Origin of the sequence: Gemmatimonas groenlandica, assembly GCF_013004105.1 — a bacterium.
Lineage (GTDB): Bacteria > Gemmatimonadota > Gemmatimonadetes > Gemmatimonadales > Gemmatimonadaceae > Gemmatimonas > Gemmatimonas groenlandica.
This window is the reverse complement of record NZ_CP053085.1, coordinates 1,903,158-1,960,479: the sequence shown is the minus strand read 5'-3', so window position 1 is coordinate 1,960,479 and position 57,322 is coordinate 1,903,158. Positions and strand designations below refer to the sequence as shown.

At 66.0% G+C, this 57,322-nt stretch carries 50 protein-coding genes and 2 tRNA genes (2 of these 52 only partly in view); 24 read left to right on the top strand and 28 right to left on the bottom strand.

Features of this window, described 5'->3' with window-relative positions; translation table 11 throughout:
- Window positions 1–185, top strand: the final stretch of a protein-coding gene (locus HKW67_RS08285; RefSeq protein ID WP_171224934.1) for a hybrid sensor histidine kinase/response regulator. The gene continues 2,269 nt to the left of window position 1, outside the view; 185 of the gene's 2,454 nt are visible here — the last part of the coding sequence; its start codon lies off the left edge, out of view; it ends in the stop codon at window positions 183–185.
- A 48-nt stretch (window positions 186–233) separates the two neighbouring features.
- On the opposite strand, the gene HKW67_RS08280 is transcribed toward HKW67_RS08285, so the two are convergent.
- Window positions 234–1,568, bottom strand: a complete 1,335-nt coding sequence (locus tag HKW67_RS08280; protein WP_171224933.1) for a serine hydrolase domain-containing protein — start codon at window positions 1,566–1,568, stop codon at window positions 234–236.
- A gap of 83 nt (window positions 1,569–1,651) precedes the next feature.
- Here HKW67_RS08280 and HKW67_RS08275 point away from each other — a divergent pair, with 83 nt between their 5' ends.
- The gene (locus HKW67_RS08275; RefSeq protein ID WP_171224932.1) at window positions 1,652–3,196 is read left to right on the top strand and encodes a glycoside hydrolase family 10-like protein; all 1,545 of its coding nucleotides are present in this window, start codon (window positions 1,652–1,654) and stop codon (window positions 3,194–3,196) included.
- A gap of 33 nt (window positions 3,197–3,229) precedes the next feature.
- Here HKW67_RS08275 and HKW67_RS08270 read toward each other — a convergent pair whose 3' ends face one another.
- Together HKW67_RS08270 and HKW67_RS08265 are read right to left on the bottom strand one after the other, a co-directional pair.
- Window positions 3,230–4,543, bottom strand: coding sequence for an MFS transporter (locus tag HKW67_RS08270; RefSeq protein ID WP_171224931.1), 1,314 nt, complete (start codon window positions 4,541–4,543; stop codon window positions 3,230–3,232).
- Window positions 4,540–5,409, bottom strand: a complete 870-nt coding sequence (locus HKW67_RS08265) for an ATPase (protein ID WP_171224930.1) — start codon at window positions 5,407–5,409, stop codon at window positions 4,540–4,542. Before HKW67_RS08265 ends, HKW67_RS08270 begins: the two co-directional genes overlap by 4 nt.
- Before the next feature lie 48 nt (window positions 5,410–5,457).
- Here HKW67_RS08265 and HKW67_RS08260 point away from each other — a divergent pair, with 48 nt between their 5' ends.
- Window positions 5,458–5,886, top strand: coding sequence for an acyl-CoA thioesterase (locus HKW67_RS08260; RefSeq protein ID WP_171224929.1), 429 nt, complete (start codon window positions 5,458–5,460; stop codon window positions 5,884–5,886).
- Window positions 5,887–5,909: 23 nt separating this feature from the next.
- Here HKW67_RS08260 and HKW67_RS08255 read toward each other — a convergent pair whose 3' ends face one another.
- Entirely contained in the window at window positions 5,910–7,319 is a 1,410-nt protein-coding gene (locus HKW67_RS08255; RefSeq protein ID WP_171224928.1) for a serine hydrolase domain-containing protein, read from the bottom strand.
- Between the two features lie 117 nt (window positions 7,320–7,436).
- Between HKW67_RS08255 and HKW67_RS08250 the strand changes: the two genes are divergently transcribed.
- Entirely contained in the window at window positions 7,437–7,826 is a 390-nt protein-coding gene (locus HKW67_RS08250) for a hypothetical protein (protein WP_171224927.1), read from the top strand.
- Window positions 7,827–7,836: 10 nt separating this feature from the next.
- On the opposite strand, the gene HKW67_RS08245 is transcribed toward HKW67_RS08250, so the two are convergent.
- The 3 genes from HKW67_RS08245 to HKW67_RS08235 are packed head-to-tail and all read right to left on the bottom strand — an operon-like array spanning window position 7,837 to window position 13,094.
- Window positions 7,837–9,858 (bottom strand): TonB-dependent receptor, encoded by a 2,022-nt coding sequence (locus HKW67_RS08245; protein ID WP_171224926.1) that lies wholly within the window; start codon window positions 9,856–9,858, stop codon window positions 7,837–7,839.
- Window positions 9,859–9,917: 59 nt separating this feature from the next.
- Window positions 9,918–10,499 carry a YdeI/OmpD-associated family protein gene (locus tag HKW67_RS08240; protein ID WP_171224925.1) on the bottom strand — a complete coding sequence of 194 codons (582 nt, stop codon included), beginning with the start codon at window positions 10,497–10,499 and terminating at the stop codon, window positions 9,918–9,920.
- 9 nt (window positions 10,500–10,508) lie between these two features.
- The gene (locus HKW67_RS08235; RefSeq protein WP_171224924.1) at window positions 10,509–13,094 is read right to left on the bottom strand and encodes a S9 family peptidase; all 2,586 of its coding nucleotides are present in this window, start codon (window positions 13,092–13,094) and stop codon (window positions 10,509–10,511) included.
- A 99-nt stretch (window positions 13,095–13,193) separates the two neighbouring features.
- On the opposite strand from HKW67_RS08235, the gene HKW67_RS08230 reads away from it, so the two are divergent.
- Entirely contained in the window at window positions 13,194–14,042 is an 849-nt protein-coding gene (locus tag HKW67_RS08230) for a sugar phosphate isomerase/epimerase family protein (RefSeq protein ID WP_171224923.1), read from the top strand.
- A gap of 142 nt (window positions 14,043–14,184) precedes the next feature.
- Here HKW67_RS08230 and HKW67_RS08225 read toward each other — a convergent pair whose 3' ends face one another.
- Genes HKW67_RS08225 through HKW67_RS08210 form a run of 4 tightly spaced genes read right to left on the bottom strand, consistent with a single transcriptional unit; the run spans window position 14,185 to window position 17,944 of the window.
- A complete protein-coding gene (locus HKW67_RS08225) occupies window positions 14,185–15,477 on the bottom strand; it encodes a pyridoxal phosphate-dependent aminotransferase (protein WP_171224922.1) in 1,293 nt (430 codons plus the stop codon).
- A 47-nt stretch (window positions 15,478–15,524) separates the two neighbouring features.
- The gene (locus tag HKW67_RS08220) at window positions 15,525–17,114 is read right to left on the bottom strand and encodes an SDR family NAD(P)-dependent oxidoreductase (protein WP_171224921.1); all 1,590 of its coding nucleotides are present in this window, start codon (window positions 17,112–17,114) and stop codon (window positions 15,525–15,527) included.
- Window positions 17,115–17,133: 19 nt separating this feature from the next.
- Window positions 17,134–17,445: a hypothetical protein gene (locus HKW67_RS08215; RefSeq protein ID WP_171224920.1), complete on the bottom strand. Its 312-nt coding sequence runs from the start codon at window positions 17,443–17,445 to the stop codon at window positions 17,134–17,136.
- Window positions 17,446–17,464: 19 nt separating this feature from the next.
- Window positions 17,465–17,944 carry a hypothetical protein gene (locus HKW67_RS08210; protein WP_171224919.1) on the bottom strand — a complete coding sequence of 160 codons (480 nt, stop codon included), beginning with the start codon at window positions 17,942–17,944 and terminating at the stop codon, window positions 17,465–17,467.
- A 56-nt stretch (window positions 17,945–18,000) separates the two neighbouring features.
- Between HKW67_RS08210 and HKW67_RS08205 the strand changes: the two genes are divergently transcribed.
- Window positions 18,001–18,861, top strand: coding sequence for an acyl-CoA thioesterase (locus HKW67_RS08205; RefSeq protein WP_171224918.1), 861 nt, complete (start codon window positions 18,001–18,003; stop codon window positions 18,859–18,861).
- A 9-nt stretch (window positions 18,862–18,870) separates the two neighbouring features.
- Complete coding sequence (locus HKW67_RS08200; RefSeq protein WP_171224917.1) at window positions 18,871–19,473, top strand: YdeI/OmpD-associated family protein; 603 nt, start codon at window positions 18,871–18,873, stop codon at window positions 19,471–19,473.
- A gap of 14 nt (window positions 19,474–19,487) precedes the next feature.
- Here the strand turns inward: HKW67_RS08200 and HKW67_RS08195 are convergent, their stop codons facing one another.
- From HKW67_RS08195 to HKW67_RS08160, 7 genes are all read right to left on the bottom strand, one after another.
- Window positions 19,488–20,519, bottom strand: a complete 1,032-nt coding sequence (locus HKW67_RS08195) for an alpha/beta hydrolase (protein ID WP_171224916.1) — start codon at window positions 20,517–20,519, stop codon at window positions 19,488–19,490.
- Window positions 20,516–21,916 carry a TldD/PmbA family protein gene (locus HKW67_RS08190; RefSeq protein ID WP_171224915.1) on the bottom strand — a complete coding sequence of 467 codons (1,401 nt, stop codon included), beginning with the start codon at window positions 21,914–21,916 and terminating at the stop codon, window positions 20,516–20,518. The genes HKW67_RS08195 and HKW67_RS08190 overlap by 4 nt, the downstream gene beginning before the upstream one ends.
- On the bottom strand, window positions 21,913–23,529 hold the full coding sequence (locus HKW67_RS08185) for a TldD/PmbA family protein (RefSeq protein WP_171224914.1): 1,617 nt from the start codon (window positions 23,527–23,529) through the stop codon (window positions 21,913–21,915). Before HKW67_RS08185 ends, HKW67_RS08190 begins: the two co-directional genes overlap by 4 nt.
- A gap of 51 nt (window positions 23,530–23,580) precedes the next feature.
- The gene (locus HKW67_RS08180) at window positions 23,581–24,438 is read right to left on the bottom strand and encodes a dienelactone hydrolase family protein (RefSeq protein WP_171224913.1); all 858 of its coding nucleotides are present in this window, start codon (window positions 24,436–24,438) and stop codon (window positions 23,581–23,583) included.
- A 290-nt stretch (window positions 24,439–24,728) separates the two neighbouring features.
- Complete coding sequence (locus HKW67_RS22280) at window positions 24,729–25,820, bottom strand: GNAT family N-acetyltransferase (protein WP_206044648.1); 1,092 nt, start codon at window positions 25,818–25,820, stop codon at window positions 24,729–24,731.
- Complete coding sequence (locus HKW67_RS08165) at window positions 25,810–26,802, bottom strand: threonine ammonia-lyase (protein ID WP_171224912.1); 993 nt, start codon at window positions 26,800–26,802, stop codon at window positions 25,810–25,812. Before HKW67_RS08165 ends, HKW67_RS22280 begins: the two co-directional genes overlap by 11 nt.
- A gap of 59 nt (window positions 26,803–26,861) precedes the next feature.
- Entirely contained in the window at window positions 26,862–27,203 is a 342-nt protein-coding gene (locus tag HKW67_RS08160; protein WP_171224911.1) for a hypothetical protein, read from the bottom strand.
- 59 nt (window positions 27,204–27,262) lie between these two features.
- On the opposite strand from HKW67_RS08160, the gene ppk1 reads away from it, so the two are divergent.
- From ppk1 to HKW67_RS08140, 4 genes are all read left to right on the top strand, one after another.
- Window positions 27,263–29,287 carry a polyphosphate kinase 1 gene (gene ppk1 / locus HKW67_RS08155; RefSeq protein WP_171224910.1) on the top strand — a complete coding sequence of 675 codons (2,025 nt, stop codon included), beginning with the start codon at window positions 27,263–27,265 and terminating at the stop codon, window positions 29,285–29,287.
- A gap of 93 nt (window positions 29,288–29,380) precedes the next feature.
- Window positions 29,381–30,895 carry a sensor histidine kinase gene (locus HKW67_RS08150; RefSeq protein WP_171224909.1) on the top strand — a complete coding sequence of 505 codons (1,515 nt, stop codon included), beginning with the start codon at window positions 29,381–29,383 and terminating at the stop codon, window positions 30,893–30,895.
- A gap of 52 nt (window positions 30,896–30,947) precedes the next feature.
- Entirely contained in the window at window positions 30,948–31,499 is a 552-nt protein-coding gene (locus HKW67_RS08145) for a hypothetical protein (protein ID WP_171224908.1), read from the top strand.
- 60 nt (window positions 31,500–31,559) lie between these two features.
- A complete protein-coding gene (locus tag HKW67_RS08140; RefSeq protein ID WP_171224907.1) occupies window positions 31,560–32,102 on the top strand; it encodes a hypothetical protein in 543 nt (180 codons plus the stop codon).
- On the opposite strand, the gene ispE is transcribed toward HKW67_RS08140, so the two are convergent.
- Genes ispE through HKW67_RS08120 form a run of 4 tightly spaced genes read right to left on the bottom strand, consistent with a single transcriptional unit; the run spans window position 32,103 to window position 35,853 of the window.
- Complete coding sequence (ispE, locus tag HKW67_RS08135; protein ID WP_171224906.1) at window positions 32,103–32,987, bottom strand: 4-(cytidine 5'-diphospho)-2-C-methyl-D-erythritol kinase; 885 nt, start codon at window positions 32,985–32,987, stop codon at window positions 32,103–32,105.
- Window positions 32,988–33,007: 20 nt separating this feature from the next.
- Complete coding sequence (locus HKW67_RS08130) at window positions 33,008–34,012, bottom strand: lysylphosphatidylglycerol synthase transmembrane domain-containing protein (RefSeq protein WP_171224905.1); 1,005 nt, start codon at window positions 34,010–34,012, stop codon at window positions 33,008–33,010.
- Window positions 34,013–34,034: 22 nt separating this feature from the next.
- Entirely contained in the window at window positions 34,035–35,060 is a 1,026-nt protein-coding gene (locus HKW67_RS08125; RefSeq protein ID WP_171224904.1) for a hypothetical protein, read from the bottom strand.
- A gap of 49 nt (window positions 35,061–35,109) precedes the next feature.
- Window positions 35,110–35,853 carry a pyridoxine 5'-phosphate synthase gene (locus HKW67_RS08120; protein WP_171224903.1) on the bottom strand — a complete coding sequence of 248 codons (744 nt, stop codon included), beginning with the start codon at window positions 35,851–35,853 and terminating at the stop codon, window positions 35,110–35,112.
- Window positions 35,854–35,990: 137 nt separating this feature from the next.
- On the opposite strand from HKW67_RS08120, the gene HKW67_RS08115 reads away from it, so the two are divergent.
- On the top strand, window positions 35,991–36,503 hold the full coding sequence (locus HKW67_RS08115) for a hypothetical protein (RefSeq protein WP_171224902.1): 513 nt from the start codon (window positions 35,991–35,993) through the stop codon (window positions 36,501–36,503).
- 38 nt (window positions 36,504–36,541) lie between these two features.
- Here HKW67_RS08115 and mce read toward each other — a convergent pair whose 3' ends face one another.
- The gene (mce, locus tag HKW67_RS08110) at window positions 36,542–36,952 is read right to left on the bottom strand and encodes a methylmalonyl-CoA epimerase (RefSeq protein WP_171224901.1); all 411 of its coding nucleotides are present in this window, start codon (window positions 36,950–36,952) and stop codon (window positions 36,542–36,544) included.
- Window positions 36,953–37,057: 105 nt separating this feature from the next.
- Here mce and trxA point away from each other — a divergent pair, with 105 nt between their 5' ends.
- From trxA to HKW67_RS08065, 9 genes are all read left to right on the top strand, one after another.
- A complete protein-coding gene (gene trxA / locus HKW67_RS08105) occupies window positions 37,058–37,381 on the top strand; it encodes a thioredoxin (RefSeq protein WP_171227594.1) in 324 nt (107 codons plus the stop codon).
- 5 nt (window positions 37,382–37,386) lie between these two features.
- Window positions 37,387–38,295 (top strand): 16S rRNA (cytidine(1402)-2'-O)-methyltransferase, encoded by a 909-nt coding sequence (rsmI, locus tag HKW67_RS08100; protein ID WP_171224900.1) that lies wholly within the window; start codon window positions 37,387–37,389, stop codon window positions 38,293–38,295.
- A complete protein-coding gene (locus HKW67_RS08095) occupies window positions 38,295–38,999 on the top strand; it encodes a DUF4159 domain-containing protein (RefSeq protein WP_171224899.1) in 705 nt (234 codons plus the stop codon). The genes rsmI and HKW67_RS08095 overlap by 1 nt, the downstream gene beginning before the upstream one ends.
- Window positions 38,996–42,721 carry a hypothetical protein gene (locus HKW67_RS08090; protein ID WP_171224898.1) on the top strand — a complete coding sequence of 1,242 codons (3,726 nt, stop codon included), beginning with the start codon at window positions 38,996–38,998 and terminating at the stop codon, window positions 42,719–42,721. The genes HKW67_RS08095 and HKW67_RS08090 overlap by 4 nt, the downstream gene beginning before the upstream one ends.
- Complete coding sequence (locus HKW67_RS08085) at window positions 42,702–44,483, top strand: tetratricopeptide repeat protein (protein WP_171224897.1); 1,782 nt, start codon at window positions 42,702–42,704, stop codon at window positions 44,481–44,483. Before HKW67_RS08090 ends, HKW67_RS08085 begins: the two co-directional genes overlap by 20 nt.
- A 23-nt stretch (window positions 44,484–44,506) precedes the next feature.
- On the top strand, window positions 44,507–45,802 hold the full coding sequence (locus HKW67_RS08080; RefSeq protein WP_206044647.1) for a hypothetical protein: 1,296 nt from the start codon (window positions 44,507–44,509) through the stop codon (window positions 45,800–45,802).
- Window positions 45,799–48,381, top strand: coding sequence for a helicase C-terminal domain-containing protein (locus tag HKW67_RS08075; RefSeq protein WP_171224896.1), 2,583 nt, complete (start codon window positions 45,799–45,801; stop codon window positions 48,379–48,381). The genes HKW67_RS08080 and HKW67_RS08075 overlap by 4 nt, the downstream gene beginning before the upstream one ends.
- 173 nt (window positions 48,382–48,554) lie before the next feature.
- Window positions 48,555–49,169: a fumarylacetoacetate hydrolase family protein gene (locus HKW67_RS08070; RefSeq protein WP_171224895.1), complete on the top strand. Its 615-nt coding sequence runs from the start codon at window positions 48,555–48,557 to the stop codon at window positions 49,167–49,169.
- Between the two features lie 27 nt (window positions 49,170–49,196).
- Window positions 49,197–50,237 carry a hypothetical protein gene (locus HKW67_RS08065; RefSeq protein WP_171224894.1) on the top strand — a complete coding sequence of 347 codons (1,041 nt, stop codon included), beginning with the start codon at window positions 49,197–49,199 and terminating at the stop codon, window positions 50,235–50,237.
- Window positions 50,238–50,265: 28 nt separating this feature from the next.
- Here the strand turns inward: HKW67_RS08065 and gltX are convergent, their stop codons facing one another.
- Window positions 50,266–51,711 (bottom strand): glutamate--tRNA ligase, encoded by a 1,446-nt coding sequence (gene gltX, locus HKW67_RS08060; protein ID WP_171224893.1) that lies wholly within the window; start codon window positions 51,709–51,711, stop codon window positions 50,266–50,268.
- A 109-nt stretch (window positions 51,712–51,820) separates the two neighbouring features.
- Window positions 51,821–51,910: transfer RNA gene (locus tag HKW67_RS08055), tRNA-Ser, on the bottom strand.
- Between the two features lie 216 nt (window positions 51,911–52,126).
- Between HKW67_RS08055 and dps the strand changes: the two genes are divergently transcribed.
- Entirely contained in the window at window positions 52,127–52,639 is a 513-nt protein-coding gene (dps, locus tag HKW67_RS08050; RefSeq protein ID WP_171224892.1) for a DNA starvation/stationary phase protection protein Dps, read from the top strand.
- 6 nt (window positions 52,640–52,645) lie between these two features.
- Here the strand turns inward: dps and HKW67_RS08045 are convergent, their stop codons facing one another.
- Together HKW67_RS08045 and HKW67_RS08040 are read right to left on the bottom strand one after the other, a co-directional pair.
- Window positions 52,646–54,376 carry a M28 family metallopeptidase gene (locus HKW67_RS08045; RefSeq protein WP_171224891.1) on the bottom strand — a complete coding sequence of 577 codons (1,731 nt, stop codon included), beginning with the start codon at window positions 54,374–54,376 and terminating at the stop codon, window positions 52,646–52,648.
- 57 nt (window positions 54,377–54,433) lie between these two features.
- Window positions 54,434–55,492: a WD40/YVTN/BNR-like repeat-containing protein gene (locus HKW67_RS08040; RefSeq protein ID WP_171224890.1), complete on the bottom strand. Its 1,059-nt coding sequence runs from the start codon at window positions 55,490–55,492 to the stop codon at window positions 54,434–54,436.
- Between the two features lie 188 nt (window positions 55,493–55,680).
- Here HKW67_RS08040 and HKW67_RS08035 point away from each other — a divergent pair, with 188 nt between their 5' ends.
- The gene (locus HKW67_RS08035) at window positions 55,681–56,862 is read left to right on the top strand and encodes an Ig-like domain-containing protein (protein WP_171224889.1); all 1,182 of its coding nucleotides are present in this window, start codon (window positions 55,681–55,683) and stop codon (window positions 56,860–56,862) included.
- A 66-nt stretch (window positions 56,863–56,928) separates the two neighbouring features.
- Here the strand turns inward: HKW67_RS08035 and HKW67_RS08030 are convergent.
- Window positions 56,929–57,015 (bottom strand) — tRNA-Ser (locus HKW67_RS08030).
- Between the two features lie 139 nt (window positions 57,016–57,154).
- On the opposite strand from HKW67_RS08030, the gene HKW67_RS08025 reads away from it, so the two are divergent.
- Window positions 57,155–57,322, top strand: partial view of a class I SAM-dependent methyltransferase gene (locus HKW67_RS08025; protein WP_171224888.1) — the 5' end (the start) only. Its footprint extends 453 nt past the window's final position; the window shows 168 of its 621 coding nt (coding positions 1–168); it begins with the start codon at window positions 57,155–57,157; its stop codon lies beyond the right edge, outside the window.

The window sequence follows — 57,322 nt, the reverse complement described above, 5'->3', positions numbered from 1 at the left end:
TGGCGCGCGAGTATCTGGCCGAAGCCCTGACGACGCGCGTGCTCTATCTGTCGGGCTATCCCGAGGGCACCGTCACGCAGCATGGCATCGTACCCGACGGCGTCGAACTCCTGACCAAACCGTTCGACATTCAGGAGCTGTCACGTCGGGTTCGCACGTTGCTCGATCAACCGGTTGGTGACTGAGTCGATCACCTGCCGCGGCGCACGAACGCGGCGCACGAACGCGGCGCGTTACCGCATCGCCCGCGCATCGACGAGCGCGCTGTACAGCATGGTCTGGAATCGGCCGACCACGTCGGTGCCGCTGGGGAGCTGGTTGATCATGAACACGATGACGAGTCCTTCAGCAGGATCGACTTTGTAGTTCGATCCGTAGGCCCCACCCCAGCCGTAGGTGCCGACCGACGACGAGCCGGTCGCGCCGTAGCGTTCGGTGGTCTCGAAGCCGAGACCAAATCCGGTGGTCGTGCCGTGCAGCGTCCCCACCTGATTAGTCGTCATCAGCGCCACGGTATGCGGCGCCAAATACTGCTGGCCGTTCCATCGGCCACCGTGTGCGATCATCTGCAAAAAGCGCGCATAGTCGCGGGCGGTGGAGACGAGCCCGGCTCCGCCGGCAAAGCTCACGCGTGGCCCGTCGACGTAGTGGCCCTGACCGCGGGCACCATCCGGCGCACGGCGTACGCGACCTGAGTCGTTGGCGTAGACCGTGACGAGGCGATCTCGCTGGGCGACCGGCAGGAAGAAGTAGGTGTCGCGCATGCCGAGCGGCTGCGTGATGCGCGTGCGCAGAAAGGCGTCGAGTGACATACCCGAGGCGCGCTCCACGACGCATCCGAGAATGTCGGTGTTGTATCCGTACACCCACGCCTCGCCGGGCTGGGCCACGAAGGGCAACGTGCCGAGCTTGTCCATGGTGGCGCACACCGGCTCTGTCTTGTCGGCGGTGTACCAGCCGAAGCCGGCGGCGGGTCCGAGTCCCATCGGTTCGTAGCGCGCGCGTACCGACGCGTCCGTGCCGTAGGAAATGCCGGCGGTGTGTGTGAGGAGATCGCGGATGGTGATGGCGCGTCGGGCCGCTACGGTCGACACCCCGGTGTCGGTGCGCGTGGCGACGGTGGTCCGGGCAAATGACGGCAGAAAACGGCTCACCGGCGTCGCGAGCGTGAGCCGACCTTCCTCGAGCAGCATGAGGATGGCGGTGCTCGTGAGCGCCTTGCTCTGCGAGGCGATGCGGAACACGGCGTCTGGTGTCATGCGTCGCTGCGCCTCGCGATCGCTCCAGCCGACGGCACGTTCGTACACCACGTGATCGTCGCGCAACACGAGGGCCACCGCACCGGCGATCTCGTCTTGCGCGACGGCGGCGTCGAGCATCGAGTCGATACGCGCCAGCCGATCCACGGCGAATCCAAAGCGCACGGCTTGCGCGGCGCCAGGCGCGGTCTTCGGCGCCGGCTTGGGTGCGGCCTGCGCTCCGAGGAACGTCGTCGGCGGGACGCTGGCGAGGGCCATCGTCGCGAGCGCGATCGCGCATCGCTGCAAAGAACTCGAGGCACGAGACATGGCGAGGCGTGTCGGGGACAGTCGGAAAGGGAAAACGATCCGCCACTGCTTCCGCACTGGTGACGATGGCGCGAAGCTACGCTATGCAATGGACCAAGGCTACTCCACGTGTGCTGACGGCGGTCATGGCCGCCGCGATGCTCGGTGCGTGCGCCTCCGGCGAGTCCCCGACCGAGCCGGTGGCTCCGCCACCACCGCCGCCGCCGGTTGCCTTCACGGTGCCAGCCGTGACCCGCGAATTTCGCGGGATGTGGATCGCGACCGTCGCCAACATCGACTGGCCGTCGCGCAGCGGCCTGTCGGTCGCGCAGCAGCAGACCGAGTTCTCGCTGATCCTGGACGCGGCAGAGCAAGCCGGGTTGAATGCCGTCGTCCTGCAGGTGCGGGCGGCCGGCGACGCCCTGTTTCCGTCGACGCTCGAGCCGTGGTCGCGCTCGCTGACCGGTACGCAGGGCGTCGACCCCGGCTATGATCCACTGGCGTACGCAATCACGCAGGCGCGACTGCGCGGCCTCGAAGTCCACGCGTGGTTCAATCCGTTCCGCGCCGCGAATCTGAGTGACACGCTGCGCCTGGCGAGTTCGCACCTTGCCGTGCGTCGTCCTGATCTCACGCGAAAGTACTGCACGCAACTGTGGTTCGATCCCGGTGAAGCGGCCGTGCAGGATCAGGCGATCGCCGTGATCACCGACGTGTTGCGTCGCTACGACGTGGACGCGGTGCATCTCGACGACTTCTTCTATCCGTATCCCGACTCGAAGTGCGCGGGGCTCGACTTCCCTGACAGTGCCACATACGCCGCGTATCAACGGGGCGGGGGACTGATGGTTCGCGCCGATTGGCGCCGCGACAATGTGAACCGGTTCGTGGAGCGGCTGTATCGGGAGGCGCACATCGCGTCACCGACAGCGCGCGTCGGCATCAGCCCGTTCGGCATCTGGCGTCCGGGCAGCCCGGCGGGCATCGTGGGGCTCGATTCGTACGCCTCGATCTACGCTGATTCGCGCACGTGGTTGCAGCGCGGCTGGGTGGACTACTTCGCGCCGCAGCTCTACTGGTCGATCGCGTCCACTGGTCAGAACTTCGGTGCCCTGCTGACGTGGTGGGGGCAGCAGAACACGATGCGCCGTCACCTGTGGCCCGGCCTCGCAGCCTATCGCGTGAGTGACGGCAGCACGACTCCGTACACGGCGGCCGAGATTCCGGCGCAGGTGCAACTCACGCGCGGGCAGAACGCCGCAGCGGGTGGTTCGACCGGATCATTGCTCTACAACACGACGGTGGTGCTGAACGACCGCGGTGGACTGCGATCGTTGCTCACGAGCGGCGTGTTTGCTGCGCGCGCGTTGCCGCCCGCTACGGACTGGCTCGACGCCGTGTCACCCCCGGCGCCGACCATCGGCGTGACGTCGCTCGGTGCCGTGCTCCGCGTGTCGATCACGCCGGTCACGAGTGAACCGCTGTCATGGTACCTGATCCGCTGGCGTACGAACGGCACATGGTCGCAGCGTGTTCAGCGAGTCACGGCGCTCATTGTCGACGTACCATCGGCCGGAACGGACGGCGTCGTGGTCAACGCGATCGACAAGGTCGGTAATGCGAGTAGCGATGTGGTGTGGCGCCCCTAGTCGCCGCGCCCATAGTCGCGGCGCTGGCCGGCATTACTCGTCCATGTGGGTGTTGTCGCGCGTTTCGGGCATGGTCGCATACACGACCAGTGACGCGAGAATGCAGCCGGTGACGTACCAGTAGAACCACCGTTCGTGGCCCATGTTCTTGAACCACAGCGCGAAGTACTCCGCGGTGCCGCCGAACACGGAGACGGCAACGGCATACGGGAAGCCGACGCCGAGGGCGCGAATGCTGGTTGGGAAGAGCTCGGCCTTCACGACGGCGTTGATGGCGGTGTAGCCGCTGACGGCGACGAGGGCGAGGATGAGCAGCGACAGCGCCTGCGGAATCGTACGGGCCCCTTCGAGCGCGGTGAGCAAGGGCACCGTGCCGAGGGTGCCGAGCACGCCGAAGGCGGTGAGCACCGGCCGGCGACCGATGCGGTCGGAGAGGGCGCCGACCGCGGGCTGCAGCATCATGTAGATCAGCAGGGAGATCGCGTTGATGTACGTCGCGTCGCTCTTGCTGAAGCCGGCGGTGTTCACGAGAAACTTCTGCGCGTACGTCGTGAAGGTGTAGAACGCGACGGTGCCACCGGCGGTGAGCCCGACCACGGTGAGGACGGCGCGCGGATGAGCCATGAGGCCGCGCACCGTGGCGGCTGCGCTCTGCGGTGGCCGCGACGCGCGATCCTTCTCGAAGGCCGACGTCTCTTCGAGGCCACGCCGCATGGCCACGGCCACGACCGCGCAGGCCGCGCCGACGATGAACGGAATACGCCAGCCCCACGACTCGAGCTCGGCCGGTGTGAGCGTGCGCTGCAGCAGCAGCAGCACCGCCAGCGCCAGCAGTTGACCCATGATGAGCGTGACGTACTGGAAGCTCGACCAGAAGCCGCGATGCGTCTTGCCGGCCATCTCGCTGAGATACGTGGCACTGGCTCCGTACTCGCCGCCCACGCTCAACCCCTGCAGCAGACGCGCCAGGACCAGCATAGCCGGCGCGATCACGCCGATCTTGGCGTAGCTGGGCGTGATCGCAATCAACAGCGAGCCACCGCACATCAGCAGTACCGACATCGTGAGGGCGGCGCGCCGTCCGTGCTTGTCGGCATAGCGCCCCATCAGCCAGCCGCCGGCGGGACGCATGAGGAAGCCCACGGCGAACACCGCCGCCGCATTCAGCAGCTGAACCGTTTGATTGGCGGGCGGGAAGAAACTCTTCGCGAAGTAGAGCGAGAACGCGGAGTACACGTACCAGTCGTACCACTCCACCAGATTACCCACGGACCCGCCCACGATAGAGCGCAGGCGACTGCTGGCCGACTTGGGCGCGCCGACCGCGGCCGCGACCGGCGCGCTCACGCGGTCACCTGCGCGTCGATGGTGCGGGCCACCAGGTCGAGCAGGTCGGACTCGGTGTAGACCCCGGGGACATCGTTCATGTCGATCACGTAGCCATAGCGTGACGCGATCGCCTCGTAGAGCGGAATGCGGTGCGCGAGCAATTGCTCGAATCCCCACACCGCGAAGTCGTCGGGATCGACCTGCTCATCGTGCACGATGCCGCGCAGCGATTTGTACTCGGTCCACTTCGCATCGAGGAAGGCCGGGTTGTAGTACATGGGTTTCGGATGTGCGCGGAAGCGATCCACCAACATGCGCGTATGCGCCGGCGTGCCGCGGATGTACACGAGCGCCGTGTGATCCGCGAGACATCGCAACACAGGATCGTGCTCGTCGTACGGGTCGACGACTTCGCAGAGACTTCCGCCCGAGTCGCAGACGAAATGCGAGTACCCGTAGATGTCCTTAGCGCGCTCGATGAATTCGGGCACATCGAGCAGTGCGCGGATTTCGGCCACCCGGTGCTGCGCCTGTCGACGACGGTATTCGTCGAACGACAGACCGCCCCGCTCGGGATCGCCCGGTTTGCCCAGATACGTGGACAGCGGGCTCAGATTCTCGAACGAGATATTGGAGCGGATGTAAATCGAGTCGGAGCGCAGCAACTGGCGCAGAAAGGGATTGCGCATCGCCTCCCGCTTGAAGTTGTCGACGATGTGCTCGTCCATGTATCGCGTGCCGATGCGATAGTCGACGGAATACTGGAACCAGTCGTGCTTCTGCAGCAACCCGGCGAGGGACGTCTTGCCGACGCCGGACATGCCGAAAAAGGTCACGGCATGGGCGCGCTGGTCGCGGAGGGCTCGTCCCGATGAGAATCGCATCGTGCTAACTTCCGCTCCGGCTTCAAGGACCTCAACCCCTCCCCCCGAATGTCGTTCGCCAAGCACGGCCTGCAGGTCTTCGATATCCCGATCACGGTGCTGCCGTCGGACATCGACGACAATGACCACGTGAACAACGTGGTCTACCTCCGCTGGATCTTCGACGTGGCGCTGGCCCACTGGAACGCCAGCGCTTCGGACGCGATGAAACAGGTGTATGGCTGGGTCGCCACGCGCCACGAAATCGACTATCGCCGGGAGGCGGTGTTCGGCGACGCCATCGTGGCGCGCACCTGGATCGGCGCCGTGGACTCACGGCGATTCGAGCGCCACACGGAAATCGTGCGGACCGCCGATGATCACGTGCTGGCCCGCGGACGGTCGCTGTGGACGCTGATTGCGCGCGATACGGGGCGAATTACACGCATCCCGCCTGACATGGTCACGCTCTTCTCGGCGTACATGCATCCAGCGTGAGCCGCCGCGGGCGGCATGGAGCGCTACTGCCTGGCGAAGGCCCGCGATCCGGCGTAGAGATACGCGGCCTTTCCGTTCTCGGAGCGGACATAGAGGTGGAGCGCCGCGCCCTGGGGTGGCGTGACCAGTAGCTCGTTCGCGCCGACCAGTTTGGCGCTCATCACCGAGAGGCCCTGCTTGACCTTGAGTGCGCCGTCCTGCTCGAGGACCTCGAGCACGTTGCGCCCCTGCGCATAGCGCCCCACCAACGCGGCGCGCTCGGCGGCGTTGGCGTCTCGCGCCACCGGTGCTGCGACTTTCGGCTGGGAGTAGCCCACCGCCAGCTGCAACGCGGCCGATTCGATCGCATCGATCCCCGAGCCGGGGCCGTTGACGAGCACGATCACCGCAGCCTTGCGGTCGGGGAGCATGGTGAGGCTCGCGTTGTAACCGTTGATCGCCCCTCCGTGCGTCCAGACGCGATCCTTGCCCGAGCGCCCGACCACGAGGCCGTAGCCGTACATCGCCGAATCGAGTCCGGAGCCGCCCGGGTGTGCCACGTAGCCGGTGGTGACCCGACGGACGGCGCCGGCCGAGAAGGCCTCCGCGCCGTCGATTGTGCCGCCGTTCATCAACGCGATGGTGTATCGCGCCAGCTCAGGCGCCGTGGCGAACAGGAATCCCGCCGCCCACTGCGCGGTGTTCTCCGTCATCGGTCGCACGATCTGCATGCCGCCGGTCCCGGCCTGATGTCCCATCGCGATCGGGTAGGTCAGCGCTTCGAGCGGCTTGAACGTGCTGAGTTTCATCCCGGCCGGTCGAAGCACGAGCGATTCCACCAGCGCGGCGAAGCGCTGCTTGCCCGCCACTTCGCCTACGTAGCCCGCCATCGAGATGCTGGGATTGGAATACGAGAAAGTGTGTCCGGGCTCGGTGTAGAACAGCGTGTCGCCGACCTCGCGCATCACTTCGCCGAGCGCGCCTTCACCCATACGGCCATACGCCACGGCGTTGTCGAGCCAGCCGGCGCTGTGCGTCATGAGTTGCTGCGTCGTGACGGCGCCGACCTTCTTTCCCTTGAGCGACGGCACGATGTCGCCGATCGGCACCGACATGTCGATACGCTGCTGCTCGGCGAGTGTCGCGAGCATGGTGCCGGTGAACATCTTGGTCACCGAGCCGACGCGCAGCAGCATGTCCGCTGTCATCCGTTGCTGTGTCTCCACGTTCGCGAGACCGTACCCTTGTGCATACGCGAGCTTGCCATCGACGACCACGGCCACGGTTGCTCCGGGCGCTTTTGAGGTCGCGAGGGCGGCACGGGCCACGCTGTCGAGGCGCGCGGCCCAGGAGGGCGGTGTGCTCGGCGTCGATTGCGCGTGGCCGAGGCGAACAGTGGTCGCCAGCAGGGCGGTGGCGACGAGGACGCGGGAGCGGGAGCGGGAAGTCAGCATCCCTAGAAGCTGCCGGGCGGACGGCCGCTGGCAAGTAGCCGCTGGCAAGTAGCCGCTGGCAAGTAGCCTCGGCGCGCCGGCGGAACCGAATAGCGGTTCGCGCGATATGATTGAGCCATGACGAGACCCATTTCGATGTTGTCGGGGCTGCTGTTCCTCACGGCACTGTGCACCCTCGGCGCCTGCTCGAGCTCGCCGTCGGATCCCATCGTGTGTGATGCGTCGGCGCGCGCCGGCATCACGGTCACGATCAAGGATGCCGAAACGATGGCGCCGTTGGCCGCGACGGCGCGTGGTGTGGTGCGCGACGGCGCGTACGTCGACTCGCTTATCCTCGTCGCCTCCGACACGCGTGCGGCGGCGTTCGAGCGTCCGGGAACGTACAGCGTCGAGGTGCGCCTGACGGGCTACCAGAACTTCAACACGTCCAACGTTCGCGTCACGGCCGGTACCTGCCATGTGAACGCGGTGGTTGTTCCCGCGCTGTTGTTGAAAGCGCGCAGTTGACGGCGCGCGTTTACAAGTCAGCCGATACGCGGAGCACGAAGGCACGTCCTGCCGCATCGGCGAATTCCTTGAAGCGTGACATGAAGTCGCGGTAGCGTGTGTCGAACAGGTTGCGTACGCTCACATCGAGGTGCACGAGTCCGCGCGGCGTGAGACGACTCAACCCCGCCGACGCGGACACCACGTTCCACGCCTGCGGTGCAAAGTCGCTGCGGAAGGTGCGCGTCTGTTTGGCGTTCCACTCGCTCGAGAGCGACGCATGACGGCCGGGTGCGCGCTCGTCCCAACGCATCGTGAGCACGGCGCGCGGGGGCGGCACGAAGGGCAGGGCGGTGCGGTCGCTCGTGTTGGTCGCGTGCACGACATCGGCGGTGGTCTGCAGCGACAGCGTTCGTGTGAGTGCGATGGTTGCGCCGAGTTCAGCGCCAACGAGTCGCGCATTGCCCTGCTCGATCTGTAGCGAGTCGAGCGCGCGCCCCGGCATGCCGACCGGTGTCAAGTAGATGTAATCGCGAATGCGATTCACGTAGCCGGTGAGTTCACCCGTCACGCGAGACGTGCGCAGGCGTAGGGCGGCGTCGACATTCACGCTCGACTCCACCCGCAAATCGGCGCGACCGATTTCAAACGCTCGGGTGCCTTCGTGAAAGCCGTTGGCGAACAGGTCCGACGCGCTGGGCGAGCGGAATCCGCGCGCCACGTTGACGGCAACGGAGAGCGGCGAGGTGGGGCGATACACCGCGCCAAGCGTACCCGTGCTCGCGGTGAAGGCGCGTTCCGTTGGCGGCAGGCCGAGCACGCGATTGCCCGGCGTGGACAACGTGCGCCAGTCGTGGCGCGCGCCGGCGGAGAGCGCAAAGTCGCCCACGTTGCGCTGCTCGAGTACATAGACACCCAACGAGCGGGCGGTGTTGTCGGGAATCAGCGTCTGCGAGCCGAAGGTGCTGAAGCGTGTGTGTTGCACGGCGACGCCGACCACGCCGGTGGCACCGGCGATCGGCGTATGGTGCCAATGGGCGAAGCCTGACGCGGTGCGTGACAGCAAGCCGAGCGCCACGGTCCGCGTGCGGTCGTCGCCGAATTCGGCGCGTCGATTCTGTTCGACGCCGGCCTGCAGTTGTAAGCGCTGTCCGCCGCTTCGGAGGTTGGCGTCGACGGTGCCGCGCAGCGTGCGGATCTGCTGGCGCCCGGTGTAGTTCGGGGCCGTGATCGGGTCATCGGCTACTTGAATGCGTTCGTCGCGCAGCGAGCCGGTGCCGGTCACGTCAGCGCGTGCCCCCTGCCAACCCAACGCCCCTTCGGTGTAGCCGGTCATGTTGCCGGTGTTGGGGACGATGCCGCCGGGTGTGCGCAGATCAACGGCGCGGCGTCCGGTGCCGCTGAGGCGCCACCCGAGCGACCCCGCGCCCAGCGGGCTCGCGCCTTCGCCCACGAGGGTGAGCGATGGCGAATGCGCAGCGCTGTTCCATGCCGTGGCGATGCGGCCGCGCGTCACGCGTTCGGCGTTCTCCGCGATCGGGAGCGGGCGCCGCACCACGTTCACCACGCCGCCCAGGGCGTCGGAGCCGTAGAGTACACTGGCCGGTCCCTTTACGACCTCGAGCCGCTCGGCGTCGGCGGATTCCACGTTGGGAGAGTGGTCGTGCCCCCATTGCTGGGTCTCCGTGCGCTGGCCGTTAGCCAGCGTGACGACGCGATTATTGGTGAGCCCGCGGATCACGGGTTTCCCGATGCCCGTGGTCATGGAGAGCGAGCGGATGCCGGGGATCTGCTGCAGCGTTTCACCGAGCGAGGCGGAGTTGGCGCGACGGAGTTCGGCGCCGCTGAGCACGGCCGTGGGTTGGGCGATGCGACGCGCTTCGGTGGCCACCGCGGTGGCGGTGACCTGCAGCGTGGGGAGGGCGCGGGCGGTGGTATCGCGCTTCGTGCTGTCGGCCGGCGGGCGCTGGGCCGAGAGGTTCGTCGCCGATAGGGCAAGCGCCGGCACGGCGCAGATCGAGAGTAAGCGAATAATCCGGTATCGCATTGGCATAACAAATAATTAGGTAAGACTAAACTTCTGCGCAAGCAGCGATCGTAGCGAACCCGTCCTTAACGGCGGTATTGCGGCAACCGCTCTCGATTGCCTGAGCAGGCGATCAGCTGGGCCAGACGTCTGGCCCTCGTGGCGGGTTGCTTCGCGTTGATTACCCACCACGTCGCCTGCTTCCGATAGCCGGCGGGCTGTTCCTGGAAGAACGCACGCGCGTGCGGCGTGGCGGCGAACTGGGCGAGATCGGCGTCCGCGAACGCGACCTCGGATTGTTCGAACGCGTACACCTTCGATTTTGCATCGGTGCGCGCTTGATAGGCCGCCAATCCGGCGGCATGCATGCGGTCCTCGGCGATCAGCGAGTCGACGTGCCGCAGGTTGACGGCGCTCCAGATGCTGCCGGTTTTGCGTGGCGTGAAACGGATGGAATAGCGCGCGTCATCGACGCGCCGTCGCACCCCGTCGATCCAGCCGAAGCACAGGGCCTCGCGCACCGATTCCGTCCATGTCATCGACGGCGTAGCGGTGCCTACCTTGTGAAAACCCACCACAAGCTCGCGGTGCGAGTCGTGGTGGGTTTCGAGCCAGCGCCGAAAGTCGGCGGCGCTGGCGAAGTAGTGCGGAGTCGGTGGCGTGGTCACCACCGAAACTTACGGAACGAGCGCCGCCTTGGCTTGCGCCGGCTTCGGGTTCTTCACGTACGTGTCCATCCACGCCACCCAACGCGCCCACAGATCGAGGTCGCTGGCATAGGTAGCCACGCTGTGATCTTCGTACGGATACATGTACAGCGCGGCCTGCTTGCCGAGTCCTTGGAGGGCGAGGAACATGCGACGCGAGCTGATCGGATCGGTGCCCTGATTCTGATCTTCGATCGCGTGGTACATGAGCAGCGCGCCCGAGATCTTGTCGGCCCGCAGGAACGGCGACATGTCGAGGTACGTGTCCTGCGCCTGATAGAAATTGCGACGCTCGCTCTGGAAGCCGAACGGCGTGAGCGTGCGGTTGTACATGCCGTCGCCGGCAATGCCCGCCTTGAAGTTCGGCATGAGCGTGAGCGCATTGACTGTGCTGAAGGCGCCGTAGCTGTGTCCGCCGATGCCCATCTTGTCGCGATCGACGAAGCCGGCGTCGACCACCGCATCGAGCACGGCGTCGAGGTTTTCCTTGAGGTCGCGCGTGTAGTTGTCGTTCATCTTGCCGGCGTCGCCGAAGATCGGGATATCGGGTTCGATGAACGCGTAGCCCTGACTCACCCACAGCTTGGTGGCGGTGGCGGGACGCGCCGAGGGCACTTCGGGGAACTTGTTGATGTTCGTGACGTAGCGCGAGCGCTCGTAGTCCTGCGCGCTGCTGAACTCGCGCGGATAGAACCAGATCACGCCGGGGAGCTTCGTGCCCGGCTTCCAGTCGCGCGGCACCGTCACTTCCACCCAGAACTTGGTGCCGTCGCGCGGACGCGTGACTTCGAGGCGCTTGAACTGCGCACCGGTCACTTCGGGAGCCACGTCGAGATTGGTCGTGAGCTTCTTGGCGTCGGTGCTGCCGGCCGCACGCAGCCAGGCGTCGGTAATCGTGGTGTTCGACTCGCGCGTCACGATGAACTGCGAGACGTCATCATCGAGCGGCGCAACGAACTCTTCGTACATGTTCGCCGGGCTGTCCATGACGCGCGTACGGGTCTTCGACTCGATATCGAGCTTGTCCACCCACGGACGCGGCGCCTGCGTGGCCCACTTGGCGCCATACGCCCGGGTGCCGGAAAGTGCGATCGACTTGCCGTCCTTCGACATGATCACGTAGCGACGTCCACCGGCGGAGGTGCGCAGCAGCACGGCGCCCTGCGTGGAGTCGGCGGCGCCGCGCGCGGCACCACCGCCGCCACCGAAGCCAGCAATCGCGGCGGGCAGCGTGACGGTGCGACCGAGGTTGTAGCGCTTGGAGGTGTCCTTCACGCGCACGGCGATCGTCGCTCCGCTGTCGGTGACGAACATCGTGCTGCTGTCACTGCTGTACATCACCGTGCCCAACTGCGCGCTGCCCCGATAGAGCACCGTGGTGTCGTTGGCGCCGAACGGCGCGCGCCACTGCACGATCTTGCCGGTCTGCACGTACAGCAGGCCGGTGCCGATCGGATTCCACTGGATGTGTCGCTTGGCGCTGTCGGCGCCGAGTCCGCGGCGGGCGGCACCGGGCGCACCGGGAGCGGCCGTGGGGTCGCCGTTGTCGGCCGGTGCCCCTTCCCGCAGCGCCGTCGTGGCGAGCGTCGTGATCACTTTTCCGCTGGCGTCCCACAGCTCTTCCACTGAGCCGAAGGCCGAGACCGGCACCAGATACGAGTACGGCTCCGTCATGCGCGTCACGCGCACGAAGGCTCCATCAGAGGACGCGTCGATATCGCGAATCGTGGCCGGCGCACCAATCGCGCGCACCGACTTGCTGTTCACGTCGATGAGGGCGAGCTGCCCTTTGGTGTAATAGGTGAGCTGGGCCTTGTCATGCGGATCCTGCAGCAAGCTGAAATGCACGGGCTGCGGCACGGCGCGGGCGTCGGTGAGCCGCACCTGCGGGCCGTCTTCGATGCCGCCGTCGCCATGCTCCGGGGCCGCGCCACGATTCTCGGGCACCAGCACCGCCGCGATGTAGCGACCGTCGGCGGTGAACTCGATGGTGGTGACGAGTGTGGCCAGCAGCGCACGACGCGACAGCTGCGCCGACTTGCCGCTCGCCACATCGGCCACGTACACGTACGAGCCGGTCGGGAAGTTCGCGATGTACGCCACCTGCGTACCGCGTGGTGACCACACCGGTGACGAGATCGATGCACCGGCGGGCACGCTGATGGCGCGCGTGATGCCCGTTTTCGGATCGACGAGGGTGAGGCCGTTGCGATTGCTGGTGGTCAGCGACCGCGCGCGATTGGCGCGCGTATCGACCTGCACGCCACCAAGCCAGATGTGCGGTGCGCCGTATGCCTTGATGTCGCCGCGGTCGCTGCCCGTCGCGCGCAGGAACCAGCGACGATCGGGACTCGCATTCGTGAAGGAGATATCGACGCGCGGCGTCGTGATCATCCGCACGAGATTCTCGGGCGGCTTCACGAACGATTCGGTGCGCAGGATCTGCTGCGCATCCCAACCGGCGTTGGAATTCTGCGCGTTCAGGATCGCGGGTGCCGCGAAAATAGCGGCGGTGGCCAGACGGGACGCGACCCGTCGGGGGGACATCACAAACATGCTCGACTCCGGAGGTGGGAGAGACTCTCGCAAAGTTTACGCGCCCGCACGGTCGCGCGTTCAGCTTTTCGCCGGTAACCTCAAGGCATGACGAATCCGATGCCCCGTCGATCCTTCCTCGCCGCCCTTGGGGCGGGTGCCCTCGGCACTGGTGCTCTCCTCGCCCGTAACGCCTCCGCGGCTCCCGCCGCTCGGTTGGACCGCATTGGCCTCGAGCTGTACGCGGTACGGAAGGCGATGAAGGAGAACCCGGAGAAGACGCTCGCCGCGATTCGCGCCATCGGCTACACCGACGTCGAGCTGCTCTGGAGCTTCAAGAACTTCGATCGCTCGACGGCCCAGGTGAAGGCGGCGCTCAAAGCCGAAGGCCTCACTGCCACCTCGGCCCACATGGCCCCGGAAACGCTCCTCAGCGAGTGGTCCGAGAGTCTGCGCACGGCGAAGACGCTCGGGCATCAGTACTTGGTGGTGCCGAGCCTGCCCAGTGAAACGAAGCGGTCGATCAACGCCTGGAAGATTTGGGCCGACCGTTTCAACGCGGCAGGAGAAGAGGCCCGCCGCGCCGGCATCTGGCTGGCGTTCCACAACGAGCCGGATCACCTGCGAAAGGTCGAGGGAGAGATTCCGCTCGACGTGTTCTTGGCGCGCACGGAGCTCAAGTTCGTGCGCTTCCAACTCGACGTCGGCAACATGCTGATGGGCGGCGGCGATCCGATGGACTACTTGAACCGCTACAAGGACCGCATCGGGTCGTTCCACCTGAAGAACGTGGTGGCGGACCGCTCCAAAGACACGGAGCTCGGCGCGGGCACGTTTGATCTGCGCGCGTTCCTGGCCGCCGTGCCGGAGCTGGCCAAGAAGCCGTGTTTCGTCGAGCAGGAAGGGGCGGCCGATGAATTGGCGAGTGCGAAGACGAACTTCGAGTATCTGCGCGGGTTGAGCTTTTAACAGCATTCGCAACAACTGGTTCACGCGAAGGGCGCGAAGGGCCGCGAAGGCACGCGAAGAAAAACAAAAATGCTGTTCTTCGCGTCTCTTCGCGGCCCTTCGCGTGCTTCGCGTGAACCTTTTGCTGTTTGTTCGTTGCCGCCTACGCGTCGCCGGCGCGCGCGACCATCGACTTGATCCGCTCCACGGCGGTCGTGACGCTCGCTTCGTCGGGACCGAAGGAGAAGCGCAGATACTGACGGAACCGTGACGTGTGGTCGGCGCGACGCTTACCGGGGTTGATGTCGAAGAAGCTGCCCGGCACGGTGATCACGTGCTCGTTCAACGCGGCCTCGAAGAACGCGTCACCCTCGTTCAGCGGCGCCGGCAGTGCGGCGACGCTGGCCCACACGTAGAAGCCGCCTTCGGGCTCGTGCTCCACCGTGAGGCCGGCGGAGCGCAGGCCGTCCACCAGCAAGCGACGCTTCTTCGCGAATGCTTCGTGAATGGCGATCACTTCCAGACGCGCGCGCGCCGGCTCCAGGAGTTCGCAGGCGGCATCCTGCAGCGGACGATTGCCGCCGCCGTCGAGGAAGCTGCCGGCGCTGGTGGCCGCGTCGATCACACTGGCGGGACCGACGATCCAGCTCAGACGCCAGCCGGGGCAACGCCAGCCCTTCGTAAGCCCGTCGAGGATCACGACGGGATCCACATTCACATCGTCCACATACTCGGCCGCGCTCACCGTTGTGCCTGAGACGAGCGCTTCATCCCACAGGTAGTGCGAGTAGAACTCGTCGAGAATCAGCGTGCACTTGAGGTCACGCGCCTCGTGCACGGCCGACGCCAACGCACTGCCGCGCAACACACGGCCGGTGGGGTTACTCGGATTCGACATGAGCAGCGCGCCGAGTCCGCGGCCCGTGATCTCGCGGCGCAGATCGCGCGTGGAGAGCGAGTAGCCGGTCTCTGGCTCAAGCAGCAGCGGAATGGCGCTGAACGAGCCGAAGATCTCGAGCAGCTCTTCATAGGCCGTGTAGTCGGGCAGCACGTGGCCCAGATTCACGTTGCCGAGTGACGCCACCACACGCGTGAGCGACGAGCGGCCACCACCGCAGATGCACACGTTCTCGGGGCCGTACTGCGAGGCTTTCCCTACGCGATAGCGCGCGTTGTACAGGTTCGCGACCGCGCGTCGCAACGCTTCCATGCCCCCCACGGGCGCGTATTCGTAATCGTCCGATGAGATGTGCACGTCGGCCGGACGCGGCGGTGAATGCGGTAGCGGGCCCGTTTCCGGTTGGCCCTGACCCAGATTGCACCAATCCGTGCTGCCGGGGCGAAAGCCCAGTTGGCGCGCACGATCCATCACGTAAATGACGCCCGTGTGCGGCACGGGGCGGAATCCCGGAATGGCGGGACGATCGATCGGAAACGACTGGGTGGGTTCGGCCATTCGGGAAATCTAGCCGAATGGCCGATGGCGTTGGATGCTCCCGAGGCCTACCAGTCCGTGGGCGTGTAGTCTTTGAGGAACTTGCCCCACACATGCTCGCCGGTGTTGATGCCGTCGATGATCGGATCGACGATGCGGGCAGCGCCGTCCACGATGTCGAGCGGCGGATGGAAGCGATGTTCGGCCACCTTCTTTTCCGCAATGTGGACGGGATCTTCGTCGGTCACCCAACCGGTGTCCACAGCGTTCATGTGGATGCCGTCGGACTCGTAGTCCGCCGCCGAGGTGCGCGTCATCATGTTGAGCGCGGCCTTGGCCATGTTCGTGTGTGGGTGACGTGTCGTTTTGAACTTCCGATAGAACTGGCCTTCTACCGCCGACACGTTCACGATGTGCTTGTCCCGATCCGGCGTGCGCAGCATGAGCGGCTTGAGCCGCGCGTTGAGCAGGAACGGCGCGATCGCGTTCACCAGCTGCACCTCGAGCAACTCCACGCTCGGGACTTCATGCATCAGCAACCGCCACGAATTGCGGTCGCGCAGGTCGACCTGCTGCATGTCCTGATCGAGCTTGCCCTCGGGGAAGAGGTGGCCACGATCGGTATGCTCCTCCGGCAACAGCGCCACCTGCGACAGCTCGGCGGCGTGCGTAATGCCCGCCACCTCGGCCAACGCGCGCGGCAGATTCTTCGGCGTCAGCATCTCGCCGTCTTCGGCGTCGGTGGAGCCCGGCAGCATGTGATACCCACGCACGCCTTCGTAGGCGCCGAGCAGCTTGCGCACCTGATCGGGCATGCTGCTGAGGGCGGCCGTCTCGCCCTCCATCATGTGCTTGTAGAAGTCGGGCGGACGACGCACCGTCTGACAGGCATTATTCACGATGAAGTCGAGACGATCGTGCGTTTCCATAAGGTGATGACAGAACGCTTCGACGCTGGGCGTGTGGCGCAAGTCGAGCCCGAAGATCTCGAGCCGATGCGACCACTGCTCGAAATCGGGCTCGGCGGCGTATCGTGCGGCGGAGTCACGCGGGAAGCGCGTGGTCACGATGAGATGCGCGCCCGACCGGAGCAGCTTGATGCCGGCCTGATAGCCGATCTTCACGCGGCCACCCGTGAGCAGGGCGGTACGCCCCGAGAGGTCGGCCAACTCACCGCGCTTACGGTAGTTGAACTCGGCGCACGTGGGGCAGAGCTGATCGTAAAAGTGGTGCAGCACGGTGAAGTCGCGCTTGCACACGTAGCAATGCTGCTCTTCGAGCGCTTCGCGGAAGTCGGGATCGGACTCGACCGTGGTTTGCTCGTCGGAGGCCGGCAGCAGATAGTTCGGCGTGGTGAACACCGTCTGACGGCGCAGGCGGCGGATGCCGGTTTCCTGTAGCTGCGACTCCGCCTCTTGCGTCCGGATCGTCCTCTCGACGCGCTTCTTCCGCTTGGTGGCCTTGACCATCTGGCGACGCAGGATGGCATCAGGGCGCGACACTTCGCCGGCGGCCTTGAGCAGGCGATTGCGATCGTCGTCGGAGATATGGAGCAGATCGGCCCGGTTCACGGCGAACTGTTCGAGCAGCTCGGTCGCGGCACGAACACGCTCGGACAGGCTGAGACTGGCTTCCACGGAGTCAGGACTTTGGGACATAGCCCTGAAAGCTAATCGGTCATTCGTCGTGAAAGGCGGGTCCGGGGTGAGTTGGCAGCCGCCAGTAGTACCAATGAGCGATCCGGTCCCACCCTTCCGCCTCCTCGTTTTCCACCCCCCAGACGCACTCTCCAGAGGGGAACGTGACCTCCTGGAAGCGGGCGTCGAGGGCCGCCAAGCGTTCCCGGGCGTCGTAGGGCAGAGGGGCGTCGTCGAGGGCCCGCCGGACGTCCAGGTCGTTGAGGTAGTCCTCGTACGTGAGCGCGTAGCCGTGCTCCACGTCATCCACCGTACGGGCCCACTGCTCCAGCAGCTGCTCGGCGCTGATCATGATGTCGTCTGAACCGGGTTCACGAGCGGGGGGAGCGCCGGGCCTGCCGACGGAAGTAGGCCTCCCCGTCGTTGGGCTTGAAGAAGGTGCGGATGGTGCCGTCCGGGTCGGCGGCCAGAAACGCACCGCTGCCTTTGTCAAAGCGGGAGACTACCCCGTCGGACTGCCGCACGACCTCGAGGATGTCGCCGCCCACGGGCGCGTCGCGCAACTGCTGCGCCAGCTGCAGGTACTGGGCCTGCGAGACGCTTCCGAACTCTCGCCCGTGCTTTTCGTAGTGCTCCACCAGGCGCGCCGACGAGCGGAAGCCGATCGGGCGGAAGCCGACGGGGTTGGTCTCGGACGATTGCTGGTTGATCGGTGCCGTTGCGGGAACGGACGCCGGCGCCGAAGCCGGCGTAGGCAGGGTCGGCGGCGATGCCCCCTTGGTGCGGGCCAGCGACCAGGCAGCGACGGCACAGACCAATGCCAACAGGAATGAGCGGAGCGCGCGATTCATGCGCCCATGCTACCGCCGCGTCGCGTCGGCCACAACTCGCGCCCATATTCCACCGCATGAGCGTCGTCAAAGAACTGCTGTCGTTACTCGAGCTCGAGAAACTCGAGGTCAACATCTATCGCGGCCAGAACCGCGATCTCGGCACTGGCCGTGTGTTTGGCGGACAGGTCTTCGCGCAGGCGCTGGTGGCCGCACGACGCACCGTGGATGAGCCGCGCGAGGCGCACTCGGTGCATGGCTACTTTCTGCGCGCCGGCGATCTCAAGGCCCCCATCGTGTTCTTTGTAGATCGCCCTCGGGACGGTGGCAGCTTTACCAGCCGTCGGGTCACGGCGATTCAGCATGGCGAGGCCATCTTTCATTTGTCGGCCTCGTTCCACGTGCACATCGACGGGCTCGAGCATCAGAGCGAAATGCCCGAGGTACCGCCGCCCGAAGATCTGATGCCGGAACTCGACCAGATTCGCGAGCGCGCCGAGGTGCTGCCGCCAGAGCTGCGCACGGTGCTCACGCAGGATCGTCCGATCGACTTCCGCTCGTTCACGTCACATGTACCGGGCACCGACGAATCGCGCGGAGCGAAGCGCTTCGTGTGGTTCCGAGTGATCGATACGCTCCCCGACGACGCGATCACGCATCAGGCGATTCTCGCGTACGCGTCGGACTACGGCTTTCTGCCAACGGCGCTGTTGCCGCATCAGGTGTCGTATCGCGACCCGCGGCTCCAGCTCGCCTCGCTGGACCATACGATCTGGATGCACCGCCCGTTCCGGGCCGACGAGTGGTTGCTGTACAGCATGGACAGCACAGCGGCCGCTGGCGCGCGCGGCTTCGTGCGCGGCGAGATTTTCACGCAGGATGGTACGCTGGTGGCGTCGGTGGCACAGGAAGGGCTGATCAGGCTCCGCGATCACTGAGGATTCCCCATGAGTTCACGCGATCCCCGCATCGATGCATACATCGCGAAGTCGGCGCCTTTTGCCCAGCCGATTCTCGAACACATTCGCGAGATCGTACACGAGGCGTGTCCCGAGGTGGAGGAAACGATGAAGTGGAGTTTCCCGCACTTCGATTACCATGGCATGATGTGCAGCACGGCGTCGTTCAAGGCGCACTGTGCACTCAACTTCTGGCTCGGTCGTCAGGTGCTGGGCGAGGAGATGACCGACGAGGCGATGGGGCAGTTCGGGCGAATCACGAGCATCAAGGATCTGCCGAACAAGACGACGCTCAAGAAGTACATCAAAAAGGCGATGGCGCTCAATGACGCCGGCGTGAAGCTCGCGCGACCCGCCGCGAAGAAGGGCGCTGCGCCCAAGCCGGTGGTCGTGCCGCCAGAGCTGGCGAAGGCACTGGCTCGTGATAAAGCGGCCAAGGCGGCTTTCGACGCGTTCAGCCCCTCGCACCGCCGCGAGTACTGCGAGTGGATCGCCGAAGCGAAACGCGACGAAACGAAAGCCAAGCGCGTGGAGCAGGCGATCGAGATGCTGGCCGAGGGCAAAGCGCGGAACTGGAAATACGGCGCGTAGTCCCGCGGCGGCAACTACGGGCGCACGAACGCCACGATGCGATCGCGGAACGTGGCCGTCTGGCTGGGCGACACGATGCGGCCGGCGATCACGTGCCCATCTTCGCCAGTGGTCGGAATGACCACCACACGCTGCGCTTTCACCGTCCCTTCGGCGTCGAGGGCATCGAGCCATGTCGTGGTGCGCTTCGCGTCGACGACGTTGTCGCCTTCGTTGTAGAACGCGAGCGTGGGCACGTCATAGCCGCTCAGTGCCGCGTCGCGCACATGCTCGACGAGCGCCTGCATCGGGAAGAGCGCCGCCGACGGATAGCGCATCGTCCAGAAGCGCTTCTGTTCGTCATTCTTCGCGGTCCATTCGCGCTGCGGAATGAAACGCGGCAGCACGACCTCGGCCCAGGGCAGCGTGAGCAAGCCGGCGTCGGGATCTTTCGGACCGAAGTTTGGTGAGATGAGCACGAGCGCGTGCAGTCCCTCACGCACGGGCTTGGGCAGCGTGGCCAGCCACACGCCGAGCGTGCCGCCGGTGCTGGTGCCGATCACGAGTACCGAGTCGCCAAGCCGACGCGCCACGTCGAGCGAGAAGGCGGCATCGCCCATCCAGTCGCGTGCCTGGACGTGACCCAAGGAATCGCCAGGCAGCCCGTGGCCGCGGAGTCGCGTTTCGTACAGGTTGGCTCCGAGCGCGCGCGCCACTTCTTCGCTGAGCGGAGACGTTTCCTGTCGTGTGGCGGAGAAGCCGTGAAGATAGACCACACTCCACGCGGTCTTCGACGGGTGCACGCTGTCGGCGAACATCACGCGCTTCGCGACGTCGGGATCGGTGACGCCCGCCGCGCGCTCCTGCGTTGCAAACCACTGCGGGAACTCAGCGATGCTGTCGGGAAGCGCTGACGCGACCACGTGCATCGTGGCCGCGTACGGACTCGTGTCCGTCCATTCCACGCTGGGGCGCGGACCCGAAAGGAAGATCGTGCCCAGCAAGAACAGCCCCACGGCGAAGCGCACCGCCCGTTTTGTGCGGCGCGCCGCGCGCGGGTCGATCATACCGCGTCCGACGAGCTGGAAAAGTTGAAATCGCGCACCTTGATGGGCGGCATCGCGACGCCCGGCCCACCTTCACCGCCGGCCGTACGCACCGCGGCTCCCACGCCTTCGAGGTTATTCAGCATAAACAGCGGGGAGTCGTTGAAGCGGAAGTTCTTGATCGAACGCGCGATCTTGCCGTTCTCGATCAGGAAGGTGCCATCGCGCGTGAGTCCCGTGTACATGAGCGTGCGCGCGTCGAGCGGACGCAGATACCACAGCCGCGTGACCAGTACACCGCGCGTGGTGCTGGCAATCATCGACTCGATGGAGTCCTTGCCACTGGCCATGCGCAGCGACTGCGCACCGCCGGTGGCCGTCTTGCCCTGCTTGTTGGCCCAGAACCGATTGTACGCCAGCTGATTGAGCACGCCGTTCTGCACCCACGTCTGCTTGCCCGTGGGCATGCCTTCGCCATCGAACGGCGAGCCAAGAATGAGTGCGTCGCCCGGGTCGCTGATGAGCGTGACGCGTTCATCCACGATCTTTTCACCGAGGCGCGTGCCGCCACCGGCCTTCGAGAATGCCGAGCGTCCTTCGTCGGCGGAACGGGCCTGAAAGGCGCCGCCCATCAGACTGACGAGATTGGCCGTGGCCTCGGGCTCGAAGATCACGGTATAGCGACCGGGCTCGATGCCCACTGGATTGCGCGAGCGACGCGCCTTGTCGATGGCACGGTCGGCCACCGACTGGAAGTCGATGGCGCTCCAGTCGGTGCTCTCACTGCCCACCCAGCCCGAGCCCGTACCGTCCGTGGTGCGCGCGGTGAGCGTGTAGTTGGCACTCGTGCCGCGATGATACGCAAACAGACCGGCGCTGTTGCCGATCGCGCTCGCGCTGGCGTTGCAGATGATGAAGCCCGCCACAGTGAGATCTTTCGCCGCGCGCGCCGGTGCGAGGGCTGTCATCGCGGCCTTGGCCCGGTCTTCCGCCGACAGATCGGCGGTGCGATCGAACCACGCGTTCACGGGTGCGTACGTTTGCGGCGGCAGCTCACCGAGATACTCGGGGTCTTCCGGGGCTAATCGGGCCAATGCTTCCGACTGTTCGACCGCACGACGGAGTCCTTCGTCGCTGCGATCGTTGGTGACCACACTCGCCTTGCGCTTGCCGAACACGCTCTGAATCCGGATCGTGCTGTTGGTCGTCACGCCCGACGTCGACATCTGATTGTCGGCGAAGCGTAGATTCGTTTCGCGCGAGCTGTTCACCGAGACGCGCACGGCGTCCGCCTTGGACAACTTCACGGCGCGCTCGACGATCGCCTGCGCCTGTTCGCGCGAAAGCACGCCGATCGCAGCCATGGCTTTCGTGTCGCTTATGCTATCGCGCATGGTGTCGCTCGAGGACTCGCTCATACCGTGCGTCCCGTGTTGATGATGTTCGCGTTCTTGAAGCGCGTCGGCGGGCAGCCGTGGCTCACGGCATTCGCCTGTCCGGGCTGGCCCTTGCCGTCGTTGAAGGTGCCGCCGAACTCGTAGCTGCTCTTGCCGCCGAGCATGTCGAGCGTGTTCCAGAAGTCGGGCGTGCGCATCTGGTATGCGGCGTCCTTCACCTGGCCCACGATCTTGCCCTTGCGCACTTCGTAGCAGAGCTGCGCGCCGAACTGCGCGTTGTAACGCTGCTGATCGATCGAGTACGACGCACGCCCGATCATGGCGATGCCCTTGTCGGTGGCGGCGATGAGATCATCCCAGCTGAGGTCCTTGGCCCCAGGCTGCAGCGACACATTCGGCATGCGCTGGAACTGCACGTCGGCCCAGCTCTGCGCGTACGAGCAGCCGTGCGAGCGCACCGGCTTGCCGTTCTTGGCGTACCACGACGACAGCCACGGCGCCTGTTCGCGCGTGGTCTGGTAGTCGTTGAGAATACCGTCTTTCACGATGTGGAAGGTGTCGGGTTGCACGCCGTCATCGTCGTAGCCGATCGTGGCGAGCGCGCCGACTTCGTTGCGATTGCCCACGAGGTTCATCATGGGCGGTCCGAGCTTGAGCGAGCCGAGCACTTTCTCCGGCGGTGCCATGAAGCTGGTGCCGGCGTAGTTGGCTTCGTAGCCCATGGCGCGATCGAGTTCGGTGGGGTGCGCGAGCGATTCGTGAATCGTGAGGAACAGCTGCGACGGATGCAGAATGAGATCGTAGCGGCCCGGTTCCACCGGCTTGGCCGTGAGCTTCTCGGCGGCTTCCTCACCCCACTTGGTGGCGTTCTTCACGATGTCGGCTTCGAGCACGTATTCCCAGCCGCGACCGGCCGGCTGCACCACTTCGGGGCCCCGCACGGCCGTGCCGGAGCGATCAGGCGCGACGGCGGTGCAGCTCATGGTGACCCAGCTGCGCACGTAGTCCTGCGTGATCACCGAGCCGTCGGTGTTCGCGTAGTTGCGCTCTTCCTTCACGAACGAGAGACCGGAGTTCACGAAGCGCACGTTGGGCACTTTCAGTGCCTCGGCGTTGGCGCGCAGAAGCAGATCAGCCTTGGTTTCCACCGGCACGGTGAAGGGGTCGATCTGATAGGCGCTGCGCCACGTGGCGTTCGGATGCGCCGGCGAGGGTGCGAGTTCGACGCGACGGTCGCGCGCAATGCGATTGGCCTTGGCAATGGCCACCGCTTCCTGCGCGGCCGTACCGACGCCTTCCTTGGTGAGCTCCTGCGTCGCGCAGAATCCCCAGCAGCCATCAACCAGCACGCGCACACCACAACCCATCGTGTCGGTGTCGACGACGTCGGTGACTTGGCGTTCGCGCGTTTGGATGCTGTTGTTGCGATTGCGCGAGATGCGCACGTCGGCCCATGAGGCGCCGTAGCGTTTGGCGGCGTCGAGCGCCTCCATCATGAGTTCGCGTGTGGCCGCGTCGGTGTAGAGCGCGGGGAGCGGCTTGAATCCGGGCAGTGCCCGCAGAGCGCTGGGACCGATCGCCAGCGCGCCGAGTGCGGCGCCGCCGGTGACGAGAAAATCGCGACGAGTAGTCATGTCACGAATGTATCGCCACCGACGGATCAGGTCACGCGTGGGCCGTGCGAGCTACTTCAGGTTGGCCTTGAAGAAGCCCACGGTCTTGGCGAACGCATCTTCGGCCGCCGCCTTGTCGTACGCTTGGCCGGTCGGGTTGGCGAACGCGTGATTGGCGTTCTCGTACACGTTGATGGTGACCTTGCGGCCGCCCCTCTTCATGGCTGCTTCCATCGCGCGCACGCTATCGAGCGGGATGCCGGTGTCCTTGCCACCGAACAGGCCCAGCACCGGCGCCTTGAGACGCGCGAGCTGCGCCGGATCGGTGATCGGTGCACCGTAGTACATCACGACCGCGTCGAGGTTGGCGCCGCCCACGAGGCCGGTGCGGAGCGACCAGTGACCGCCGTAGCAGTAGCCCACCGAGCCGACCGACGTCGCGCCGGCCTTCTTGAGGTACGTGATGGCCTCACCGAGGTTCTTCTCACCACCAGCAATATCCGCCATACCCGCCTGGTACAGCTTCATTGCGGCATCGGGCGTGGTGGCAACCGATCCGAACAGATCGACGGCGAGCACGGTGTAGCCTTCACCGGCGTAACGCTTGGCCATGGCTTGGATGCCTTCGTTCAGGCCCCACCACTCGTGCACCATGATGATCGCCTTGCCCGTCTTGGCGCCGGCGGCCGGCTTGGCGAGGAAGCCCTTGATGGCCTTCCCGTTGATGGTGGCGTAGGTCACCGTCTCGCCCACGACATCGAGGCGCGGCGCGATGCGGGCGCCGGCGGATGCGGTCGGGGTCTCGTTCATGTGCTCGCGGTGCATGGCCGCGGCGTAGTCGGGCTGCGTGGTCTGCGCGCCGGCGGCGGTGACAGAGAAGAGCAGGGCAACGCCGGCGGCGAGGCGGGCGGTGTGTGCGGAAGCGTTCATGGATTGGGTTTGGTGTCGGAAAGGAACGGATTGCTTGGGCAGAACATGCCTCAGTAATGAAACACTGCTTTGAGCTCTCCGGTTTCCGGCTGGGCCGATTGTAATTCGAACGGTTCGCGGTGCCTTCGAAAGCTCCGTAACAACCGGAACACGGAGGCCACCGATCGCACCGAACGATCACAGATAAACAAAAGGCGCTGTTTGCTTATCTGTGGCAGCTTCGGTGCGATCGGTGGCCTCCGTGTTCTGGCTGTTGCCGTTGCCATTGCCGTTGCCGTTGCTGTCGAGCCCTACGCGATCCCTTTCGTCATCGGAATCAGCGGCAGTGTCGTCCCGTCGGGCATGGGATAGTCCACTCCCACGTCAGGCACGAACCCCAGCGCCCGATAGAGTGGCTCACCTGGCAGCGTCGACATCAGCGACAGCGAGGTAAATCCCGCGCGTCGCGCGGCGGCACTGCAGACGCGCAAGAGGCGCTTGGCGTAGCCGCGCCGGGCGTGGTCGGGGTGTACGTAGAACGCACGGATCCGCGCCGGTGACGTGGTGGGGTTCAGGCGTCCCTCGCCGCGGTTATGGAACTGGTCGCCGCCGAACAGGGTCTGGTGATCGCTCCAGCCACCGCCGGCCACGATCTCGCCGTGCTGCTCGAGTACGAAGTAGCTGCGATCGTGAATGAGACTCGAGTCGACGCCGAACACGTACGCCAGCGACGACGCGATCTGCGCGTCGGTGTAGTACCCCGCCGCCAACCGGCGTACCGACGCGTCGATCAACGCGGTCAGTGCCGCGACGTCGCTGTAGCGGGCGACCCGACACTGCGGCGCCGCGGCCATCTCCTCTACGGCGCGCCAGCCCTCGGGCCACGGGCCGAAGCCGGCGTCGGCGTTGATGTGCCCGGCCTCGCCGAGATCCCACAGCTTGCTGCCCCACGCCGCGGCGTACTGCTCGGCCTGGGCGAACGTCACGTACTCGTCGTTGCGGCTGGCCACGACGGTGCTGGGGAAGGGCAGCGCGTGCAGAGGCACGGGGGCGAATCCGGTGGGCCCACTCGGATACGCCGGCGCGAGGGGGTCGCTGGGCGCGACCAGCAGCGCGCCACGCACCCGCATGATGAGCGTCAGCGGCGCCTCGCGCGCCCAGTGCGCGAGCATGGCGCAGGCGCTGCTGTGGGCGACCAGCACGACATCGTGTGCGGTCTCCTGCATCACCTGCGTGAGTCGTGCGACCCAGTCGACGCAGCGCGGCGCCGCCCACTCCTGTTGCACCACGCGTTCAACGGGAAGGGCAGTGGCGTGGGCTTGCCACAGCGATTGCCAATGCGCCGGCCCCGAGTCGTACAGCCCGGGGAGCAGCAGGATCACGGGTGCGGCGTCAGACGACACCGATCGCTCGCGCCAGCATCGCCGGATCGATGTTGCCGCCGGTGACCACCACCATCGTCGTGCGCCCTTTCGTCTCGAGCTTGCCCGACAGCAGCGCGGCCAGCGCGGCGGCGCCGCCCGGCTCCACCACCAACTTGAGTTCGCGCACGGCGAAGGCGATGGCCGCGAGCACCTCGTCGTCGGTCACCGTGAGACCAGCGCCGACACGGGGCTGATTGATCGAGAACGTGAATTCACCGGGCATCTCGGTCACGATCGCGTCGCAGATGGAGCGCTTGCCGGGCTCGTTCGCCACGCGATGGCCCAGCCGCAACGAACGTGCGGTGTCGTCGAACTCCGCCGGCTCGCACGGATGCACCACGGTGTTTGGCGACACTGCGGCAGCGGCGAGCGCCGAGCCAGCGGTGAGGCCGCCGCCGCCGCAGCACACCAGTAGCGTCTCGGGTGTGTAACCCATCGCTGCGGCCTGAGTAAGCGCCTCGAGCGCCAACGTGCCCTGTCCGGCCACGATGTGCGGATCTTCGAAGGGCGGCACGATCGTCAGGCCATGTTCCTGCGCGATCGCACCGCCAATGGCAACGCGGTCTTCGGTATAGCGGTCGTACAGCACCACCTCACCACCGAAGGCGCGCGTGCGTTCGATTTTTAGCGCCGGCGCATCCTGCGGCATGATGATCACGGAGCGCATGCCGAGCAGGGTGGCACTGTACGCGACCGCCTGCGCGTGATTCCCAGACGAATAGGCCACCACACCACGCGAGCGTTCGTCGTCGGTGAGTTGCAGCAGGCGATTCAGCGCGCCGCGCAGTTTGAACGACCCGGTATGTTGCAGCACTTCGGCCTTGAGCAGCACGCGACCACCCGCGCGCGCATTGAGGGCCGGCGAGGTCAGGAGCGGCGTGATCTGCGCGTGCGGAGCGATGCGCGTGGCGGCGGCGCGGATTTCGTCGATCGTCGGGACTGCGGGGAGCGTCGTGGGCATCCTGAATAATCCACCGCGGCACGCACGACCGAAAGACGCGTGGCCGGCCCGCGCCGTCGCTAGAAGACCAGCGCGCGCTTGGCCGCACGCCGACGGCGCTCGCTGCCACAGGTGATCGCCCGCTCGAATCGCGTGCGTGGTCGCAGCACGTAGCCATCCGCCAAGCCGGAATCGACCGCGGTGCGGGCGGCCAGATACTGCGCCGGGCAGGGCGCCCATAGCGCGTCGTCCATCGCCGTGGCCACCGGTGTGGGAATACCGGTGAACACCCACAGCATGGCGATGAACATCACCGCCAGCGCGAACACCGCCACGAGCCGTCCGATCCGCCGGATGCGCCGCGGCGTCGGGTCCCCGGGGCGCGGCTCGAAGTGCATGGGAAGATCGGATTGGTCGGGCATGCTGCAATATGGCTGCGTAGACTGTAGCTTCGCTCAGATCACCGCCGTGCACGGCTTCATTGCCCACCATTTCATCCGACGACGTGGAGATCGACCTCGAACTGAGTCTCCTGGCCTTTCAGAGCCGGGTTCTCGCGTTGGCCGAAGATCCCGCCGTGCCGCTACTCGAGCGGCTTCGCTTTCTGGGCATCGTCACCGGCAACATTGATGAGCTGTACATGGTGCGTATGGCGGAACTGCGCCGTGCGGCGATCGACGAGCCGGGGCCGGCCACGGAGCGGCTGCTCACAGTAGAGCGGGGCCTCGAGGAGCTCATCGCGCGTCAGTCGCGTTGCGCGACGGACTGTCTGCGCGCGGCGGAGTGGGTAGGCGTGCGACTGCTGTCCTGGCAGGAGCTGACCATCGACGAGCAGCATGTATTGCGCGTGCAGTATCTCGAAGAAATCCAGCCCGACCTGCGGCCGCTGGCGATCACGCTCAGTCCCGGGCATCCGCTGCCGCACCTACCGCACCTCGGGCTGTTTCTCGCCGTGCTGTTTCGCATGGCCCCGGGTGAGCGCCTGCGATTGGCCGAACACGACTTGCCGAGTGACATGCCGCGGCTGCTGGCAGTGCCGGATCGGGCGGGCGCGGTAATCGCCATCGAGGAAGTGCTGCGCGCCAATGCGCACCTGCTGCATCCGGGCACGATGGTCGAGAGCGCGTATCTCTTCCGCGTGACGCGCGGCGGCGATCTCCCGATCATGGACGATGAGACCGGCAGCCTGCTCGGCGCCGTCGCGTTGGCGACCGAGCGACGCGTGCACAACCCGGCCGTACGCGTAGAAGTCGAGCGCAGCATGCCCGACTCGGTCGGTGCGCTGATCCTCGAGACGCTGCGCCGTGAGGCGATCGGGCGCGACATGGAGCTCACCGTGGACTCGGTGCAGCCGGTGGACGGGCTGCTCGATCTGCGCTGTTTGCAGTCGCTGCCGTTGCCGGATGATCCATCGCTCGAATTTCCCCCGATGCCGACGAAGCAGGTGGTTGGCGACCGCTCCATGTTCGCCCTGCTGCGCGAAGACGACCTGTTGTTGCACCATCCCTTCGAATCCTTCGACGACAGCGTCGTGCGATTTTTTCAACAGGCGGCCGACGACGCCGATGTGACGGCGATCAAAGCCACGTTGTATCGCGTAGGGAATCCATCGCCGATCGTGGACGCGCTGGTGAAGGCCGCGAAAGCGGGGAAGCGCGTGGCGGTGGTGGTGGAACTGAAAGCACGCTTCGACGAAGAGCACAACGTGCAATGGTCGCGCGCGCTCGAGGCGGCTGGCGTGGACGTGACCTACGGCATCGCGGGTCTCAAAGTGCACGCCAAAGTCGCGATGGTCACGCGGGTCGAGCACGGCGCGACGGTGCGGTACGTCCACGTCGGCACCGGCAACTACAATCCGCGATCGGGACGGCAGTATACCGACCTCAGTCTGTTCTCGGCGCGCGCCGAGCTCGCCGATGCCATGGACGTGCTGTTCGCCGGTCTGACCGAGCGGCATGCGCCGCCGGCTGCCCTTCCGCATGGTGCTCTGGTGGCCCCACATCAATTGCTGAAAGGCTTGTTGGAACACATCGAACGTGAGATCCAGCATGCCAGAACGGGGAAGCCCGCGCGCATCACGATCAAGATCAACGGTCTCGGGGATCGCGAAATGGTGCAGGCCTTCGAGCGGGCATCACAGGCCGGCGTGCAGGTTGATCTGATCGTTCGCGGCATCTGTATTCTGCGGCCCGGCGTTCCCGGCGTGTCGGACCGCATCAGGGTGACGTCGATCGTGGGGCGCCTGCTCGAGCATTCGCGCATCTACCGGTTCGAGAATGGAGGGAGTCCGGAGTATCTCATTGGGTCATCGGACCTGCGCTCACGCAATCTCCGTCGGCGCGTCGAGGTGCTCGTTCCGGTGCCCGGAGCGACATTTCAGTCACGGCTCGATGCGATTCTCGACGCCTATTTGCGGGACGGCACCGCGTGGGAGTTACAGGACCACGGAGAGTACCGACAGGCGGATGATCGCCGCGCACCCGCCGCGCAGCTGGCGCTGGCGTGAGCATCGATCCTCGGCGACACGGTAGGGGAAGCGACATCGCCCATTCAGGGTTACCTTAGCCAAGACGTCGCGACGCTGCGCTCGCTCATCACCGTGTGGTCCGGAGTCTCATTGGCGTCGTTGAGCGGGTTCGATTCGCTGCCGTCGTTCGATCAGATCAACCTGGGTTCGACGCTGCTGCAGAGCGCCGTGATCATCGGGTTCGCCGCCGCGCAGCACGGCGTGGCGCGGCATTTCGACCGGCCGGCCATGCGGGCCATTGCCGGCTACTGGGGACTGCTCGCGCTCGCCGCGTTCCTGAACATCTTCTCGTCGTGGAGCGGCGCGGTCTGGAACGATCGGACCCTGTCGCGGCTGATCACGACGTCGCTGGTTGCCGTGATGGCTGCCGGTATCCCTTTCGTGCAACGAGCCATTGCGTCGTTGTTGCAGCCGGGAGTGGCGCTCCCCTCGGTGATACCTCAGGCAACGCGTTGGGGCGCCGCGGTGCTGCTGTTTCATGCCGCTGGCGTGTTCGGATCGGCCGCGCTGTTTCCCGATTGGCGCGTGGTCACGGTGAGCTGGAGCCGAGTGACGCAGCTCCTCGTGCTGTCGATCCCGGCCGTATTGTCCTGGCGCGCGTGGCAGCGAGCGCGCCAACATCGCACCGCTCTGCAACTCATGTCTGTCGGCCTGACGGCGCTCGCGGTGCGGCAGTTCTTCGCTGTGCTCGTTGGACTCCGCGTCGGTATGCCCGACCTACCGCTGTCGGGCGTGATCGTGATTGTCACGCTGGACTTGCTGTGCCTCTCGGCGGCCGGTGTGTTCGCGTTGCTCGCCAGCACGGCCGAGGAAGTCGTGTTGGTCGAACGGCAGGCGTCGGAGCTGGCGCACGCGCAACGGCGAATCGCGCAAGGCGAGCGCATGGAGAGCCTCGGACGGATGGCTGCTGCGGTTGCACATGACATGAACAACGTCCTGCAAGTGTTGGGACTGTCGTTGGAGTCGCTGCGCGAGCGTCTGCCGCGTGATGCGGGCGGTGAGGTGCGCGGCGATGCCCATCGCGAGGTCGGTGCGGCAATGCAGCACGGGCGTTCGTTGATGGCGCAGTTGCTGACGTTCGCGCGGGCCCGTCCAACCGCGCCAGAGCGCTTCGATCCGGTTTCTCGACTGCACTCGCTCGACGCGCTGCTGCGCGTCATGACCGGCGCGTCGATCGAGCTGCAACTCTCCGCCTCTGCCACGGGCGTGTCGTTACTGATGGATCCCGCGCAGTTCGAGCAGATCGTCATCAATCTCGTGGCGAACGCGCGCGACGCGATCGATGCCGGCGGTCGGATCGCCGTGTCGCTCGATCTGGTATCGTTGCCGCAAGCTGGGCGCCCGCGTGGTTCGCTCGCGCCGGGCGACTACGTCCGACTCGTCGTGGCCGATACGGGCACGGGCATTCCGGCCGCTATTCGCGATTCCATTTTCGAACCATTCTTCACGACGAAGTCACTGGGGCAGGGTACCGGACTCGGCTTGGCAACCGTTCACGGCATCGCGAAGCAGGTCGCCGGCGACGTCGTGTTGGAGTCGACGGTCGGGAGCGGTACGACGTTCGAGGTGTATCTCCCCGCCGCGTGATAAATTCCCGCAGCGATTCTTCTCCCACGACGCCCATCCGAGTCTTTTGCCAATGTCGTTTGCTCTCCGAGTGCTTGTCGCGATGGTCGTGTATGCCGTACTTGCTGCCGGCACGGCCAGCGAACTGTCGGCGCAGCGACAGCCCATCCGGGTGCGCATGCCGGGCAACGCGCGGTGGATCTGGGTCGACTCTGTCGCCAGCGCTCCGGCGTCGGTGCCGGCATCACCGGCGCTCACCTACAAGGCCGCCGCGGCCGTGCTCACCGAGCTTAAAGTTCCGCTCGGCGTCGATGAGCCGCACAATGGTTTGTTGGGTAATGGAGGCTTCATCGCGGTCCGGATGCTCGGCCGCGAGCGGCTGTCGAGATACCTCGAATGCGGCATGGGCACCCTCGGTGCGCACGCGGACGTGCGGCGCATCACGATGGCATTGTTCGTCTGGGTTGATTCGGCTGGCCCGGCCCTGTCGCGCGTGAGCGTCGCGGTGGTGGCTGGCTCGAACGACAACGAAGGCGTGTCCAAGAATGCCCTGTCGTGCGGATCTACGGGAGCTCTCGAAACGTTTCTGACCGACGAGATTCGCAAACGCGCGGTGATGCCGTAGGTCATACCTCCGATGCATTCGTTCGCCAATTGGTCTCACGATTTCACGCCGAGTCTGCGCATGCCGCTGTCCCGAGTGCTGTTCACGATGCTCGCCGTCATGTGCGTGGCGACGCCGGCTGTCTCACGGGCGCAGTCTCCGCCAATCCGCCTGCGATTGCTCGGCTACTTCACGCCGATGTCCGTCGACTCGGTCGCCACGGCGCCGGTGGTCGTGCATGCGTCGCGTGAGGTGACCTACAAGGCCGCCAACGCCGTCCTCATGGAACTCAAAATCCCCGTGACGACGCAGGATCCCGCCATGCGCGTACTCGGCAGCGGTAGCGCGCGCATGATTCGCAAGCTCGGGCGCGAACGTCTGTCGACATATCTGAATTGCGGGCAGGGCATGAGCGGCTCGCACGCCGACGGTTGGCGCGTGACGATGGCGGTCTTTGTCTGGCTGGAGCCAGTGACCGCCACGGAAACGCGCATCCGGATTGGCATGCTTGCCGGCGCACAGGATGTGGAAGGTGTGTCGAAAGATCCGGTGGCGTGCGGATCAACCGGCGTGTTCGAAGCGCAGTTGGCCGAGATGATTCAGAAGCGCGTCGCGCTGTTCTGATCAGCGGGTCAACGTCTGCAGGAAGGTGACCGGGAGGTTCACCTGCATGCCGACGCCACCGGTGTGCAGCACGAAGCAGGTGGCGCCACTGCCGCTCATCATGCCGATGGCGGCGGAGCCGTTGCGCCGAGCCGTGGCCGCCATCTCGCGGAACCACGGCAGCACCAGCGCGACGCCCGCGTGCATCTCGCTCACGACCGGTTCGAAATCGTTGGCGGCCACGGCGGCGATCGATTCCCACGACGCAAATGCCGACGCCGGATAGGCACACGCCTGCACCGTGTCGCCGCGGGCCTCGCGCGCCCGTGCAAACGCGCCATAGGCCGCGCCGGTGTTCACACCATCGGGGAACACCGCCAGTAGCACAGCGGCCGTCGGCAGCGTCGGCAGCGGCATTAGTCGATCACCGCGTCCCCACGCCCACGCCAGGGATTCGCCGCTCACGAGAAAGGGCACGTCGGCGCCGAGGGTCCCGGCGATCTGCAGCAACCGCTCCATGCCCAGCGGTGCGGGACTCAACGCCTCCAGCGCGCGCAACACCGCCGCCGCGTCGGCACTGCCACCACCGAGACCGCCGCCCACCGGGATCTGCTTGTCGATCTCGATCTCCCAGCCCGTGTTCCATCCGCTCGCCGCCGTGTAGGCCACGGCGGCGCGCCACGCCAGGTTCTGCTCGACGGGACCCAGTCCGCCGGCCGGCATGGTGGGTCCGGCACAGGTGAGCGCCGGGGGCATCATGCCCACGCGCACGTGCACCAGGTCGTGCAGCTCGAGCAATTGGAACAGCGTCTCGATGCCGTGGTAGCCACTCGCTTCACGGGCCAGAATGCGCAGCACCAGGTTGATCTTGGCGTGCGCGCGCTCGGTGCGGGATTCGCAGGTCATGGATGCTCGATCGGCGCGAGTCAGGTGCTCTTGCCGCTCAGCGTGCCCACGCTCAGCCCGAGCCGGGCGAAGTACACGGCGCCGATGATCGTGATCGGAATGAAGCTGAGCAGGTGATACGCGAGCGCCCAGCTTACGGCGAGTTTGTCACTGACGCCGTACACCGCCAGCCCCAGCACCGACGACAACTCGAACACGCCGAAGAATCCGGGGGAGCTCGGCACTGCCACCGCCAGCGCGACAATGCCCTGCAGAAAGAACGCCGCGCTGATCGGCACATCCATACCCACCGCCATGAACCCGATGTGCATCGCGAGTGCATTGACTACCCAGTGTGCAACTGCCCACGCCAGCACCGCCAGAAAGCGGCGTCCGTCTCGGAGTACGGCGAGACCGCCCATCGCCTTTTCGACGAAGCCCACGACGACATCCTCGAAGCGCGGCAGCACGCGGTGCGCCACCCAGCGCACCAGCGACAACACGCGCGGGGCCTGCATGACCATGGCGTAGCACAGGATCAACAGCGCGATCATGCCTGCGACGCCGAACTGTGCCAACTCCGGTACGGTGCGCCCGGCCAGCGTCACGCCACTCGGAAATCGCGGGTCGAGCATCGCCGCGAACATCATCGCGAAGATGACGATCGCATCGAAAATACGATCGACGGCCAGCGAGCCGAGCGCCGTCGTGATGGCGACGCGAGGTACCTCACGCGTGATCGAAAAGGCGCGGGCGAATTCACCGGCGCGAAACGGGAAGACGTTGTTCATCATCATCCCGATAGCCGTGCTGCGCCACAGCGGTCCGAACGCAATGCGGCCGGACACCGGCTCGAGAATCGTGCGCCAGCGGCGCGCACGCAGCGGGAAGATGCAGGTGCCCACGATCGGACTGAGGGCGAACAACAGCACATTCGACGTGCGCAGCACCGACCAGACTTCGCTGAAGTTCACACCCTTCAACGTCCACCAGAGCAGGACCGCGCTGAATGCGATCCCCAAGCCACTCTTCCAATCCAACTTCACTGCGTGCATCTCCGGACTGCGCTCACGTCGTCACCGCGAGATCGAGCAAGTCCGACAACTCTTCGAACAACGAGTGCGCGGCCGGTTCGGCCAGCGTGCCACGCTGCCAATGCGTCTTGAGTTCGTCGCGTACCGCGCGCGCACGCGTGATGGCCGAGTGGCCGCGATAGAGCAGGGACTCGATCGGAATCACCGCGGGCGCCACGGCCGGCGGCGCGTCCGGTGCGCCCGCCCACGTCATGCTGGACTGCTTTACCTGCTGTGCGAGCTGCTGGTCGGTGATTTCCCGGTCCATCAGCAGGCGCGCTACGCTCTGCACGCCCTGGCGCTCATGGGCCGTGGCCAACGGCGCCCGCGCCATGCGTGTGGCCATGTTGGCGATGCTGGCCGCGCCATAGCTCTCGGCGACATCGGCCAATCCCAGCAGTGACCGACGAACGCCGTCGGCGAGCGCGAGCTGCGACGGACCGGCGTTGCTGGTGGCCAGCGCCGCCGACTCGCGTGCCACGCCGTCGGCGGCGGCGGCGATGTCGGTGCGGAACCGCTGCGCCAGCGTGATCGGTGGTGCCGCGTTGCGCTGCAGAATCGCCGGCATGCCGTCGTCTGGGAAGAAACGCGAAATCGGCACGACTTGTGTGGCCGGAGATGCCGCTGGCGTATCGGTGGCGAGATAGCCGGCTGCGACCGCCGCCAGCGCCACCGACTGCGTACGACTGCGCCGCTGCTCGGCCTCGGTCCACACGCCCGCTCGCTCCACGAGTGAGCGCAACTCCACGAGCGCGCCGCGCACGGCGAAATGCAGACGCTGATCCCAGCGCAGTTCGTTGTCGCGCAGTCCGGTTGCGATCCGCTCGATGGTAGAGGCGAGGTCGGGCAGTCCTTCGAGGCGCGTCATCGTCGCGCTGCCACGGAGCGCGCGCGCGTTCGTGAGAAACGCCGCGGCGTCTGGCGTCTGTTCTTCCGCGTCGGCCATCATCTGGTCGAGACGGCCGAGATACTCCATCGCTTCCTTCTGGAAGAATTCGATGAGGGCGTGCGGTGCACTCATGCTCGGCTGCTCGGACGAAGAAGGTGGATCGGGTGAGACACGTTCGGCACTAGAAGCGGTCGGCCTCACGCGCATCGTCCATGGCCTGACGAATTTCACGCACGGCTTCGGACAGTCCTACAAAGATGGCGCGCCCGACGATGGCGTGCCCGATATTCAGTTCCTCGATTTCCGGAATGGCGGCCACCGGTCCGACGTTTTGCACCGACAGACCGTGCCCGGCGTGCACCGCCAGCCCCAACGACGACGCCAGCGCAGCCGCATCGGCCAGCGCCCGCAACGTGCGCGGATCCGCCGGGGCGTGCGCGTACTGACCCGTGTGCAACTCGACCGCATCGGTGCCCAAGTCGTGAGCCGCGCGAACCGCCGCCGCATCCGGGTCGATGAACAGACTGGTACGCACCCCAGCGCGTTTCAGACGCGCAATGGACTCTCTGAGCTGGGGGGCCGCCCGGAACACATCGAGCCCTCCTTCGGTCGTGACCTCCTCCCGGCGCTCGGGCACCAGCGTGACCGCCACGGGGCGGAGCGCTTCGGCCAGAGCCAGCATCTCGTCGGTTGCCGCGCACTCCAGATTGAGGGCGGTCGTGACCGTCGTCGCCAGGCGGTGGATGTCGGCGTCTTGAATGTGCCGCCGGTCTTCCCGGAGGTGGGCCGTAATGCCGTCGGCGCCGGCCTGCTCGCAGAGCACGGCAGCGGCCACCGGGTCCGGCTCGGCGCTGCGTCGCGCCTGCCGGACCGTGGCAACGTGGTCGATGTTCACATAAAGGCGCTGGTAGCGAAGCGACGTCACTGGGGTATCCGGTAGAAGAACGTGTGGGGTACCTTTCTCCCCGACGAACGGACGGGACCGTATTTGGTGCCTGTGAGAGACAGGCCAGACCGATGCCGATCCGTGAAGATGGTCAACACCGTGGGTAGGAGGCCTGCGTGCAGCCTAAGATGATGCGGAACCGTGTGCTGATGTACTCTCTCCTGACCGCCACGGCGACGGGCGTGAGTGCGTGCACCCGTACGATCCAGAGCACCGAGACGTCGATCCCTGGCGAGACCGCACCGTCGGTTCGGGGTGATGCGCCGGATGCCGTTGGGGCGGTGACGGGTAAGGCCGCGGTGGAAGGCTTCCTGAAGGCCGTCAAGGCGCAGGATCTCCAGACCATGAGCGCGATCTGGGGCACCACCAAAGGGGCCGCCCGCGATCAAATGAAGCGCGAGGATCTTGAGAAGCGCCTCATCATCATGCAATGCACGCTCACGCACGACCGCTGGGCGCTCTTGGAAGACCGTCCACGCTTGCAGACCGGCGGTCGTCAGGAATTCCAGCTGGAGTTCTTTCAGGGGCCGCGCAGTGCCAAGACGTCGATTCTGACGGTGAACGGGCCGGGAGGCCGCTGGTTCGTGGAGGACATCAACCTCCTCCCTCTGAAAGACTTTTGCCGCTGAACCGCAGCGAGCTGGACTGGTGACGCTGGACACCCAGACTAGTATTCGGATAGTTCGACGAGCACCCCGCCCGTGGCACTTGGATGGAGAAACGCAATCCGCTTCCCCTCCGCTCCCAGGCGTGGTGTTTCATCGATAAGTCGGAGGCCGGCGTCACGGCAGCGCTGTAAGGTGCCGTCGAGGTCGTCCACCGCGAAACAGACGTGGTGAATACCGGGACCCCGCTTGGTGACATACCTGCCGATGGGGGAGTCGTCGGACTTCGCTTCGAGGAGCTCCACCAGCGATTCGCCGGCCGCCAGCCCAGCAATGGTGGCACCGTCGGCATCGTCCAGTGGGACCTCGGGCATGCCGAGGACATCACGGTAGAAGGGAAGCAGCTCGTCGAGGGCACGCACAGCGATCCCGATGTGGGCGATGCGCGTGCCGCGGCGTACGGAGTCGGTCATGGTCGGCGATGTTTTTGGCGGCGTGAACGAATTCCGAATTCTAATCCTGCAGACGGGCGCGAGAGCAACCGGTAAAGGCCGGAAGCCGCGCCAACGGAGCACATGATGGCGAACGCAGTTGAAGTGAAGGACGATACGTTTGCGGCCGAGATCGAGCAGTACGAAGGGCTCGCGGTCGTGGATTTCTGGGCGACATGGTGCGCGCCGTGCCGCATGATTGCACCAATCGTGGAAGCGCTGGCCACCGAGTACGCGGGCAAGGCGAAGGTGGCCAAGCTCGATGTCGACAACAATCAGCGGACTGCCGCGCGCTTCAACGTGCGCTCGATTCCGACGATCCTGTTTTTCAAGGACGGCAAGCTGGTGGATCAGGTGGTCGGCGCGGTGCCGCGCCCCGCGCTCGAAGCGAAGTTCAAGGAGCACGCCTGACCGACGTGGGCGACGCGCCCGGTTCGGCCGAATCGGAGGTTATCGCCTCCGATCTCGCCGACCGGGCGGCGACGCTCTGGCCGCACGCGGCCATCCCCGGGGCGTTACACATCGTCAGTACGCCGATCGGAAATCTGGGAGACATCTCCTTGCGCGCCCTCGCGGTGCTCAAGGAATGCGCGGTGATCTGCTGTGAGGACACCCGGCACGCGCGCACGCTGCTCAGCCGCTACGGCATCGGTACGCCGACGATTGCCGTGCACGAGCACAACGAAGCCAGCGTCATTCCACGTCTGGTCGCGCGGCTGAAGGAAGGCGAAGCCATCGCCCTCATCAGCGACGCCGGCACGCCGCTGGTGTCCGATCCCGGCGCCCGTCTGGCTGAGGCCGCTGCAACCGCCGGTGTGCGCGTGGTCCCGATCCCCGGTGCGTCGGCCGTGCTGGCCGCCCTCGTAGCGTCGGGCATGGTGCCGCACCCGTTCACCATGCTGGGATTTCCTGCACGGAAGGGGAAGGAGCGCGAGGAACAGTTGGCCCTCGCGGCCCGCTTGCAGCACGCCGTCGTGTTGTACGAATCACCAAACCGTCTGGTCGACACGCTGCGTGATCTGGCCGCCATTGCCGGCACAACCCGCCCGGTGGCTGTGGCCCGCGAGCTGACGAAGCATTTTGAAGAGGTTAAACGCGGAACGCTCGAGGAGGTGGCCGCGTATTACGAAGGCACGCCACCGCGCGGGGAAATCGTGATCATTCTGGGTGGCGCGTCGGTCGTCGCCCCGAGTGAAGACGGCCTCCAGGCGGTGGCAGTGGCCCTGCGCGAGGAAGGGTTCCGTCCTCGTGAAATCGTCCAGCGGCTCATGGACGAGCATGGTGCCAGCCGCAATCTCGCCTACCGACTCGCCCACGACACCTGATGCGGCTTCCGGCCCGTCGTTCCCTCCGCTTCGCTCTGCTCGCCGCTGTGGTCGGCGCGTCGCTGGCGTTCACGCCATTCGCGGCGCGGCGCGGCCCGGGTCGCCTGGCGATTGCCCGCGTGCAGTACGAAGGCGGTGGAGATTGGTACGCCAATCCGTCCAGCTTGCCGAATCTGATTCGCGCGATCGCCGAGCGCACGGCGCTGCCCATCGAGCGGGCCGAAGCCAAGGTCACGTTCACCGATTCGTCGCTCTTCGACTTTCCGTTCCTGCACATCACGGGGCACGGCGAGATGAAGCTCAGCGAGATCGAGGTGAAGCGTCTGCGCGAGTATCTCACCCGCGGCGGCTTTCTGCACGTCGACGACAACTATGGGCTCGACGACAGCTTCCGTCGCGAGATCAAGCGGGTGTTTCCCGATCGTCCGTTGGTCGATGTGCCGCACAGCCATCCGATCTACCATCTCGTGTACGACTTCGAGAATGGGCCGCCAAAAGTGCATGAGCACGATGGCAAGCCGGCGAAGGGCATGGGCATCTTCATCGGCAACCGACTCGCCGTGTACTACACCTACTCCGCCGACCTCGGCAACGGATGGGAAGACGTGGGCACGTATCCTGACCCGCCGCTGCTCCACGAACAGGCCATCCGCATGGGCGTGAATCTGTTTACCTACGCGGTCACGAGCCGGGTGACACCGTGACCGCTCCCGCACTCCGCACCGCCGCGCCTTCATCGGAAAGTCTCGACGCGCGTCTCGCGCGTGAGCAGTCCACGCTGCGCGCCCGCTCCATGGCGGCCGTGGTGCTGGCGGTGATTGGCGTGATCGCGCTTGCGCTGGTTGCGAGTGCGTGGCTGATGGCCGACGGACGTTGGATGACGTTGCCGCGCGCGGTACCGATCGCGATGTGGGTGGCTGCGTTGGCCGCCGCCGCTGGACTCGTGTGGTTGCTGCGCAAGCGCAACGCCGATGTGCTGTCGCTGACGTCACTTGCCGCCGCAATTGAACGCGAGCAGTCGCTGCGCTCGGGGTCATTGCGCGGTGCGCTCGAAGTAGCAGGAACCGGCGCGCTCGGTGCGCGCGCTTCGCAGGATGTCGCGCGGCGCTTGGCGCCGGGCGCGCTGGCGCCGCAGGTGGCGCAGCGACTCGGTCGTGGCGTGACGGTGGCCGGTGTGTTGGCCGCCATCACCGTCGGCGCGCTCTCGTGGTCGGCGCGCGAAGCACCTGATGGCTTCGCCGCCACGGTGCACCCCGTACGCGCGTGGCGCGGTACGCTGCTGCCGGCACTCGGCTTCGACAAACTCCCCACGCTCGTACCGCGCGGGATGCCGGTGTCGCTTCGCGTGCGCGCCGACGGCCGCAACAGCGTCACGATCTCGCGTCGCGCCGAGGGTGAGGCATGGCGCGACACGACGCTCAGTGTACGCGCCGATGGACTGGCCACGCTGGCGCTCGGTGCCGTGTCGGCGCCGATTGCGATTCGCGTGAACGACGGACGTGCTCCCGAATTGAATGGCCTCATCACCGTGGCCGACCGCGGCTGGATCGGCGACGTGGCCTTATTTGCCGACTACCCGGCGTACCTGGGCCGTACCGACGAATCGATGGAGCCCGTGCCGCCGCTGCGTGTGCCGCGTGGCACGCACGTGCGCGTCACCGCGATGCTGCGTGGTGGTGCGCGCGACGCCATGCTCACCGATGGTCGCGACACCGTGCGTTTCCCGGCGTCGGTGAACGGCGCGGCGGTGTCGGCGATCATTCCGCTCGACCACGACGGCAGCTGGAGCTGGATCGCGTCGGCCACGCCGAGCGCCGACGCGGCAACGCTACCGCCTGAACTGCCCGATGCCTTGGCCTTTACCGTGGTGCCGGACAAACGACCGGAAGTTGCCATCGTGTCGCCGGGCTCGGATACCGCCATCGGTCCTACCGGTATCGTGCCGGTGTACGTCGACGCCAGCGACGATCACGGTGTGAGCAATGTGTCGCTGCAGGTGTGGCGCGAGAGCGCCGGCGCCAGCGGTGCCGTCACGCGCGAGCGCATCGATGTCGCGTCGCCGGCGTCACCGCTGTTTGAAGGCGGCGCGTCGATCACGCTCGATGGTCGCAAACTCGAACCCGGCGATCGCCTGCATGTGACTGCGATTGCCACCGACGATTCGCCATGGCGGCAGACCACCGTGAGCGCGGAAGTGTTGCTGCGCGTGCCGAGTTTAACGGAGCAGCGCGCGATGGCTCGCGCGCTGGCCGATTCGCTGGCTGCGCAGGCGCAGCGGTTGGCGCAGCAGGAGAAGCGGCTGCAGCAGAACACCGACAACGCCGCGCGCAATCGCGATCTCAAGGGTGGTGGTACTTCTGAAGAAGCGAAGGCCAACGGCACGGCGAAGAGCGAAGGCGGCAAGAGTCAGTCGATGAGCTTCTCGGCCGCCGAGAAGGCGAAGCAATTGGCGCGCGATCAGCAGCAGCTGGGCGCCAAGGTGGATTCGCTGCGACAGAACGCGAAGGAGCTCGAGTCGCGCTTGAAGAACGCGAACGCGCTCGACACCGCGCTGGCGTCGCGCATGAAAGACATCCAGAAGATGTTGCGCGACGCGATGACCCCCGAGATGCAGAAGCAGCTCGAGGAACTCAATAAGAATTCCGATCGACTCAGCGGCACCGAAGCGCAGAAATCTATGCAGCAGCTCGGCGAGCAGCAGAAGCAGATGCGCGAGCAGCTGGAGAAGAGCGCCGAAATGCTGAAGCGCGCCGCGCTCGAAGGCGCGATGCAGACGCTGCGCGACGACGCCAAGGATCTCGCCAAGGAACAGAAGCAAGCGGCCGACCGCATGGATGGGCGTCAGGGGGAGAGCCGCCAGAGCGAAGGTCGTCAGGAGAGCGCCGCCTCGAGTCCGAAGGAGCTGGCCGATCGCGCGCGTGAATTGGAGCGTGAAGTGCAGGCGCTGGCCAAGCGTCTCGAAGAAGCAGGTGCCAAGCCCGGTGCTTCAAAGACGCGTGCCGCGCAGCCGCTGGTGAATCAGGCGGCCGATGCCATGCAAAAGGCGGCGCAGGCGCAGCAGCAGAATGGCCAGAAGCAGGCCGGCGAGAAGGCCGGTGAACAGGGCGAGGCCAAGCCCGGCGAGAAGCAGGGCGAGAAGGATCCGAACGCGGCGGGCAAGGAACCCGGTCAAGAGGGTGCCCCCGGCCAGAAGCAGCCCGGTGGCGAGCCCAAGCCGGGCGCCGAGAAGTCGGGCGCTCAGCCCAATGGTCAGCAGGGGCAGCAGGGAACTCCGAAGCCCGGCCAGCAGGGGCAAAGTCAGCAAGGCGGCAAACCGCAGGCGGGCCAGCAAGGCCAGCAACCGGGTGGTCAGCAGCAAGGCGGCCAACAGCAGGGCGGCCAGCCGCAAGCGGGCCAGCAGGGCAGCCACGGTGACCAGGCCCGCAAGGCCGCTGACGCGATGGATAAGGCCGCGCAGCAGCTGTCGGCCGCGCGTGATGCGCAGGTCGATGCGTGGAAGACCGAGCTGTCCAGCGAGCTCGATCAGTCGATCAACGAAACGATGCAGCTGGCGCGTCAGCAGTCGGAGCTCGAACAGAAGGCCCGTCAGCAGGGTGCGCAGGGCATGCAAGGCGAGCAGAGCGCGCTGCAGCAGGGTGTGCAGCAGGCGGCCGAGCGACTCGAGAAGGCCGGGCGCAGCTCGTCGTTGTTGTCGCAGCGTTCGCAGAAGGCGATGGGCGAAGCGCAGCGCCGGGTCGAGCAGGCCACGCAGCAGATGCAGCAGTCGGGACAGCCCGGCGGCAGCGAGCAGGCGCAGAACGCGATGAAGGACGCCAGCGAAGCGCTCAATCAGGCGCTGTCGTCGCTGGTGCGCGATCGGGAGAAGATGAACGGCGCGCAGTCGGCGTCGGGCTTTACCGAAATGATGGAGCAGCTCAAGCAGCTCGCGCAGCAGCAAGGGCAGCTCAACGGACAGATGCAGGGGCTGAACATGCTCCCCGGCGGCGCGAAGGGTGACGCGGCGCGGCAGCAGTCGCGCGTATTGGCCAAACAGCAGCGTGATGTGGCGCGTTCGTTGAACGACGTGTCGGATGCCGACCAGACTGGTCGCATGGATGCGTTGGCGAAGGAAGCGCAAACGTTGTCGCAGCAGATCGAACGCAACGGCATCGACCCCGCGGTGGCCGCCCGTCAGGCGCAGTTGTACCGCCGTCTGCTCGATGCCGGTCGCTTCCTCGAGCAGGACGAGCGCGACGATCAGGGTCCGCGTGAAGCGAAGGCGGCCAACGGCAACGGCGCCTCGGGTCGCATCGATGGATCGCAGTCGGGCAAGGCGGCCAACAAGTTTGCGCCGCCCACGTGGAACGAACTGCGTGGTCTGGGTCCCGACGAGCGTCGCATCGTGATCGAGTACTTCCGCAAGCTCAATGGCACGACGCCGCCGTAAGGTGCTCAAGTTGCCTCGCGTCATCTTCGCGCTGTCGATCGGCGCACTGTCGATCGCATCAACGACCGCACAGGCGCAAAGCGGATCGCAGGGCGGTGCACGGCCGCCTGCCACGCGCGTGGACTCGGCCGACGCGTTGGGTACTGCGCTCGATGCCGAAGACAAGGGCGACATGAAGAAAGCGGCCCTCGCCTATCGCGAGGTGTTGCAGCGTGCGCTCATTCCTGGCAACTCCGACGGCGACAAGGTGGCGTTGTCGTTGCTCGGGCTCGAGCGTGTGTGGGCCGAGTTGGGCATGCGCGATTCCATTATCCCCGTCGCGCAGCGCGTGGTGCAGCTGCGTCCCACCGATCCGGTGGCGCGCAGCATTCAGTTGCGCGCGTTGGTCAGCATCGGGCGCGACGACGAAGCACGCATCGCGTTCACGTCCTGGCGTCGCGCGGCCGGCAACGACGGCGCGCCGTTCCGCGAATACGCGCGGCTGCTGCTGCAACAGGGACGAGCGCAGGCGGCCGACTCGGTGCTTGGCGAGGCCGGTCGCTTGCTGGGTTCTGGCGGTGCCCTCTCCGGTGAAGTGGCGCAGCTGCATGTCGCCCTCGGGCGCTGGAACGCCGCCGCCGTGGCGTTCCGCGACGCCCTGCGCGACGAGCCGTATCTCGAAACGGCCGCAATGTTCGCACTGAATCGCGCACCGGCGCCGACGCGCGACTCCATCCGCACCGTGCTGTTGGCCGACCCGGCGCTCTTGGCGCCGCGTCGATTGCTCTCGGCGCTCGAGTTGGCGTGGGGCGAGCCCCGCCGTGCGTGGTTCGCGCTGGCATCGGTGAAAGCCGATGACTCCACGTCGGCGGCGTGGCGCGCGTTCGGAGAGCGCGCCGAGCTGGCGCAGTCGTGGCTGGTCGCGCGTGACGCGTGGACAGCGGTGTTCGAGAAGCGTGGTGACCTCGAGGCGCAACAGCGTGCCGCGCAGGCGGCGCTCAATGCGGGAGACGCTGCGGGGGCATTGCAACTCACGTCGCGAAAATCACCGGGCACCGACGTCGTGCGTGCCCGCGCGCTGCTGCCGATCGAGATCGCGGCCCTCGGCGAACTTGGTCGTGCCGCCGAAGCGCAACAGCGCATCGAGGCGTCGGGTAAGCTGCTCGATGAAACCGCCCGGTCGGCGATGGCCCGTCCGTTGGTGGGTGCGTATCTGCGAGCCGGCGACTTAGCGCGCGCGAAAGAGACGGTGAAGGGTACCGACCTCGAAGACGACGACGAAACGGCCGGCTGGCTGGCGCTTTACGACGGTGACCTCGCCACTGCTCGCAAGCGACTGGTGCGAGCGGCAACGCAGCGCGGTGAGTTGGTGGACGCGTTGGGCATTCTGGCCCGCACGCGGGTCGATCAATTACCGGGACTCGGCGCGGCGTTTCTCGCGCTGGCCCGACGCGATTCCGCCGGCGCGGCGGCGCGCTTCATCGCGCTGTCCGACTCGGTTGGGCCAGCGGCACCGGCGCTGCTGTCCATGGCGGCGCGGCTCTCACCCAAGGCCGGCGCAATGACGCTGTGGGATCGCATCATCGCCACGTGGCCCAAGAGCCCCGAGGCGGCGGAGGCGCTGCTGGCGTCGGCACGCGCACTGCTCGCGGCCGGCGACAAGGTCGGCGCCACCACCCGCTTCGAAACACTGCTCGTGGACTATCCCACCAGCGCGCTGGCCCCACAGGCGCGTCGTGAACTCGAACGGATGAAAGGGCAGGTACCGCCTGTGACTCATTGAGCGTTCGCGGGTACATTTCTCCTATGCGCTCGTTCGTTCGTTGCACCCTCTGGAGCCGCGTGATCGCGGCCCTGCTCGTGACCATGGTGTCACTCACCATGGCGCGCTCGCTGTCGGCCCAGTCGATGTTGCTGCCGATGGACGACAGTCAGCGCAATCACCTGAAGGCGTATGGCGTCACGTATCTCGCGCTCAAGAACGGGCAGAAGGCCGAGTGGCTGCTGAACTATCGCGGCGGCTCGTTCCTGCTGCCCGACGCGCCCGATCTGCGTCGTCGGGCCGCGCTCGATGGCGTGAGCATCGAGTTGATGACCGATGCCGCAGTGGCCGCAGTGCGCGCCGAAGTCGCCGGCGGCAACATGGACGCCGTCGTGCTGGAGCGCGCCCCCAAGATCGCGATTTACCGCCCGGTCGATCAGCCACCCTGGGACGATGCGGTGACGCTCGCGCTCACGTATGCCGGCATCGAGTTCACGTCGGTGTGGGACGATGCTGTAATGCAGGGTGATCTGTCGAAGTACGACTGGGTGCATTTGCACCACGAAGATTTCACGGGCCAGTTCAACAAGTTGTATCTCGCGTACCGCGATGCACCGTGGTTTGTCGCGCAGCGTGAGCGCGACATTGCCATGGCCAAGCGGTTCGGCAAGGCCGACGTGCCAGCGCTCAAGAAGGCAGTGGCCGACAACATCCGTGGCTTCGTGGAACGTGGTGGATTCCTGTTCGCCATGTGCGGTGCCACGGAGTCGCTCGACCTCGCGATCGCAGCGTTCACGGTCGACATCGCCGGCCCATTCTCCGACGGCACCCCGCCGGCGCCCGATGCCGACGCGCGCATGGACTGGACGCGGGCGCTGGCCTTTACGGGGGCGCATGTCGAACCGTCGCCGTACATCAACGCGCTCAGCGACATCGACGGCCATCAGGTGAACGTGCCGGCCCGTCGTCAGCCGCTCGGCACGTTCACGCTGTTCGACTTCTCCGCCAAGCTCGATCCCGTCGCCACGATGCTGGTGCAGAATCATCGCACCGTGGTGCCCGATTTCTACGGCGTGACCACGAGCTTCAATCGCGCGATCGTGAAGCCCGGCGTGACCGTGCTCGCCAGCGAAGATGGTGCGCCGTGGAGCAAGTATCTGCACGGTGACGCGGGTAAGGGTTCGTGGACCTTCCTCGGCGGTCACGACCCCGAAGACGCGCAGCACGCCATCGGCAGTGCGCCCACTGATCTGTCGCTGCACCCGAACTCGCCCGGCTACCGGCTCATCCTGAACAACGTCCTGTTCCCCGCTGCGAAGAAGAAGCCGCGCAAGACGTGACGGGCAAGCGTGTGGTGAAGGCGGGCGCGAAGACGGTGGGTGAAACGCGCCTGTCACCGAAGGCCGCCTCCGCCGTGCGGGTGGCGATCAAACTCGCCGGCGGCAATGAAGTGTGCTTTGTGTGCACCGTCGACGACGAGAACCTGATCACGACGGCGCGCGTGGTGTTCCGCGGCGACGTGCGCAGTGTGCTGGCGCTGCCTGGAGTGGCTGAGCGCGGCGAGTTGATGTTGCACAACCATCCGTCGGGATTGCTCGAGCCCAGTGACGCCGATCTGGAAGTGGCGGCGCGCATTCACGGCAACGGTGTGGGCTTCGCGATCGTGGACAACGAGGCCACCCGCGTGTACGTGGTGGCCGAAGTGCCGCGCAGCAAACAGAAGTTGCCGGTGTCGCTCGACGACGTGGATGTCACGCTCGGGCCCTACGGCCTGATCGCGCAGACCATGCAGCGCGTGAGCGGCTCGCGCGACTACGAAGACCGGCCCAGTCAGCGGGCAATGGCGGCCGCGGTCACCGAGACGTTCAATCGCGGTGGCGTGGCGCTGCTCGAAGCCGGTACCGGCGTGGGCAAGTCGTTGGGCTATCTCGTGCCCGCGTTGCGATGGGCCGCAGCCAACGGTGAACGCACGATCGTCTCGACCAATACGATCACGCTGCAGGAGCAGTTGGTCGCGAAGGACTTGCCCTTCCTGCAGCGCGCGCTCACCGACCAGAAGGTGCGCTTCGCGTTGTTGAAGGGATGGCGCAACTATCTCTGTCTCATGCGCCTCGAGCAGGCGCGCGGGGCAGGGGCGGCGCTGTTCGACGACGGCGGCGCCGGCGATGTAGAGCAGATCGCCGAATGGGCCGAGAAAACGCAGGACGGCACACTGGCCGATCTGCCCACGCCGCCGCGCCCGGATGTGTGGGATGAGGTCGCGGCCGAGCCTGATTTGTGCGGGCGTATGAAGTGCTCGTTCTACGACAAGTGCTTTCTGTTCAAGGCGCGCAAGGAAGCGGCGGCGGCTGATGTGGTGGTGGTGAATCACCACCTGCTGTTGTCGGACGTTGCCGTGCGACGGCAGGCGCAGAACTGGGAAGACTCGGCCGTGCTGCCGGCGTACAAACGCCTGGTGATCGACGAAGGCCACCATCTCGAAGATGCGGCCGCGTCGCACCTTGGCAGCTCGATCACGCGCCGCGCACTCGCGCGGTTGTTCAACCGACTCGAGCGCCGTGGCAAGGGATTGTTGCCCGCACTCGCGGCCCGGCTGGGCGGCTTCAGCGATCTACACAGCGTGGCCAGTCTCGATTTGGTGCGTGAGCGCATGGTGTCGAGTGCGGCTACGGCGCGTGATCGTACGCAGCTGCTGTTCGAGCTGCTGTCGGCGGTGCTCGAAGGCACCGGGGCGCCGATTCTGCGGCTGACTGATGAATTTCAGCAGCATCCGTTGTGGTTGAACGGCATCGAAGACACGCTGGCCGAACTGCTCATCGAGATCGCGTCGCTCAGCGACGGGCTGCGGTTGGTGACCGAGCGATTGGAAAGTGATCAGAAGCGCAGCGAAGAGATGGCGCCGCTGCTGAACGAAGTGCGCGCCGTGACGCGTCGGTTGGCGGGCGCCGGTGATTCATTGTCGCGCGGGCTGCAGCCGCCCAAGGACAAGGATCCGGTGGTGCGCTGGATGGAATTTCAGGGGAAGCCGACCGCCACCGAGCGCAACGTGGCGGTGCATTGCGTGCCGCTCGACCTGGCGCCGGTGCTGCGCGACGACCTGTTTGGTCGCGTGGAGACCACGGTGATCACGAGTGCCACGTTGGCCACCGACGGTGGCTTCGGCTTTCTCGAACAGCGGCTGGGGCTCGACGAAGGCAAGTTCACCAAGCGCACGGCGATTTTCGAGTCTCCGTTCAACTATCCGCGGCAGGCGCTGCTGGTGGTGCCCACGGATTTGCCGGCGCCGAACGAACATCCGCGTGAACACTTCGCGGCGGTCGTGCAGCAGATGCGCGACCTGATCATCGCGAGTGACGGCGGACTATTCGGGCTGTTCACCAGTCATCGCGACGTGCGCGAGATGGCGCAGCAGCTGCGCGAGATGGGGATGGATGGACCGACGCCACTCTTGGTGCACGGTGAGGAGCCTCGCGATGTGTTGCTGCAGCGCTTCCGCGACTCTGGCCGCGCCGTGCTCCTGGGTACCGCGACGTTCTGGGAAGGGGTGGACGTGCCGGGCAACGCGCTCCGTGGCTTGCTGATCGCGAAGCTGCCCTTCCGCGTGCCCACCGAGCCCATGGTGGCGGCGCAGTGCGAAGCGATCGAAGCGCGCGGCGGCAATGCGTTCGTGGAGTTCATGTTGCCGCACGCGTCGCTGCGTCTCAAGCAGGGCTTCGGAAGGCTCATCCGGACCGCCACCGACTCCGGTGTGGTCGTCATCAGTGACCCACGCGTGGTCACCAAGCGCTACGGACGCGATTTGCTGAACGCGCTGCCGCCCGCAAAAAGAGTGACGGGACCGTGGGGTACGGTGCGCGATGAAGTGTCTCGGTTCTATTCACGCGAACACCGCACGGATGAACAGCAGCTATCTGAATAAGGAAAACGGCAAGCCTTCGTGGCGCCCATCCGTGTCGCGTCGGCGCAAATTCGCGGTGAAGCAGTTGGCTGTTCACGTGGCGCCTGAGATTAGCCCGCACGAAATCCCGGAAAGTTGGATAGCTTTTGGCACGCGCATTCACCGCTACTCCGACTCAGCACCCGCGAGCTCACATGCATACTCCGTCAAAGATCGTTTGCGTTGGCCGCAATTACGTCGCGCACGCCCAGGAAATGGGCAACGATGTGCCGAAAGAGCCGATGTTCTTCCTCAAGCCGCCCTCGTCGATCATCCGCGAAGGCGATGCGATCGTGCTGCATCCCATCTCCACCCACATCGAGTTCGAAGGTGAGATCGCGCTCGTGATCGGCAAGCGGCTCACCAAGGCCACCGAAGAAGAAGCCATCGCCGGCATTGCTGGGATCGTGGCGCTGAACGACGTGACCGCGCGTGATTTGCAGCGCAGCGACAGTCAGTGGTCGCGGGCGAAGGGGATGGACACGTTCTGCCCGATCGGTCCGGAAGGCGCCGCGCCGGCCGATCTGTCGGGGATCACGCTGGTCACCCGCGTGAATGGCGTGGAATGCCAGCGGGCCACGGCGGCCGACATGGTGTTCCCGATCCCGATGTTGCTGTCGTTCATCTCGCAGTTCATGACGCTCGAGCCGGGCGACATTGTGGCAACCGGCACCCCAGCAGGGACGAAAGCCCTGCATCCGGGCGATGTGGTCGAAGTGGAGCTGCTGGGGCTCAGTATCGTGTCGAATCCCGTGGTCGCGGGCACCTGAGCCGAAATTCAGGGTATCTTTTTAGATATGTCACCGATTCCCCCTCCCCGCAGTCGCCAGCCCTCTGGTGACACGCCGCCGGTTCCGCCGGCGGGGGAATCGTCCGCGCCGAATGGCAGCCGCACACGTGGCGCGCTCAGCGCCCGGGCGCGGTCGGGTGGGTCGGTTCGCGAGAAGCAGCGCGCGTCACGCGCCGTACTCATCGCGGTCGGCATCCACCTGCTCGTCGGCGTGGTGCTGGTGCAGGTGCTCACGTTCGGGCACGGCATCCCGTCGTGGCTGCGCTTCGGTAGCGGCGAGCCGCCCATCGAAGAGCGGCTCACGTACGTCGCGCCGCGTGAGCAGCCGAAGCCGGTGGCGCAGGTGAAGAAGCCGACGCCGCAGACCACGACCACCACGCGACCCGCGGTGACCATGCCGGTCACGTCGGGCCCCGAAGTGGTGTCGGCCCCATCGGCGCCGCGCGACACCGGGAGCGGTGCGGCCGTGGGGCAGGGCGACGGCAGCGGCATTGGTGCCGGTGACCCCAACGTGCGCGGTGTGCGCCCCGGCTATTTCGACGGGCGCGTGTGGCGTGATCCCGTCGTGGTCGGCAACGCCGGCGGTGGCGGTGGCGGCGATCGCGCCGACAACCTCGACAGCATCATGGGCTTCATCCTCACCCAGGCGGCCGACTCGCTCGATTCACTCAATCGCGCACAGGGTCGCACGGGACGGAAGCCCGGCGACTGGACCAAGACCGGCAAGAACGGCGAAAAGTGGGGCTGGGATAGCCAAGGCATTCGGTTGGGCAAGGTGATGATCCCCAACGCCCTCCTAGCGCTGCTGCCGCTCAATGCCGGCACCGCAGGCCGCATGAGCGGCAACATGTCGCAGATGGAGTCCGAGCGTCGCCTCGCCACGTCGCGCACCGACATCATGCGCATGTCCGAGCGCGGCATGGGTGAAGCCGACTTCCGCAAGATCGTGAATGAACTGCGCGATCGTCGCGAGAAGGAACGTCGCGATCGACTCAAGGCACCGAGTGCCACGGTGGCCGCGCCCGTGAAGAGCGGCGGCGACCGGTAGGGCTTTGCGGCGTCGCGAGCGGGAGCGCCTACGCGTCCTGCTTCAAAAATGACACCGCCGCCGCCACGCGCGCCAGCGAATGCTCGCGACCCACGTACAGCAGCACCTCGAAAATACCCGGGCTCACTGTTTTTCCGGTGAGCGCCACGCGCAGCGGCTGAAAGATCTTGCCGCCGGAAATACCCTTCTCTTCGGCCAGCTTGCGCAGCGCCTCTTCCATCGCCGCCGGCTCCCACGACTCGAGCGTAGCCAACCGATCGTACGTGGCCTGCAGGATCTCGCCGGTCACCGCCGCGTCGCGCCACTGCTTGCCGATGGCCTCGGCTTCGTACTCCACCGTCTCGCCGAAGAACGTGGTGGCCAACTGCACGATCTCGTCGGTGAGACGCGCCCGCACGCGCAGCAACTCCAGTACGCCGTGAAACCACTCAGGGCGTGATTCGAGATCGGCCACCGTGGCCAGCCCCGCCTTCTCGAACAACGGCGCCACCACCTGCGCCAGCTCGGCGATCGGAATCAATGCCAAATGCTGGCCGTTCATCCACTCCAGCTTCTTCGTGTCGAAGATCGCGGCCTTCGCGTGCAGACCATGCACGTTGAATCGCTCGATCAGCTCCGGCAGCTGCATCACTTCGATGTCGTCACCCGGCGACCAACCCAGCAGCGCGAGGAAGTTGAGCATCGCCTGCGGCAAGAAGCCCAGGTGCTGATAGTCGCCCACCGCCGTCGCGCCGTGACGCTTCGACAGCTTCTTGCCGTCGGCGCCGTGAATCATCGGCACGTGCCCGAACTGTGGCACGTCCGCGCCAAGCGCGCGATACAACAGGATCTGCTTCGGCGTGTTCGAGATGTGATCGTCACCGCGCATGACCAGCGTGATGCCCATCGCAATGTCGTCACTCACGACGGCCATGTTGTACACCGGCGTGCCGTCAGAGCGGAGGATGATGAAATCCTCGATGTCCTTGTTCGGGAACGCGATGCGCTCATGCACCAGATCGGGCCACTCTGTGTAGCCATCGGGCACCTTGAAGCGGATCGCATAAGGCTCGTGGCGCGCGAGCTTGTCGGCGATCTCCGCCTCGCTCAGCATCGCGGTGTCACGATCGAAGCGGTACGACTCGCCGCGGGCCTCGGCCTCGTTGCGCAGCCGCTCCGTCTCCGACGGCGGCGTGAAATCGCGGTACGCCGCGCCGCTGTCGAGCAACCGGTGCGCGTCGGCATAGTGTCGCTCTACGTTGGCGCCCTGGTACACGACCTCTTCGTCCCACGTGAGGCCGAGCCACTCAAGCCCTTCGAAGATGGCGCGGGTGCTTTCGTCGGTGCTGCGGGCGCGATCGGTATCTTCGATGCGGAGAAGGAAGTCGCCGTCGAACTTCTTGGCGTACAGCCAGTTGAACAGGGCGGTACGCGCGCCGCCGACATGGAGAAAGCCGGTCGGTGACGGGGCGAAGCGCACACGGGGGCGCTTCACGGGAGACTCTGACGACGACATATATGCGGCAGACCGAAGAATCGGGAACGCTACAGGACTGGATAAAAAAACAGCGCGGGCCCGCCGACAGTGCAGCGGACCCGCGCAGCGGAGAGGGCGGGATTCGAACCCGCGATAGAGGTTGACCCCCTATGCCGGTTTAGCAAACCGGTGCCTTCAGCCTCTCGGCCACCCCTCCCAAGCTTGCCGACGGTGCCCAGAGGCAGCGGTGCAGGCCAGTTGTACTTCGTTGTACTTCAGACCAGCAATCTCACCCGGAGACGCCCCGGGGTCAACCGGTCGCGGAATCGGCAAATTCTGCGGACATTGCTGAGGAACGCGTCGGCGCGCCCCTTGCACTACCGAGTTACGCCGTCCGTTTTCCGCTGGTTTCCAGACTATTCGGGAGTTCAGAATGTCAAACAAGACCGATCTTAGCACCCACTTTCACACGCGCATCGACCTGCCCGCCGAGACCCGCGCGGCCATGGGGATGATCCTGAACGAGCGCCTCGCCGACTACCTCGATCTCGAGCGGCAGGCCAAGCAGGCGCACTGGAATGTTCGCGGCGCCCGCTTCCAGCAGCTGCACGAGCTGTTCGACGCCACGGCCGGCCTCGCGGTCGGATGGTCTGACGAATTGGCCGAGCGCGCCGGTCAGCTTGGCGTACCGGCGGAGGGCACATTGCCGGTGATCGCCGAACGGAGCCGGCTGTCCAAGGCGCCGCTGATGGTCGACCACGCCGACGAGTGGGTGCACGTGGTAGCCGAGGCGCTGGCGTCGTGCGCCAACGCGGCACGCGCGAATATCGAGGAGGCGTCGGATGCCGACGATGCCATCACCGCCGATCTGCTCACGCGCATTACCAGTGAGACCGACAAGCAGCTCTGGTTCGTGGAGTCACACCTCGAACCAGAGCCCAAGTAATTCGCCCTACTTGCCGGCGGCCTTGAGCACCGAGTCACGCTTCGCCTTGAACTCGGTGCCAGGCTTCCAGGTGGGCCATGCGGTGCCGTTGGCCACGCGGAAGCCGACCTGCAGCAGCACCTGCGTGTCTTCCACCGCACCGCTCAGATCCCAGTCGGGCTTCACTTCATCACTGGGCTGGTGATAGTCGCGCGACGTGTACTCCTCGCGCTTCTTCATGCCGTACGTGGAGTCCTTGCCCACGAATTGCACACCGGCTTCGGTGTAGAGCGCCGGCACGCCCTGCTTGGCGAACTCGAAGTGGTCGGAACGATAGAAGAACCCTTTCTCCGGCTCCGGATCACCCGCGAGCACGCGACCGGCGGGGCGAATCACATCAGCCAGCACGTCATCGAGTGTGCTGTTGCCGAGGCCGATTACGGTCACGTCTTTCGTGCGACCCCACTGGCTGAAGCCGTCCATGTTGATGTTGGCGAGCACGTTGGCCAACGGCACCGGCGGATTCGCGGCGAAGTACTTCGCACCGATGAGACCTTTCTCCTCGCCGGTGAGCGCGACGAACATAATCGAGCGCTCGGGCTTCGTGGGCAGGGCATTGAAGCCCTTCGCGATCTGCAGCAGTTGCGCGGTACCACTCGCGTTGTCGAGCGCGCCGTTGAAGATCTGGTCGCCCTTGATGCTGGTGTCGCGACCGAGATGATCCCAGTGCGCGCTATAGATCACGTACTCGTTCTTGCGCGCGGCGTCACTGCCTTCGAGCTTGGCCACGACGTTGCGGGATTCCACGCGACGCGTGCTGTTGCTGATGTGGATCTTCGCGCTCGCACCCAGTGACACCGGCGTGAAGTCCTTGCGGCGCGCGGCGGCTTTCAGTGCGGCGAAATCCTTGCCGACGGCCTTTAGCAGTTCTTCGGCCTTGGGCTGCGTGATCCAGCCTTCCACCTGGGTGCGACTCTTGTTGCCGTCTGCCGTGGCGATGTCGAACTGTTCGAGCGCGGCGCTGCCACTGAGCACTTCGAACGGGTAGCCGGCGGGCCCCGTCTCGTGAATGATGAGCGCACCGGCGGCGCCCTTCGCGGTGGCGATCTCGTACTTGTAGGTCCATCGACCGTAGTACGTCATCGCTTTCCCCTTGAACATCGTGCTGTCGAGTTTCGTGCTGTCGTTCGGATCGGCTACGGCGGGATCGTTCACCAGCATGACGAGCACTTTGCCCTTCACATCCACGTTCTTGTAGTCGTTCCATCCGTACTCCGGCGCATCGACGCCGTAGCCCACGAACACCATCTCGGCGTCCACATCGATCACCGGCACTTCGTGGCGCGTGCGCGCGATGTAATCAGCGGGGAACGACAGCGGCATGACGCGAGAGCCAATGCGGAACGACGCTTCGGGCTTGCCGGTGATGCCGGCGAAGGTGGCCTTCTGCACGAACGAGCCATCGGGCATGCCGCCCTTGAGCCCCATCGCGGCGAACTGCGACTGGAGGTAGGCGACGGTCTTGTCTTCGCCCGGCGTGGCCGGCGCGCGGCCTTCGAGCGAGTCGTCGCTGAGGGCCTTGGTGTGGGCCATCAGACCATCGGCGGTGATGGCGGCGAGGGCGGGAGAGATGGTGGAGTCGGCGCTGGTGGCGCTGGCCGACTCGGGGGCCTTGTCGCCAGCGCACGCGGAGAACGACGCGGTGATGGACAGCGTCAGCGCGATAGCGCCACGCCGTGAAGAAAGAGTAGTGTGCATCCCTCAATCATGGCGTGCGCTGATTACGTCGTCCAGCACACGCCCCGCCGCGTCCTGCTACCAGTCGAGTCGCGTGATCTTGCCGCCGCCGCCCACGACCCACGCCCGCGAACCCACGGCACTGACGCCGGTCGTGAGCGCATTGGTAAGAGTGCGCCACGTGCGCGCGCCGTCGCTCGTGATGAACGCACCGCCATAGCTCGTCACCACGGCCGTCTCGCTTCCCGCGCCCGGCACCCACGCCACACCCACCAGCGCGCCAGGGAGGGGCGGACGCGTGCGCAGCTCCCAGGTGCGTCCGGCGTCGGTGGTGATGCCGACCACGGCGGTCGATGAGTCGGTTCGGAGCCGGTTGATGTCGGCGGCCACGACCATGCCCTGCTGCCCGTCCTTGAACGCCATCCCGGTGAGACCTGCCACCGTGCCGCGCGTGAACGGCGTGTTCTCCACGTCCCACGTACTACCGCCGTCACGACTGCGCATCAGCCGCGCTCCGGGAGACCCGGTGGCAATGAACACCGTGCGCGCGTCGCCGTGCACCACACACAAACCACTGGCCGCGAAGGCGCCTTCGCCGGGCAATGGGGCTGGCACGGCGGACTGGGCCAGCAGCTTCCACGACGCGCCGTCGTTGTCGGTGTGCAGAATATTGGTGCGTCCGGCTGACGCGTCGCTGAAGGCGACGCCGGTGCGACCGCGTCCACTGCCGAACGAGAGGCAATCGTAGAATGCCGCCGTGTCGGGATTCATGAACTGCAGCGTCCACGAGGCGCCGCCGTTGGTGGTGCGGTAGATCCGCGACTTGGCGCCGCTGCCGGCCGACATGATCCAGGCCGTGTCGGCGTCGATGGCGTGCACATCGCGAAACTCGAGCGAGTCGCCACTGGCGGTGGGGCGCGCTTCCCAGCTGTCACCGCCGTCGATCGAGCGGAGCACCACGCCGCCGTGACCCGACGCCCACACGACGCGCTCTGAGACCGCGTGCACCGCTTGCAGCAGCTTCGCGGTGCCGCTGGTTTGCTCGGTGATCCGCACGGCAGGGGCCAACGTGAGCGCCTGCGCCCACGCTCCACGCGCGAGCGCCACGGTGCCAGTGAGACAGACTAGCGAACCCATCAGGACGCGGTACGGCCGGGACGAACGACGGGGACGACTCGAGGAATTTGCCATAGGAAGGAAGCTATGCTCGCAATCATCACACGAAATCCCTAGCGAAACTCGGGGATCGCTGATTCTCTTCTTAGGGTGTTCCAGATCACCGGGATCGTGTCGATCCCGCGCCGTGCCCCTCCAGCCTTCTGACGATGCTTCAGCTTCGCTCCCTTCGTCGCGGGATTGTCGCGACCCGCCTGCTTCTCGGTGCCACGCTCCTCGTGGGCGGCATGACCGCGTGTAACGACGATGACGATGCCGTCACCGCGCCGGTCATCAACACCAACACGGTCTCGGTCACGCCGCGCGTCTCGAGTCTTCGCGTCGGCCAGACGCAGCAGCTTGCGGCCACTTTGCTCGACAAGACGGGTGCTACGGTCTCGGCGGGTGCGGTCACCTGGACGTCGGTCGAGCCGACGATCGCCACCGTGTCATCGACCGGCCTCGTGACCATGCTCACGGCGGGCAGCACGGCCATTCAGGCCACTATCAATGGCGTGACGGGCATTGCGTCGCTGCAGGGGGTGCCCGCGGTCGCCACGGTTTCCATCGTGAGCCTCACTCGGCCGGTTGCTGTCGGCGAGCAGTTTTCGCTGTCGTTCCGGACGCTCGATGGATCGGGCAATGTCTTGGTTGCGCGCTCGGTGACGTGGTCTTCGTCGGCGGCTACGGTCGCGACCGTCAACGCCGATGGTGTGGTTGCGGGTGTGGCACCGGGTACCACGGTGATCACCGCGACCAGCGAAGGACGGACTGCCACCGTGAACGTGACCGTTGAAGCGCTGGCTCCCGTGAACACGGTCACGCTGTCTCCGACGACACAGGTACTCGCGACCGGCGGAACGCAGCAGCTGACGGCAACACTACGCGATGCGAACAACAACGTATTGTCGAATCGTCCGATCGTTTGGGCCTCGACCGCGGCCGCAACCGGATCCGTGTCCGCGACCGGTCTCGTGACCGCGCTGACGCCCGGTACGTTCACCGTGAGTGCAACAAGCGAAGGAAAGACGGGAAGCTTGACGTTCAACCCTCTGCTCAACAACGTCGCGCAAGTCATCGCCGGCCCGCTCAACTCGGCCTACGTGTTCCTCATCGACGTTCCGGCGGGTGCGACGGGCATCACGGTCACGACGACTGGTGCCGGCAGCCAGGACCCGGATGTCGAGGTGTATCGCCCGGGTACCACGACGGCCGCTTGCATCGCGGAGACGGCAGGTCCCAATGAGACGTGCACGATCACGACCAACGTCGTCTCCGGTACGTGGCGCGTGCGTGTGGTCGGATACACCGCGTACTCGGCGGTCACGCTGCGCGCGGTCGTTACGCCGTAAGCGTTGTTCGAAACAGAAGACGCCCGCGATCGGTATGCCGATCGCGGGCGTCTTTCGTTGTACACACGGCGTAGGTGAGATTCGAACTCACGGAACCCTTTCAGGTTCGGCGGTTTTCAAGACCGCTGCCTTAAACCACTCGGCCACCACGCCTTCTCTTGCGCGACATCTCTGCCGCTGACCTCAGTGAAGAAAATGGCGAGAGCCCCGCGCGGGCAACCCCCAACGGCTCCTCGATGTATTCGCCGCGCCGCTTGCCCCTAGGCGCCGTGCTGAGCCACGCAGGCCGCCCATGAGCCTCCGCGCCGTCCAACGGGAGTATGACGCGCTGGCAGGGCACTACGACCAGCGGTGGAAGGGATACGTGGCCGCCTCCACGGCGCTGGCGGCTTCCCGGCTCGAACTCACGCCGAACGAGTGGCTGCTCGACGTGGGTTGCGGCACCGGCGCGCTGCTGGAA

Coding starts and splice junctions, on each gene's coding strand:
- HKW67_RS08125 (WP_171224904.1), bottom strand. CDS start 35,060: ATGAGTGCACCGCACGCCCTCATCGAATTCTTCCAGAAGGAAGCGATG.
- HKW67_RS08275 (WP_171224932.1), top strand. CDS start 1,652: ATGCAATGGACCAAGGCTACTCCACGTGTGCTGACGGCGGTCATGGCC.
- HKW67_RS08260 (WP_171224929.1), top strand. CDS start 5,458: ATGTCGTTCGCCAAGCACGGCCTGCAGGTCTTCGATATCCCGATCACG.
- HKW67_RS08200 (WP_171224917.1), top strand. CDS start 18,871: ATGAGTTCACGCGATCCCCGCATCGATGCATACATCGCGAAGTCGGCG.
- HKW67_RS08035 (WP_171224889.1), top strand. CDS start 55,681: ATGCTTCAGCTTCGCTCCCTTCGTCGCGGGATTGTCGCGACCCGCCTG.
- HKW67_RS08145 (WP_171224908.1), top strand. CDS start 30,948: ATGTCGTTTGCTCTCCGAGTGCTTGTCGCGATGGTCGTGTATGCCGTA.
- HKW67_RS08165 (WP_171224912.1), bottom strand. CDS start 26,802: ATGCCCACGACGCTCCCCGCAGTCCCGACGATCGACGAAATCCGCGCC.
- HKW67_RS08080 (WP_206044647.1), top strand. CDS start 44,507: ATGCGCTCGTTCGTTCGTTGCACCCTCTGGAGCCGCGTGATCGCGGCC.
- HKW67_RS08220 (WP_171224921.1), bottom strand. CDS start 17,114: ATGTCCCAAAGTCCTGACTCCGTGGAAGCCAGTCTCAGCCTGTCCGAG.
- trxA (WP_171227594.1), top strand. CDS start 37,058: ATGGCGAACGCAGTTGAAGTGAAGGACGATACGTTTGCGGCCGAGATC.
- HKW67_RS08215 (WP_171224920.1), bottom strand. CDS start 17,445: ATGATCAGCGCCGAGCAGCTGCTGGAGCAGTGGGCCCGTACGGTGGAT.
- HKW67_RS08250 (WP_171224927.1), top strand. CDS start 7,437: ATGACGAGACCCATTTCGATGTTGTCGGGGCTGCTGTTCCTCACGGCA.
- dps (WP_171224892.1), top strand. CDS start 52,127: ATGTCAAACAAGACCGATCTTAGCACCCACTTTCACACGCGCATCGAC.
- HKW67_RS08140 (WP_171224907.1), top strand. CDS start 31,560: ATGCCGCTGTCCCGAGTGCTGTTCACGATGCTCGCCGTCATGTGCGTG.
- HKW67_RS08095 (WP_171224899.1), top strand. CDS start 38,295: ATGCGGCTTCCGGCCCGTCGTTCCCTCCGCTTCGCTCTGCTCGCCGCT.
- HKW67_RS08180 (WP_171224913.1), bottom strand. CDS start 24,438: ATGAACGCTTCCGCACACACCGCCCGCCTCGCCGCCGGCGTTGCCCTG.
- HKW67_RS08265 (WP_171224930.1), bottom strand. CDS start 5,409: ATGCGATTCTCATCGGGACGAGCCCTCCGCGACCAGCGCGCCCATGCC.
- HKW67_RS08160 (WP_171224911.1), bottom strand. CDS start 27,203: ATGCCCGACCAATCCGATCTTCCCATGCACTTCGAGCCGCGCCCCGGG.
- HKW67_RS08190 (WP_171224915.1), bottom strand. CDS start 21,916: ATGAGCGAGTCCTCGAGCGACACCATGCGCGATAGCATAAGCGACACG.
- HKW67_RS08065 (WP_171224894.1), top strand. CDS start 49,197: ATGTCACCGATTCCCCCTCCCCGCAGTCGCCAGCCCTCTGGTGACACG.
- HKW67_RS08235 (WP_171224924.1), bottom strand. CDS start 13,094: ATGTTTGTGATGTCCCCCCGACGGGTCGCGTCCCGTCTGGCCACCGCC.
- HKW67_RS08205 (WP_171224918.1), top strand. CDS start 18,001: ATGAGCGTCGTCAAAGAACTGCTGTCGTTACTCGAGCTCGAGAAACTC.
- mce (WP_171224901.1), bottom strand. CDS start 36,952: ATGACCGACTCCGTACGCCGCGGCACGCGCATCGCCCACATCGGGATC.
- HKW67_RS08230 (WP_171224923.1), top strand. CDS start 13,194: ATGCCCCGTCGATCCTTCCTCGCCGCCCTTGGGGCGGGTGCCCTCGGC.
- HKW67_RS08225 (WP_171224922.1), bottom strand. CDS start 15,477: ATGGCCGAACCCACCCAGTCGTTTCCGATCGATCGTCCCGCCATTCCG.
- HKW67_RS08045 (WP_171224891.1), bottom strand. CDS start 54,376: ATGCACACTACTCTTTCTTCACGGCGTGGCGCTATCGCGCTGACGCTG.
- HKW67_RS08280 (WP_171224933.1), bottom strand. CDS start 1,568: ATGTCTCGTGCCTCGAGTTCTTTGCAGCGATGCGCGATCGCGCTCGCG.
- HKW67_RS08255 (WP_171224928.1), bottom strand. CDS start 7,319: ATGCTGACTTCCCGCTCCCGCTCCCGCGTCCTCGTCGCCACCGCCCTG.
- HKW67_RS08195 (WP_171224916.1), bottom strand. CDS start 20,519: ATGATCGACCCGCGCGCGGCGCGCCGCACAAAACGGGCGGTGCGCTTC.
- HKW67_RS08185 (WP_171224914.1), bottom strand. CDS start 23,529: ATGACTACTCGTCGCGATTTTCTCGTCACCGGCGGCGCCGCACTCGGC.
- HKW67_RS08245 (WP_171224926.1), bottom strand. CDS start 9,858: ATGCCAATGCGATACCGGATTATTCGCTTACTCTCGATCTGCGCCGTG.
- HKW67_RS08040 (WP_171224890.1), bottom strand. CDS start 55,492: ATGGGTTCGCTAGTCTGTCTCACTGGCACCGTGGCGCTCGCGCGTGGA.
- HKW67_RS08210 (WP_171224919.1), bottom strand. CDS start 17,944: ATGAATCGCGCGCTCCGCTCATTCCTGTTGGCATTGGTCTGTGCCGTC.
- HKW67_RS08070 (WP_171224895.1), top strand. CDS start 48,555: ATGCATACTCCGTCAAAGATCGTTTGCGTTGGCCGCAATTACGTCGCG.
- ispE (WP_171224906.1), bottom strand. CDS start 32,987: ATGACCTGCGAATCCCGCACCGAGCGCGCGCACGCCAAGATCAACCTG.
- HKW67_RS08085 (WP_171224897.1), top strand. CDS start 42,702: ATGGCACGACGCCGCCGTAAGGTGCTCAAGTTGCCTCGCGTCATCTTC.